Raw genomic sequence first — 56,107 nt, 5'->3', positions numbered from 1 at the left:
GTCGAGTACAAGATCACCCACGACGCGGACAACTTCGGCACCCCGAACAAGCTGGGCCGCGACGACCTGCTCCAGCTGATCCGGGACGCCGGCTTCCGCCCGGTCGAGCGCAACACCCGCTACGAGGTCATCCGCGAGTACGACGGGCCGGACCCGCTGCGCCGGGAGACCCCGCAGGCGATGCGCCTCTGACCACCGCTCTGCCACGCGCCCGGTGGGCCGGTCTTCGGCCACCGGGCGCAGCCGTTCCACCGGGGGCGCGCGGGGTGGCCGCGCACTACCCGGAGTGCCTCCGACCACCGGAGAAGCATCCCCGGGCGCGTATGCTCACAGGCTCATCACACGGCCCGGGTTCCACCGCGTCCCCCGGGTCTGGGAGGATCGTCGGCATGTCCGGTTCCCATCGCGCCGCCTCGCACCGCCGCTCGGCCCCCGCGCCGGCCTCCCGGGGCGAGGATGAGCAGCCCCAGGGCCGAGCCGAGGGCCGCCGCCGGCGCAAGCCGAAGCCGCGCCGCGCCGCCAAGCTCACCGTCGGCACCGCGACCCTGCTGGCGCTGACGGCCGGCTGGTTCACCATCGGCCCGGGCCGGACCTTCCAGGGCGACACCGCCAGCGCGGCCCCGGACCGCGAGCCCGAGGTCTCCCCGATGAAGGGCGCCGACGCCCACACCGAGGCCCCGGCCGCCGATCGCTCCTCCCGCGAGCGGATCACCGCCATACCGGGACTCGGCGCCGACTGGATGGCCAAGATCCCCGCGGAGACCCGTCAGGTGCTGGTCGCCAGCGGCCAGGGCAAGGACTCCTCCGACAACACCGTCACGCTGTGGACCCGCGGCGAGGACGGCGGCTGGCAGGCCGGCCAGTCCTGGCCCGCCCACAACGCCCTCAAGGGCTGGACCACCAACCACCGCTCCGGCGACCTGCGCAGCCCGATCGGCCTGTTCTCGCTCACCGACGCCGGCGGCCGCAAGGCCGACCCCGGCTCCAAGCTGCCGTACGACGAGAACGCGAAGTTCGTGATGCCCGGCCGTGGCTTCAACAACGAACCGCTGGCCGGCTCCTTCGACTACGTGGTCGCGATCAACTACAACCGGGTGGCCGGCGCCTCCCCGCTCGACGGCCGCTTCCCGGAGGGCGCGGCCAAGGGCGGCGGCATCTGGCTGCACCTCGACCACGGCGGCCCCACCCACGGCTGCATCTCGCTGACCGAGGACCACATGGTCGACCTGATCAAGGCCCTCGACCCGGCCATGCACCCGATGATCGCCATGGGCGACGCCGACTCGCTGGCGGCCTGAGGCGTTCCGGTTGTGAGGGCCCTACAGCATCCGGCCCTCGATCCTGTGTCAGGGCGTTACCGCCCGACTGACCGGTAACCCGGTTGAGTGGCAGTATGACCGCCTCCCGCATCGTGGCGCTGGGCCACTACCAGCCGCCGAAGATCCTCACCAACGACGATCTCTCGGCGATGGTCGACACCGACGACCAGTGGATCCGGAGCCGGGTCGGCATCCGCGCCCGGCACATCGCCGAGGACGAGACCCTGGTCGACCTTGCCGCGGGCGCCGCCCAGAAGGCGCTGGCCCGCGCGGGAGTGACCCCCGACCAGATCGACCTGGTCGCCGTCGCCACCTGCACCGCCATCGAACGCAGCCCCAACACCGCCGCCGCGGTCGCCGCCCGGCTCGGCATCCCCACCCCCGCCGCCTACGACCTGAACACCGTCTGCTCGGGCTTCTCGTACGCCCTGGCCACCGCCGACCACGCGCTCCGGGCCGGCGCGGCCACCCGCGCGCTGGTGATCGGCGCCGAGCGGATGTCCGACATCGTGGACTGGACCGACCGCACCACCTGCGTGATCTTCGCGGACGGCGCGGGCGCGGCCGTCCTGGAGGCCGTCCCCGACGAGCGGGCCGGCATCGGCCCGGTGGTGTGGGGCTCCGAGCCGGAGAAGGGCGAGGCGGTGGTGATCAGCGGCTGGCAGCCGATCATCAGCCAGCAGGGCCAGAGCGTCTTCCGCTGGGCCACCACCCAGGTCGCCCCGCTGGCCCGCCGGGCCTGCGAGAAGGCCGGCCTGGACCCGTCCGAGCTGCGCGGCTTCGTCGCCCACCAGGCCAACCTGCGGATCATCGACGCGATCGCCGGAAAGCTCGGCCTGGCCGAGGACGCGGTGGTCGCCCGTGATGTGGTCGAATCCGGCAACACCTCCGCCGCCTCGATCCCGCTCGCCCTGTCCAAGCTGGTCGAGCGCGGCGAACTGCACAGCGGCGACCCGGTGCTGCTGTTCGGCTTCGGCGGCGGCCTGGCCTACGCCGGCCAGGTGGTGCGCTGCCCCTGACCGGGGCGGCGGCACCCACGGCACACGGCGCAGGGGCGGCCGGGAGACCTTCCTCCCGACCGCCCCTGCGCTTCGTTGTCTGGTGCGGATGACACCCCGCGGTACGTCGGCGAACCTCCCCCGAGGACACGGCCGCGTCCGACGCACCCCGGACAGGAACCGGGGCCGGGCGTCACTGGACTGGACTGAGTGTTACTTCGGCGGCTTCTTTCCGGTGACTCCGAGGTACACCTGGAGCGCCAGGCTGGGCTTGAGGTCCTTGACCTTCACGCCCCACGAGGTGAACGCCTTCGAGTGCTCCGCGGACGCGGCCAGCAACGTCACCAGGGCGCCGGCGATCGCCGACCCGTCGACCGTCTTGTCGGTCTTGCCCTGGGTGTTGCGAACCGCTTCGGCAAGCGGAGCCGCCACCGAGTTGAGGACCTTCATACGGATCTTGAAGAACCGCTTGTCCCCTTCTGCGGCACCGAGTGTGATCACTCGGAGAATGGCGTCATTCTTGCGCCAGAAGGCGAGGAATCCGTCCACCAGTTCTTCGGAAGTGGTGAAGCCGGTCTTTCCCGCCCAGGACTTTCCATCGACGAGCTCTTTGAGCCCGCCGCTGTCCTCGGCCATTTCCTCGGCGATCTCAAGGACTGCGCCCTCGACATCCGGGAAGTACTGGTAGAAGGTCGCGGGGGAGGTACCCGCCATACGGGCGACGTCGATGACCTTGACGTCACGGTACGGCGACGTGCTGAGCATCTCGCGGAGGCAGTCGAGCAGCTTCTGCCGCGTCTCCTGTCCGCGCCGCCCGGCGACGCGACCGTCGACGGTGCGAACTTGTCCTGTCATGCCGTCAGCTTACCGTGGCACGATCTTGGCGCGATTCGGTAGTGCGACTATTAGTCCGCTCGTGGGGAGAATCAACGACTTTTCAGCGTGTGTTGTTGCCCCCCCGTGCACTGATGACCTCACAGCGTGACGACAAGTCAGCTTCGAAGGGTTCGGTGGAGGCCGCGGGCCCGCTCGGCGGCCCCCGGGCCGCCCTACCAGACCGGGGGACACGGGCGGGGGAGATTGGCTCCAGGACGGCGGGCATTGGAGAATCGGGGGCGCGCCACCGCCGGGGGGCGTTGGCTGAAGGGGAGGTGGCTGCGGAGTGGACCAGCTGACGGCGCACGATCCGAGGCGGATCGGGCCCTTCGAGGTGCTGGCCCGGCTCGGCGCGGGCGGGATGGGTCTGGTGTACCTGGCCCGGTCGGCCTCGGGTCGCCGGGTGGCCATCAAGACCGTCCGCAGCGAACTGGCCGAGGACAACCTGTTCCGGGTCCGTTTCGCCCGCGAGATCGCCGCCGCCAAAACGGTCGGCGGCTTCTACACCGCCGCCGTGGTGGACGCCGACGCCGACGCCGCGGTCCCGTGGCTGGCCACCGCGTACGTGCCCGCGCCCTCGCTGGAGGACCTGGTCACCGACTGCGGGCCGCTGCCCGCCGACGCGGTGCGCTGGCTGACCGCCGGCATCGCCGAGGCGCTGCAGTCCATCCACGCCGCCGGGCTGGTGCACCGCGACCTCAAGCCGTCCAACGTGCTGGTGGTCGAGGACGGGCCGCGGGTGATCGACTTCGGGATCGCCGCCGGGGTCTCCAGCACCCGGCTCACCATGACCAACGTCGCGGTCGGCACCCCCGCCTACATGTCGCCCGAGCAGGCCCGCGACAGCCGCAGCGTCACCGGCGCCAGCGACGTGTTCTCGCTCGGCTCGCTGGTGGTCTTCTGCGCCACCGGGCACCCGCCGTACCGGGGCACCAACCCCGTCGAGACGGTGTTCCAGCTGCTGCGCGACCAGCCCGACCTGTCCGGGCTGCCGGCCGAACTGGTCGACCTGGTGCGGGCCTGCATGCGGCCCGCGCCCGAGCACCGGCCGACGCCCGCCCAGATCCAGGCCGAGCTGGCCCCGCACCTGTTCTCCCGGGCGGACGCCTCCGGCGAGGCCGGGGACTGGCTGCCGCCCGCCGCGCTCGACCTGATCGAGGCCAAGCGCAGCAGCCGCCGCCCCGTCAGCCAGCCGCCCCAGCCGCAGCCCCAGCCGGTCGTGGTGCCGCCGCAGCCGGTCGCCCCGCCGTCCGTGCACGTCGCGCCGGTCGCGGCGCCCTCCGAGGCCGAGGTGGCCACCGAGCGGATGCGCCCGCACCAGCGGCCGGTGCCCGCCGCGCCCGGCGGCGACGGCGAGGTCCGGCTGGCCGGCGCGCACGTGCCGATAGGCCCCGGGCCCCGGGTGGAGCCCGTCGCGCCGTCCGCCGCCCCGGTCGGCACCGACTGGGTGCGCCGCACCCCGGCGCCGGCCGCCCCGCCGCAGCCGCCCGCCGCCCGCTGGCGGCCCTGGCGGTTCCGGATGTCCAACGACGTGTGGGGCACCCCCGTGGTCGCCGACGGAACGCTGTTCGTCTCCAGCTTCGAGGTGCACGCCCTGGACATCCGCTCCGGCGAGCGCCGCTGGAAGACCCGCGACGTCGCCTGGGCGCTGGCCGTGGACGGCGGCCGGGTGCACGCCGCCGACGGGCCGCACCTGTACACCGTGGACTCCGCCGACGGCACCGAGCGCTGGCGCAGCTCCCTGGACGGCTGGGTGTATTCGCTGGACGCCGCCGACGGCGTACTGTGCTGCGGCATCCGCGGCGGCGGCGTGCAGCTGCGCTCGGCCGCCAGCGGCGCCGAACTGTGGCGCGCCGACGACGCCCAGCAGGAGTACGAGAACCCGCAGTCCGGCCCGGCGCTGATCGCCGGCGCCGCCTACTACCAGGGCGCCGGCCGGCTGCACTGCGTGGATCCGCGCGGCAGCGGCGTGCGCTGGGCGTTCCCGGTCAGCGGCAAGGTGCCGGCCCGGCCGGTGGAGCGCTCCGGCGTGCTGTACCTGACCTCCGGTCAGCGGGTGCACGCGTTGGACGCCGCCACCGGCGCCGAGCGCTGGCGGTTCGACGCGCCGGTGGTGCTGTTCACCCCGCCCGCGGTGGACGACCGGGCGGTGTACGTCGCCGACTACCTCGGCACCCTGTACGCGCTGGACGCCGCCACCGGCCACGGCCTGTGGCGGGCCGGCACCGCCTCCCGGCAGGGCGCCGAGCCCGCCGTGGTCGCCGACGGCACGGTGCTGCTGGGCTCCGGCGACACGCTGTTCGCCTTCGACAGCGCCACCGGCCGGGAACGCTGGCGCTACGCCGCCCGCGCCGACCTGGTCGGCTCCCCGGCGGTCGCCGACGGTCTGGTCCACCTGGGCAGCCGCGACCACTCGCTGCACACCCTGGAACTCGCCACTGGCCGATTGCGCTGGGAACTCGGCACCAAGGGCGAACTGACCGGCTCCCCGGTCGCCGTTGACGGCCGGGTTTTCGTGGGCTCCAAGGACCGTTGCGTATACGCCCTGGACTCCTTCTACGGCACCGCCGTCCCGCACTGACGCCGGTAGGTGACTCTCTTCCCCGAAGGGGGCGACCGCGGGTCAAGCCTTGGCATACCCTCCCCCAAATGGTCACCGCATTCGGTGATCGACAAAGGGAGGGAACCCGCATGTCCATCTCCTTCGACCGGCGCCGCTCCGCCGTCGCCGCAGCCGCTCTCGGCGTGGTGCTCGCCGCCACCGGGGTCGTCGCCCCCGCGGCGGGCGCCGCCGAGCACGCGGCCGCACCGGCCGGCCTGCGCAGCATGCCCAGCACCGACTGCGCCGGCGGCACCGTGCTCGGTCTCACCGACCTCACGCTGTTCGCCGAGGCCTCCGCCTCCGGGAAGGTGGAGTTCCAGCTGCTGCGCTCCGGCACCGAGGCGCCCGTCGACGACGTCACCCTGTCCGCCACCCCCGGCACCGCCGCCGTCCGTCTGCTGTCCCGTGACGTCCTGACGGCCGCGGCGGGCGGCGCGATCACCGACTTCGGCTGGAAGGCCCGCGCCCAGGGCGGCCAGGTGCCCGGCGAGTGGTCCACCACCTGCCACTTCCGCTACGACCCGACCGCGCCCACCGCCGCTCCGGCGCTGTCCGTCCCCGGCGGGCTGGTGATCGGTACGCCCGCGCAGATCACCGTCACCGCCGGGCCCGGCCAGCCGCCCGCCGCCTACTCGTACCAGGTCGGCTCCGACGCGCGGAGGACCGTCACGGCCGACGCCTCCGGCAACGCCGTCCTGACCGTCACGCCCACCGGCGCGTACAGCACCCTGACCGTCACCCCGCTGTCCCCGGGCGGCAACCCGGGTCCGGCGGCCACGGCCGGGCTGTCGGCGGCGGAGCCCGTGCGGGTCGCCGGTGACATCGACGGCGACGGGCGGCCCGACCTGCTGCTGGTCGGCGGACAGCTCGGCCTCGGCGACGGCCTGTGGCTCGCCAAGGGCCAGGGCGGCGGCGCGCTCGCCCCCGCCGTCCAGGTCGGCGCGGCCGGCACCGGGCGGAACGCGCCGGGCAGCGCCGCCGACTGGAACGGCGTGCTGGCGGTGGGCGGCCGGTTCAACGGCAGCACGGCGGACGGCGTGCTGGCCTACCTGCCGAGCGTGGGCGTCGGCACCGCGCTGCCCTACGCGGCCGGCGGGTTCGACCCGTCCAAGTCGGTCAACATCGGGCAGCACGTCTTCGACGACGGCACCGTGCGGGTCGAGCGGGTCGCCGACGCCGGTGAGCTGTACCAGGCCGCGAACGGGTACCCGACCGGCTTCCGCACCACGGACAATCTGCTGGTGCTGGCCGGCGGCAAGCTGTTCGTCGTGGGCAGCGCCGGCATCCCCGGCGGCTACGGGAGTCTGGGGTCGGCCGTCGAGCTGAGCGGCGTCAACCCGGCCGGCACCGGGGACTGGCACGGCTGGACCATCACCACCGCGGTGGTCGGCGCGGGGCGCCTGCCCGGCCTGTTCGCCCGCAACGATGCGGACGGTTCGCTCTACTACTACGCCGCTTCGACGCTGACCGGTCCGTTCCTCGGCGACCCGATCGGCGCCCCGGTGCTGGTCGCCGCCAGTGGCTGGGACGCCGCGGGCAAGCCGGTGCTGCAGGGCACCGACCTGGACGGCGACGGCCTCGCCGACCTGTGGGCGGTGGACCCGCAGGGCAACGCCACCGGCTACCGCTTCGACGGCACCACGCTGACCGCGCTGGCCACCTCGCCGGTCCACCCGGCGAGCTGACGCGCCCTTGGCCCCGGGCCGGTGTGGTCCGGGGCCTACGGGTGGCGGTGCTGCCAGCCGGCCCAGGCGGAGGCGATCATGGCGCGGACGTCGTGGCGGGCGGTCCAGCCGAGTTCGCGGTGGATCAGCTCGGCGGAGGCCACCACCCGGGCCGGGTCGCCGGGGCGGCGGGCGGTCACCTCGGGGGCGGTGTCGAGGCCGGTGACCTCGGCGATCCCGGCGAGCATCTCGCGGACGGAGACACCGTGCCCGGTGCCGATGTTGAGGGTCAGCCGGACCTGCTCGCCGGGCGCGGTGGCGCTCAGCCGGCGGACGGCGGCGACGTGCGCGGAGGCGACGTCCGAGACGTGGATGTAGTCGCGGACGCAGGTGCCGTCGGGGGTCGGGTAGTCGTCCCCGAAGATCAGCGGGGGCAGCCCGGCGGTGAGGCGCTGGAGGGCCAGCGGCACCAGGTTGGCCGCGCCCGGGTCGGACAGCTCGGGGAGGGCGGCGCCCGCCACGTTGAAGTAGCGCAGCGACACCGCGGACAGCCCGTACGCGTCGGCGCAGGCGTTCAGCAGCCACTCGCCCGCCAGCTTGGTCTCGCCGTACGGGTTCATCGGCGCGCACGGCGTGGACTCGGTGACCAGCTCGACGTCCGGCATGCCGTAGACGGCGGCGGAGGAGGACAGCACCACCCGGCGCACGCCCGCGTCGACCGCGGCGGCCAGCACGATCCGCAGGCCCTCCACGTTCTCGTGGTAGTAGCGCAGCGGCTGGGCGACGGACTCGCCGACCTGCTTGCGGGCGGCCAGGTGCAGCACGCCTTGGACGCGGTGCTCGGTGAGGACGCGGTCCAGCAGCGGGCGGTCCAGCGTGGAGCCCGTCACCAGGGGGACGCCGGGGGGCAGGTGGGAGGCCGCGCCGGTGCTCAGGTCGTCCAGGACGACCACGGACTCGCCGGCCGCGACCAGCTCCCGGACGACATGACCGCCGATGTAGCCGGCCCCGCCCGTGATCAACCAGGTCATGGCCCGATCCTAGACGGCCGCCTTCCGGGTGGGGGCGGGTGTGTCTGGGCGGCTATTCGGACATTTCGCTGAAATGCTGACAAAGTCCTGTCCCGTGACCGGAGGTGGCAGCCGTGCGCCCGAAGAAGGAACCGACCCGCCCGCTTCCGGCCGGCCCCCGGCCCACCGGGCCCAGGCGGTGGCTCGGCTCGGCGGCGGTGCTGGCCTCGGCGGCGCTGCTGGTCACCGGCTGTTCCAGCGCCCACAAGGGATCCGGGTCCAGCACGGCGGCCGGCGCCACCACGAGCGCGCCCGCCCCGTCCACCAGCAACCAGACGGAGCAGGACTACCAGCAGGTGATCAACCAGGTGCTGCCCTCGGTGGTGCAGATCACCGCGGGCGACAGCCTCGGCTCCGGGATCGTCTTCGACGACAAGGGCGACATCGTCACCAACGCGCACGTGATCGGCACCGCGCAGACCTTCACCGTGACGCTGGCCAACAGCAGCAAGCCGCTGAACGCCACCCTGGTGGGCAGCTACCCGCAGTCCGACCTCGCGGTGATCAAGCTGAGCAGCCCGCCCAGCGGCCTCAAGCCCGCCACCTTCGCGGACAGCGCGAAGGTGGCGGTCGGCCAGATCACGCTGGCCATGGGCAGCCCGCTGGGTCTCTCCAGCAGCGTCACCCAGGGCATCGTCTCGGCGGTCGGACGGACTGTCAGCGAGCCGTCGAGCTCCGGCTCGCCCGGCGCCACCATCGGCAACATGGTGCAGACCTCGTCCGCGATCAACCCCGGCAACAGCGGCGGCGCGCTCGTCAACCTCTCCAGCCAGGTGATCGGGATCAACACGCTGACCGCGGTGGACCCGGAGCTGGGCAACGCGGCGGCGCCCGGCATCGGCTTCGCCATCCCCGCCGTCACCGTGACCAGCATCGCCAGTCAGCTGATCGCCAGCGGCACCGTCACCAACTCCGGGCGGGCCGCGCTCGGGGTGACCGTCCGCCCCTTCTTCAACGCGAACTTCCAGCCCGCCGGGGCGGTGATCGTCTCGGTGACCTCCGGCGGACCGGCCGACTCCGCGGGGCTGCAGGCAGGCGACGTGATCACGAAGATCAATGACACCGCGATCCCCACCCCCGCCGCGCTGACCAGCGCACTGGCCTCGCTCTCCCCGGGCGACAAGGTCACGGTCGGCTACCAGCGCGACGGGCAGAACCAGACCGCGGAGGTCACCCTCGGGACGCTCTAGGGCCGCCCGCTCGGGCCCGGGGTGCCGCACCGCGCAAGGGAGGCGGCACCCCGGGCCCGTCCACGCCCGGGCCCGTCCACGCCCGGACCGGACCGTCAGCCCCGGCCGGCCCGGGTGCGCCAGGGGAGCTCGACCGTCACCGAGGTCGGGCCGCCGACCGGGCTGGCCACCACGAACACGCCGTCCACCGACTCGGCGCGCTCGGCCAGGCCGGCCAGGCCGCCGCCGGGCCGTATCTCGGCGCCGCCCTTGCCGTCGTCCTGCACCGTCAGCATCAGCCGGCCTTCCTGACGCCAGAGGTCCACCGTGGCGGAGCGGGCGCCGGAGTGCTTGGAAGCGTTGGTGAGCAGCTCGCTGACGGTGAAGTAGGCGATGCCCTCGACCGCCGAATCGGGGCGCTCCCCGCCCAGCTCGACGTGGACCTTGACGCCGCCCGGCAGCGTGCAACGGGCCGCGACCGAGGACAGCGCGGCATCCAGCCCGCGGTCGGTCAGCACCGCCGGGTGGATGCCCCGGGCCAGATCGCGCAGCTCCTGCAGCGCCAGCTTCACCTCGCCGTGCGCCGCGTCGACCATCTTCTGCGCGGCCACCGGATCCTCCGACAGCTTCTCCTTGGCCAGGCCGAGATCCATCGCCAGCGCCACCAGCCGGGCCTGCGCGCCGTCGTGCAGATCCCGCTCGATGCGGCGCAGATCGGCGGCGGCGTGGTCGACCACCGCGCCCCGGTCGTCCTCCAGCTCGCGGACCCGCTCCTCCAGCGCTCCCGGCGACAGCAGGCTCTCCACCAGCAGCCGGGAGACCCACGCCAGCCCCCGCATCGCCCACGGCATCACCGGCCAGCCGACGGTCAACAGCACCACCGTCAGCGTGAAGCTGAGGATGCCCCAGGGCAGCATCAGCAGGCAGTACAGCGCGCAGCGCCAGCTCAGCCCGTCCGCGAGCGAGGCCATGACCCAGCCGGCCGTACCGGGGCGGGTGGGCACCAGCGGCCCCGGCTCGGCGACCCGGCTGCCCAGCGAGGCCCGGGCCCGGATCCGGCCCAGCCGGCCGAACAGGCGGCAGCACGTCAGCCCGAAGGCCAGCAGCGGCAGCCCGACGACCGTCACCGCCATGCCGACCCCCGTCCACAACAGCGTCACCATCACCGTGAAGGCGGCAACGCCGACCGGGAGGTTCAGCAGCTCGTGCTGGACCTCTTGCCACAGCTGCGGCCCGTACAACGACGGGCGCTTCGCCTTGTCCTCCATGTCGGCGCCCTCTCCCTGGTGTTCGCCGGTCTTTGACGATCACCAGCATCCCGGTTGCGGACAGCGGGTCGCCATGGTGCTGCACTCCGTCTTCGCCCGGGGGTTATCCCCACCCCCCGTGCTGAACCCCGCTCCCGACGGGCCGGCAAGTGGAATTCCACCGGGCGTCCACCGGACGTCTTGCAGAACGGGCAGATGGGGGAGTAGACGAGCGGTGCACATAGACTCCCGCGATAGCGATGGCTATGGACGGGCAAAGAAGAAGGGCGTAATCCATGGAGTGGCAGCCGCTCGCTGCCGACCCCGCCGCCGGCAGCGGTTACTTCGACGCCTACGCGGCGATCGGCCTGCTGGCGGTCATCGGCGTCCTCTTCGTCACGGTGGCCTTCACCGCCAACCGCCTGCTGCGACCAGTGGTCGACACCCCGGAGAAACTGCTCGCCTACGAGTGCGGCGTCGATCCGGTCGGCGAGGGCTGGGCGCACACCCAGATCCGCTACTACGTCTACGCCTTCCTGTACGTGATCTTCGCAGTCGACGCGATCTACCTGTTCCCGTGGGCCACGGTGTTCGCCGCCGCCGGCTTCGGGGCGGTCACGCTGGTGGAGATGTTCGTCTTCATCGGCTTCCTCGCGGTCGGACTGCTCTACGCCTGGAAGAAGGGCGTTCTGGAATGGACGTGACGCACACGCACGGGACGCCCGCCGACGGGCCGGTCCCGCTCGGCATCCCCGACCCGGCCAACCCCGGCGCCGCCGTCGAGCAGCGCCGCCTCGGCCCGCTCGCCCGGCTCGCCCCGGACCCGGTCAAGGTGGTGCTCAACTGGGGCCGCCGCTACAGCCTCTGGTGCTTCAACTTCGGACTCGCCTGCTGCGCCATCGAGTTCATCGCCGCGTCCATGGCCAAGCACGACTTCATCCGAATGGGTGTCATCCCGTTCGCGCCGGGCCCCCGGCAGGCCGATCTGATGATCGTCTCGGGCACCGTCACCGACAAGATGGCCCCCGCCGTCAAGCGCCTGTACGAGCAGATGCCCGAGCCGAAGTACGTCATCTCCTTCGGCGCCTGCGCCAACTCCGGCGGCCCCTACTGGGACTCCTACTCCGTCACCAAGGGCGTCGACCAGATCATCCCGGTCGACGTCTACGTGCCCGGCTGCCCGCCCCGGCCCGAGGCGCTGCTCCAGGGCATCCTCAAGCTCCAGGAGAAGATCGCCGCCGAGGACGTCCCGCAGCGCTACGCCGCACCCGCCGCCGCGCTGCGCCGCCCGCTCAAGGCTGCGCCCGCAGCGCCCGCTGGGGCCGCCGCGCCCGCTGGGCCGGCCACGACGGGGGAGGGGCAGCAGTGACCGAGACCCCTGACGTCCCTGCCGCGCCGACCCCCGCCGAGCGGGCCGCCGCCGCGATCGGACCGTGGGCGACCGCCGCCGAGGCGTACGACCTGCTCACCGTCACCGTCCCCGCCGAGCACTGGATCGAGGCGCTCACCGCCGCCCGCGACGTCCTCGGCCTGGCGTTCCTGGACTGGCTGAGCGCCGTCGACGAACTCGCCGAGGGCTTCGCGGTCTGCGCCCACCTGGCCGCCGTCGGCGAGCCCGGCCGGGTGCGCCGGCTGCTGCTGCGCACCCGGGTGCCGCGCGACAAGGCTGCGCTGCCGACCGCAGTCGGGGTCTACGCCGGCGCCGCCTGGCACGAGCGGGAGACCCGGGAGATGTTCGGCATCGAGTTCCCCGGCCACCCCTACCCGGCCACCCTGCTGCTGCCGGACGGCTTCGAGGGCCACCCGCTGCGCAAGGACTTCGTGCTGGCCGCCCGCGTTGCCAAGGACTGGCCCGGCGCCAAGGAGCCCGGCGAGTCCGACCACGGCGGCGGCCCGGCCCGACGCAAGATGCTGCCGCCCGGCGTCCCCGACCCGAACGAGTGGGGCCCGCTCAAGGGCACCCTGCCCCCGGTCGCCGAACGCCCCGCCCGCGCGGCCCGCGCCGGAGCCGGAGCGGGCGTGGACCGGCCCCGCCGCACCCGCAGCGTGGGGGAAGGTTCCGCGAGCCAGGCCCCGACGGCCCCGGACGCGCCCGCCACGGACGCGCCGCCGCCGGTGCGTGCCGACCGTCCGCGTCGCAGCCGCAGTGTGGGCGAGGGTTCGGTCAGCCAGACCGCCACGCCGGACGCCCCGGCCCCGGGCACTCCCGCCACCGACGTACCGCCGGTGCGCGCCGACCGTCCGCGTCGCAGCCACAGCGTCGGCGAGGGCTCAGTCAGCCAGACCGCGCCCGAGACACCGCCGACTCCCGAGACCCCGCGCCGCACCGCCCGGACCCAGTCGTCCGACGCCCCGTGGCACGCGCCCGTCCCGGCTCACGACGAGCCCACGAAGCCCGGTTCCGCGGAGGCGCAGCCCGAGGTCGCGAAGCCCGAGCCCGTGCAGGCCGAGCCTGCGGCGGCCGCAGCGAAGTCTGAGGCTGGGCAGGTCGGGCCCGCGAAGTCGGGGGCTGCGAAGCCCGAGCCTGCCGAGCCCGCGCAGGCCGAGCCCGCGAAGCCCCGGCCTGCGGAGGCGCGGCCTGAGATTGCGACGTCTGAGCCTGCGGAGGCGGAGGTCACGCAGCCTGAGGATGCGACGTCTGAGCCCGCGCAGCCCGAGCCTGCGAAGCGCGAGTCCGCGCAGGCCGAGCCTGCGAAGGCCAGGGCTGGGCAGGTCGAGCCGGGGCACGCCGAGTCCGTGCAGGGCGAACCCGTGAAGCCCGAGCCCCCAGAGGCGAAGCCCAGGCAGTCCGAGCCCGCGCAGCCCGAGCCCGCGCAGCCCGAGCCCACGGCGGCCGAGCCCGCGCAGCCCGAGCCCGCGGTGGCCGAGCCCGCTAAGCCCGAGTCCGAACAGGCCGAACAGCCCCAGCAACCCGAGCAGTCCGACGACAAGCAGAACGGAGACGGCGCGTGAATCTTCTCGACACGCTGCTGCGCTGCGTCGGCACGCTGGTGGCGTTTCTGGTGCTGCCGCTGGTGGTTGGGCAGGCTGAGCACAAGGTGATGGCGCACATGCAGGGCCGGCTCGGTCCGATGTACGCGGGTGGGTTTCACGGGTGGGCGCAGCTGGTTGCCGACGGTGTGAAGTTCGCGCAGAAGGAGGACGTCGTTCCGGCCGGGGCCGATCGGCGGATCTTCCGGTTGGCGCCGGCGGTCGCGTTGCTGCCGTATCTGCTGGTGCTGCTGGTGATTCCGGTCGGGCCGAACGGGCTGGTCGGGCAGGCGGTGGACGCGGGCATCTTCTTCGTGCTGGCGGTCATGGGTATTGGCGTGCTGGGCTCGCTGATGGGTGGCTGGGCGTCGGCGAACAAGTTCTCCTTGCTGGGCGCGCTGCGTACGGCCGCGCAGCTGATGTCGTACGAGTTGCCGATGCTGCTCGCGGCGGCGTCGGTGGCGATGGCGGCGGGCACCGTCTCGCTGCCGGGGATCGTGGACGCCTTCCACTGGTGGTGGGTGCCGTGGCAGCTGATCGGCGCGTTCGTGTTCTTCACGGCGGGCCTGGCGGAGCTTCAGCGTCCGCCGTTCGACATGCCGGTGGCCGACTCGGAGATCATCTTCGGCGCGTACACCGAGTACACCGGTCTGCGTTTCGCGCTGTTCCTGCTCGCCGAGTACGCGGGCATCGTGGTGCTCTGCGGACTGACCACGGTGCTGTTCCTGGGCGGTTGGCACGGCCCGTTCTCCGACGGCCTGGGCTGGCTGTGGACGCTGGCGAAGACCTTCGCGCTGGCGTTCGTGGTGCTCTGGCTGCGGGTCACCTACCCGCGGCTGCGCGAGGACCAGCTGATGCGCTTCGCGTGGACGGTGCTGATCCCGCTGGCCCTGGCCCAGCTCGCCCTCACCGGCATCGTCAAGGTGGCGATCTCCTGATGAAGTTCCCCGGCTCCGGCCTGGCCAAGGGCCTGGCCGTCACCATGCGCACGATGACGCGCAGGACCGTCACCGCGCAGTACCCCGAGGTGCAGCCCGAACTGCCGCCGCGCTCGCGCGGCGTGATCGCGCTGCTGGAGGAGAACTGCACGGTCTGCATGCTGTGCGCCCGCGAGTGTCCGGACTGGTGCATCTACATCGACTCCCACAAGGAGACGCTGCCTGCCGCCGACCCGAACGCCCGCGCCCGCACCCGCAATGTGCTGGACCGCTTCGCCATCGACTTCTCGCTCTGCATGTACTGCGGGATCTGCGTCGAGGTGTGCCCGTTCGACGCGCTGTTCTGGTCGCCGGAGTTCGAGTACGCGGAGACCGACATCCGTGAGCTCACCCATGAGCGCGACCGGCTGCGCGAGTGGATGTGGACCGTCCCGCCGCCGCCCGCGCACGACGCCGCTGCGGAGGAGCCCAAGGAGATCGCCATGGCCCGCAAGGCCGCCGACAAGCTGGCCGCGGCCGCTGCCGCCGCCGAGGAGGGGGAGCAGAGTTGAGCACCCTGCTGGCCGCGGCGGGCTCGCTGGAGCCCGCCGCGCGCTCGTACCTCTCGCCGACCGGGCAGGAGATCGTCTTCCTGCTGGTCGGTGTGCTGGTGCTCGGCGCGGCCGTCGTCTCGGTGACCACCCGGCAGCTGGTGCATGCCGCGCTGTGGCTGGTGGTCGCGCTGGGCGGGCTGGCGGTCGAGTTCCTGCTGCTGACGGCCGAGTTCGTGGCCTGGGTGCAGGTGCTGGTGTACCTGGGCTCGGTGGTCGTGCTGGTGCTGTTCGGCCTGATGCTGACCCGCGCCCCGATCGGCCGCTCCCCGGACGCCGACTCCGGCAACCGCCCGGCGGCGCTGGCCGTCGGCGTGGCCTCCGCCGCGACCCTGGTGACGCTGGTGGTGGACGCGTTCCGCTCGTCCTGGATCGACCTGTCCGGCCCGGCCGGTACCACCCGGCTCACCGGCGAGTTCCTGTTCTCGCACTGGGTGCTGCCGTTCGAGGCGCTGTCGGTGCTGCTGCTGGCCGCCCTGGTCGGCGCGATCGTGCTGTCCCGCGCCAAGGGCGACCGGACGAAGCCCCGGCCCGGCAACCTGCGCACCGCCCTGACGAAGACGAAGGAGCGCTGAGCGTGCACCTCGCCTACCCCGCCGTCCTCGCCGTGCTGCTGTTCAGCGTCGGCGTGTACGGCGTGCTCGCCCGGCGCAACGTCGTCCTGGTGCTGATGTCGGTCGAGCTGATGCTCAACGCCGTCAACCTCAACCTGGTCGCCTTCGACGTCTGGCTGCGCGACACCCTGCACGCCGGACAGGCGCTCACCCTGTTCACCATCACCCTCGCCGCCGCCGAGATCGGCCTCGGCCTGGCCATCGTGCTGCTGGTGTACCGCACCCGTGGCACCGCCGCCGTCGACCGGGTCACCGCGCTCGGCGACCGCCACGAGGCCGACGCCCAGGCCGACCCCCAGGCCGACGCCCAGGCCGACGAACCGGCCGACGCCGCGAAGGAGCAGGCCGCCGCATGAACCTCGCGCTGCCGATCCTCGTCCCCGTCCTGCCCGCGCTCGGCGCCGCCGCCGGCCTGGCCACCGGACGCCGTCACCCCGCCCTGGCCCGCCCGCTCGCGGTGCTGCCGGTCGCGGTGTCCGCCGTGCTCGCCCTGGTGGTGGCCCTCCAGCTGGGCACCGGCGCCACCCTGGACGCCGCCACCCGGCTCGCCCCCACCGGCGGCCCGGAGATCTCGCTGGCCCTGCACCTGGACGGCTTCAGCTCGCTGATCTCGGTGCTGGTCGGCCTGGTCGCCACCTGCGTGCAGATCTACTCCACCGCCTACCTGAAGGACGACCCGCGCTACCCGTCCTACGCGGCGCTGGTCTCGCTGTTCACCGCCGCGATGTTCCTGGTCGTCTACTCGGGCGACCTGATCGTGCTGCTGGTCGGCTGGGAAGTGATGGGCATCTGCTCGTACTTCCTGATCGGCCACCACTGGGAGACCGCCGACGCCCGGGCCGCCTCGCTGAAGGCCTTCCTGGTCACCAAGCTCGGCGACGTGCCGTTCCTGTTCGGCCTGTTCCTGCTCGGTGCGGACGCCGGGAGCTTCCGGATCGGCGAGGTGCTGAAGGCCGCCGGCGGCGGAGAACTGCACCACCCCACGCTGATCGCGCTGCTGCTGCTCGCCGGCGTGGCCGGCAAGAGCGCCCAGTTCCCGCTGCACACCTGGCTCCCGGACGCGATGGCCGGCCCGACGCCGGTGTCCGCGCTGATCCACGCCGCCACCATGGTCGCGGCCGGCGTCTACCTGGTGGCCCGGCTGCTGCCGGTGTTCCTGCAGTCCTCCGCCGCACTGGTGGTGCTGGCCGTGATGGCCGCCGTCACCATGGTCGGCTCCGCGCTGTGCGCGCTCGCCCAGGACGACCTGAAGCGCGTGCTCGCCTACTCGACGGTCGGCCAGCTCGGCTACATGACCGGCGCGCTGGCCTCCGGCGACCGGCAGGCCGCGGTGTTCCACCTGGTCTCGCACGGCGTGTTCAAGGCGCTGCTGTTCCTGGGCGCCGGCGTGGTCATCCACGCCGCGCACACCAACTCGCTCAGCGCGATGGCCCGGATGGACGGCCTGCGCCACCGCATCCCCGACGCCTGGTGGACCATGGGCATCGGCCTGGCCGCCCTGGTCGGCCTGCCGCCGCTGGCCGGCTTCTTCTCCAAGGAGTCGGTGCTCACCGCCGCCGAGCACGCCGCCCACGGCGAGGCCCTCACCGGCAGCCTCGGCCCGGCGTCCGCCGTGCCGACCGCCGTCGGCTGGACGGTGCTGGTGGCCGGCCTGCTCACCGCACTGCTCACCGCCGCCTACGCCGCCCGGCTGTGGCTGGCCGTCTTCTACGGCCGCTCCACGGACGGCACCGACCTCACCCCCCAGCCCGGCGCCCCGTACTCCCCGGAGCTCGACGAGGCCGACCCGGCACACGCCGAACCGGCCGCGATGCGCCTGATCCTGTGGGTCCTGGCGGTGCCCGCGCTGGCCTTCGGCGTGAGCGGGCTGCGCTCCGACTGGCTGCCCTCGCTGCTCGACGGCGAGTCGCTGCGTCCGTCCCCCGCCACCGCCGTGCTCGGCACCGGCATCGCCCTCGCGGGCCTGCTGATCGGCTACGCCGCCTGGCGCACCGTCACCGCCCGCACCGCCGCCGGACAGCCCGCCGGCGACCCCGGACGGCTGCTGCTCGGCCCGCTGTACCGGTCCGCCCAGCACGGCTTCGGCGTCGACCGGCTGTACAGCACCCTGTTCGTCCGGCCCACCGAGGCCGCCGCCAAGCTGGTCCGGTTCCTGGACCGGGCCGTGGTGGAGACCTACGTCCGCGGCGCGGGCGCCGCGCCCGGCTGGCTCGGCCGCGCCGTGCGCTTCGCCCAGACCGGCAACGCCCAGGGCTACCTGAACGCGCTGCTCGCCGGGGCCGTCCTGCTCGCCGTCCTGGTGGCGGTGGGATCGTGACGCACCCCCAGTTCCCCGTTCCGGCACGCAGGGTCTGTCCGGCCGATCTTGCCGGGCGCGCGACGCCGGATCATCCCGCCTGGAAGCACCGGCAAACCGCCCAAGTACACCCAGTACGAGGACGGTTCGCCGGCACTCCCAGCCGGGCGCGAAATGGGGGTACCTCCCAGCCCCCAAGGGCTGGGGGAGACGCGCGCCTTTCCGACAAGATCGACCGGACAGACCCTAGGAGCCACCGATGAACGCGGTCCTCATCGCCCTCCTGGTGCTGCCGCTGCTCGGCGCCGCCCTGATGCTCGCCCCGATCGGCGACCAGCGGGCACTGCGCCTGGGCACCACCTTCACCGGCGCCACGCTGCTGCTGGCGATCGCCCTCGCCGCCGGCTTCGACCACGGCGCGCCGAGCCGGATGCAGGCCGTCACCGACGTGGCCTGGATCCCCGCGCTGGACGTGCGCCTGCACCTCGGCGTGGACGGCATCTCGCTGCCGCTGCTGGTGCTCACCGCGCTGCTCACCTTCCTGTGCGCGGTGTACTCGGTGAAGAAGCTCCCGGCCGGCCCCGGCGGCCGCGCCTTCACCGGGCTGCTGCTCCTGCTGGAGACCGGCATGCTGGCCACCTTCGCGGTGCTCGACCTGGTGCTGTTCTTCCTGGCCTTCGAGATCGTGCTGATCCCGATGTACTTCCTGATCTCCCGCTGGGGCAGCGGGCAGAAGGTCGCCGCGGCCAACCGGTTCATCCTGTACACCCTGCTCGGCTCCGCCGTGATGCTGCTCGGCTTCCTGCTGATCGGCGTCAAGGCGGGCACCTTCGACATGGTGAAGCTCGCCGACGCGCACGGCGCCGGCCTGTCCCACACCACCCAGCTGATCGCCGCGCTGGCGATCCTGGTCGGCCTGGCCGTGAAGGCCCCCGCCTGGCCGCTGCACTCCTGGCTGCCCGACGCGCACACCGCCGCGCCGACCGTAGGCTCGGTGCTGCTCGCGGGCGTGCTGCTGAAGATGGGCACCTACGGCCTGGTCCGGGTGCTGCTGCCGATCGTCCCGGGCGGCACCGCCACCTACGCCCCGTACCTGGGCGCGTTCGCCGCCGTCGGCATCGTCTACGGCTCGCTGGCCTGCCTGGCGCTGGCCCGGACGGGCGCCAAGGGCGACCTGAAGCGGCTGATCGCGTACTCCTCGGTCGGCCACATGGGCTTCGTGCTGCTCGGCATCGCCTCGCTCACCCCGACCGGCCTGAACGGCGCGCTGTTCGCCAACATCGCGCACGGCCTGATCACCGGCCTGCTGTTCTTCGTGGTCGGCGCCGTCAAGGACCGCTACGGCACCGCCGACCTGGACACCCTCGCCGGTGCCACCGGCGCCGCGCTGTACGGCCGCGCCCCCCGGATCGGCGCGCTGCTGGCGTTCGCCGCCGTCGCCAGCCTCGGCCTGCCCGGCCTGGCCGGCTTCTGGGGCGAACTGCTCGCCATGTACGGCGCGTTCGACCCGGCCGCCGGCTTGTCGCGGCCCGCCTTCGTCACCTACATGGTGCTGGCCGGCCTCGGCACCCTGCTGACCGCCGCCTACCTGCTGGTCGTGGTCCGGCGGGTCTGCATGGGCGACCCGAAGCAGCCCGCCCCGGTCGCCGACCTGCCCGACCTGCAGGGCTACGAGGCCGCCAGCTGGACGCCGCTCGCCGCGCTCACCCTGGTGGCGGGCCTGTGGCCGGCGCTGCTGCTCGGCCTCTCCGACCCGGCCGTCAAGCACCTCCTCGGGAGCGGCTGATGACCATCACTCACGACCTGGGGCAGCCCGTCATGACTCCGCTCGCCGTCGCCGACCCGGGCGGCCTGATCCAGTCCGTCGACTGGGTGGCCGTCGCCCCGCCGCTGATCGCCGCGCTCGCCGCCCTCGCCGTACTGGTCGCCGACCTGTTCCTGCCCGTGGCCCGCAAGCGCCTGCTCGGGTGGCTGAGCGCCGCCGGGCTGCTCGCCGCGCTGGCCGCCCTGCTGCCGCTGGTGCTCGGCGACACCCGCTCCACCTTCTGCTTCACGAGCGGCGGCTGCTCCTACACCGCCGACCACTTCGCGCTCGCCTTCCAGCTGCTCGTCCTCGGCGGCGCGCTGCTCACCGTGCTGCTCTCCCTGCACACCGTCGAGGACGAGAAGCTGCCCGGCGGCGAGTACTGGTTCCTGCTGCTCTCCTCCGCCTGCGGCGCCGCCCTGCTGCCCGCCGCCCGCGACCTCGCCACCCTGGTGATCGCCCTGGAGGTCGCCACCCTGCCCGCGTTCGCCCTGGTCGCGCTGCGCCGGGACGGCCGGGGCGCGGAGAGCGCGCTCAAGTTCTTCCTCTCCTCCGTCACCGCGACCGCCGTGATGCTGCTCGGCGTCAGCTTCGTCTACGCCGCCGCCGGAACGATCCAGCTCCAGGGCATCGCCGACGGCCTGGCGCACGCCCCCGCCCAGCTGAAGCCGCTGGCCGAGGCCGGCGCGGTGCTCACCCTGGTCGGCTTCGCGTTCAAGACCGCCGCCGTCCCCTTCCACTTCTGGGTCCCCGACACGTACGTCGGCGCGCCGCTCCCGGTGGCGGGCTACCTGTCGGTGGTCGGCAAGGCCGCAGGCCTCTCCGGCCTGGCGCTGGTCACCACGCTCGCCTTCCGCCCGTACGGCCACACCTGGGGCCTGGTGCTGGCGGTGCTGGCCGCGCTGACCATGACGGTCGGCAACGCGGCGGCGCTGCGCCAGCGCGCCGACACGCCGTACGGTGCGGTGCGGCTGCTCGCCTGGTCCTCGGTCGGCCAGGCCGGCTACCTCCTGGTGCCGCTGGCCGCCGCCGGGTACGCGGACTCCGCCGAGCCGCTGGGCGCGACGGTGGCGTACGCGCTGATCTACGGCCTGGTGAACCTGGGCGCGTTCGGCGTGGTCGCGCTGGTCGGCGGCACGGGCCGGCTGGAGTCGTTCCGCGGACTGGCCTCGCGCAACCGCTGGGCGGCGTTCGCGCTGGCGTTCTTCCTGCTCTGCCTGGCCGGTCTGCCGCCGGGCGTGGTCGGCCTGTTCGGCAAGGTCGTGGTGTTCCGGGCGGCCGTGGACGCGGGCCTGGGCTGGCTGGCCGTGGTGATGGCGGTGAACGTCGTGATCGCGCTCGCCTACTACCTGAAGTGGACCGCCCTGCTGTTCGCCCCGTCCACCGAGCAGCTCGCACCGCGCCGCGTCCCGGCCTCGCTGGCCACCGCGCTCGGCCTCGCGGCGAGCGGCGCCGTGGTGCTGTCGGTGGCCCCGCAACTGGTGCTTCAGGTGGTGTCGGGCAGCCTGTTCTGACCTGTGGTCGAATGCCGAAGGGAACGATCGGGCCAGCTCGGCGCGTTGATCCCGGCAGAAGGAAGCTGCTCCACCGGCTTCCCCGGCACCACAGGAGGGCCCGCAGTGCACCGCCACCACAATGGATTGCGGACGGCCGTTCTGCTCGGCGGCCTGTCCGCGCTGATCCTGGTGATCGGCAGTTTCTTCGGCCGCACCGGCTTGCTGGTGGCGCTGCTGATCGCGCTCGGCACCAACGCCTACGCGTACTGGAACAGCGACAAGCTGGCGCTGCGCGCGATGCGGGCCCGGCCGGTCAGTGAGATCGAGGCCCCGCAGCTCTACCGGATCGTCCGTGAACTCTCCACCGCCGCCCGGCAGCCGATGCCCCGGCTGTACATCTCGCCCACGCCCGCGCCGAATGCTTTCGCCACCGGCCGCAACCCGCGCAACGCGGCGGTCTGCTGCACCGACGGCATCCTCCAGCTGCTGGACGAGCGCGAGCTGCGCGGAGTGCTCGGCCACGAGCTCAGCCACGTCTACAACCGGGACATCCTGATCTCCTCGGTGGCCGGCGCGCTGGCCTCGGTGGTGATGTTCCTGGTGAACTTCGCCTGGCTGATCCCGTTCGGCCGCTCCGAGGACGACGAGGGCCCGGGCCTGTTCGGCATGCTGCTGATCATGATCCTGGGGCCGATCGCGGCGAGCCTGATCCAACTGGCCGTCAGCCGCTCCCGCGAGTACCAGGCGGACGCCGACGGAGCCCGGATCACCGGCGACCCGCTGGCCCTGGCCAGCGCGCTGCGCAAGCTGGAGATCGGCACCCAGCGCCTCCCGCTGCCGCCCGAGCCGCAGCTGCAGACCGCCAGCCACATGATGATCGCCAACCCGTTCCGGCCCGGCGAGGTCGGCGCCAAGCTGTTCTCCACCCACCCGCCGATGGGCGAGCGGATCGCCCGCCTGGAGCGGATGGCGGGCCGCTGACCACTCGGGCTCCCTCGGCCACCACCGGCTGACTCCCTCGGCCACCACCGGCTGACTCCTTCGGGCGACGGCCCGGCGAGCGTCCGTCCGGGTGCCTGGCCCCGCTGGTAGTGCTGGACGCACTGCCAGACCCGAGGCCGGAGGTGCGGTGCGGTGACGATGCTGCCGAGCGATGCCGAACTGGGCGTGACCGGCCCGCCCGTCCGGCGGGAACCGCGCCGCCGCTTCGGCCGGGCCACCCGTCCGCACCGGGGCCGCCGGCTGGTGATGTGGCTGACCACCACCGACCACAAGCAGATCGGCACCCTCTACCTCGTCACCTCCTTCGCGTTCTTCCTGGTCGGCGGGGTGATGGCGCTGCTGATGCGGGCCGAGCTGGCCCGGCCGGGGACGCAGCTCCTCTCCAACGAGCAGTACAACCAGCTGTTCACCATTCACGGCACGATCATGCTGCTGATGTTCGCCACCCCACTGTTCGCGGGCTTCGCGAACTGGTTCATGCCCCTGCAGGTCGGCGCCCCCGACGTCGCCTTTCCCCGGCTGAACGCCTTCGCGTACTGGCTGTACCTGTTCGGCTCGTTGATCGTGATGGCCGGGTTCGTCACCCCGCAGGGGGCGGCGGACTTCGGCTGGTTCGCCTACTCGCCGCTGAACGACGCGATGCACTCGCCGTCGGTCGGCGCCGACCTGTGGATCATGGGCCTGGCGTTCTCCGGCTTCGGCACCATTCTCGGCTCGGTCAACTTCGTCGCCACCATCATCTGCCTGCGGGCACCGGGGATGACCATGTTCCGGATGCCGATCCTGGTCTGGAACGTGCTGCTGACCGCCGTGCTGGTCCTGATGTCATTTCCGGTGCTGGCCGCCGCGCTGCTCTGCCTGGAGGCGGACCGCAAGTTCGGCGCGCACGTCTTCGACCCAGCGAACGGCGGGGCGATCCTCTGGCAGCACCTGTTCTGGTTCTTCGGCCACCCCGAGGTGTACATCATCGCGCTGCCGTTCTTCGGCATCGTCTCGGAGATCATCCCGGTGTTCAGCCGCAAGCCGATGTTCGGCTACTCCGGTCTGATCGCCGCCACCATCGCGATCGCCGGCCTGTCGATCACCGTCTGGGCGCACCACATGTTCGTGACGGGGCAGGTGCTGCTGCCGTTCTTCTCCTTCATGACGCTGCTGATCGCCGTCCCGACCGGGGTGAAGTTCTTCAACTGGATCGGCACCATGTGGCGCGGCTCGCTGTCCTTCGAGACGCCGATGCTCTGGTCGGTCGGCTTCCTGGTGACCTTCCTGTTCGGCGGCCTGACGGGCGTGCTGCTGGCCTCGCCGCCGGTCGACTTCCACGTCTCGGACTCGTACTTCGTGGTGGCGCACTTCCACTACGTGGTGTTCGGCACGGTGGCGTTCGCGATGTTCGCGGGCTTCTACTTCTGGTGGCCGAAGATGACCGGCCGGATGCTCGACGAACGGCTCGGGAAGATCCACTTCTGGACGCTGTTCGTCGGCTTCCACACCACCTTCCTGGTCCAGCACTGGCTCGGCGCCGAGGGCATGCCCCGCCGCTACGCCGACTACCTGGCCTCGGACGGCTTCACCACGCTGAACACCATCTCCACCATCGGCTCGTTCCTGCTCGGCCTGTCCACCCTGCCGTTCCTCTACAACGTCTGGCGGACCGCCGGGCACGCCCCGCGGGTGGTCGGGGACGACCCGTGGGGCTACGGCCGCTCGCTGGAGTGGGCGACCTCCTGCCCGCCGCCCCGCCACAACTTCGTCACCCTGCCGCGGGTCCGCTCCGAATCCCCGGCCTTCGACCTGCACCACCCGGAGATCGCCGAGTTCGACCGGCTGCAGAACAACCCGGACCGAGTCCTCTGACGCTCGACGTGCGGTGCCCGATTCGCGGTGATACGAATCGTTTCGTCCCTGTGCTGCACGAGGCGCGGGGACGTTCCGGCTGACTGTGCGCGGGATCGGAGCGTCATGGACTATCCGCTGCTCAACATCTTCTGGACGATGCTGGAGCTGTTCCTCTGGATCCTCTGGTTCTTCCTGCTGTTCAAGATCATCGGCGATATCTTCCGCAGCCAGGACATGGGCGGCGGCGCCAAGGCCGGCTGGACGGTGCTGGTGATCCTGCTGCCCTTCCTCGGCGTCCTGATCTACCTGATCGTCCGCGGCGGCTCCATGCACGAACGCGACCTCGCCCAGGCCCAGCAGGCCGACGCCGCCTTCCAGGACTACATCCGCCGCGCCGCCGGCACCGCCCCCGCCGCCGGCCCGGCCGAGGGTGGCCCGAAGAGCCATGTGGACGACCTCCACAGGCTGGCCGAGCTCAAGAACAGCGGCGCGATCACCGACGAGGAGTACCAGCGGGCCAAGGACAAACTGCTCGCCTGACACTCCGGACCATGCCTGGAGGCCCGTCCCCTCGGGGCGGGCCTGATGGTTGTGCGGGGCAGGTCGGTCCGGTCATCGGTGATCGAAGTCGAGTGCGCTACGACCGATCCCGATCGGTTGCCGTTCGACACTCAACCGGGGGATTTCGCAGCTCAGTTGGCGACGAATCGGCCGCTCGCGGCCGGTAGATTCTGCTGCACGGCCACCCCCGGAGCGGGGCTGCCCCGCCCGGTGCGGCAACACCGGACGAGGCGGTGCGGGCCGATCAGAGGAGGTAGCACACCTGTGAATGACCGACCCTCCCGGGAACGCACAAGGCTTCCCGAAGTGGTGCTCCACGCTAGCAGGGCCGACGGCCCGGGCGTGGGATTGCGCAGAGTTCGCGCCGTCCGCGGTGCGGCCCGGCTGCGGGCACTGCTGGTGGTCCCGCTGCTGGTCTGGGCGGTGACCGCCGCCGGTCCGATCGAGTGGGAGCGCACCGTGCTGGTGCTCGGCCTGCTGAGGCTCTGCCGGGACGCCCACGTCGAGTGGTGCTGGGCCGACCGGCGCTGACCCTGCCGCGACCGCCCGGGCCGCCCAGGCCGCCCGGGCGGGCGCCACGGCTCGTTCCACCCACCGCACTTCACCCCATCCCGCTTCACCCTGCCGCGCCCACGCCCGACTCGGGCCGACGCCGAAGGAGCCATGGGTGTCCCGTTCGCGCAAGCCCGCGATAGCCGACTCCGGTTACGCCGCGTTCGTCCAACTCCACTGCCGCAGTTATCAGGCGTACGCCCGGGCGCGGCTCGGGGACGGTGCGTTGGCCGGCCGGGTGGTCGAACAGGTGCTGCGGTGCGCCGAGTTGAGCTGGACGCAGGCGCTGAACGACGACCCGGCGGCGTTCACCTGGCGGGTGCTGTGCGACAGCGTCACGCTCGCCAGCCGTCAGGCCTGCGACCTCCGGCTGGACCGGCTGCACCGGGCGCTGCCGGACCGGGCCGCCGACGCCGCGCTGCTGCACGAGCGGCTCGGCATGGCGCCGCGCGCCGCGGCCGAGCTGATGGGCCTCAACGAGCCGCAGCTGCATGTCCAGTTGATGGCGGCCAGGCGGCTGCTGGCCGGTGGCGAGGCGCCGTTCCACGGCGGGACGGAGGGGGCCGAGGCCTGATTCGGGCGCATGGCGCGCGGCCCCGTAGCGGACCGGCGGGGAGCATTCGCCATGGTTCGCCATACTCGCAAGGGGTTTCACTCTTGCGAGTTGTTTCGCGTGCCCGCACGCGGCTCAGAACATGACGTGGCATCAGAATCGTGGTGGCGGAGCGGAGTTCGAGCATGGGGGCCGGTGGCGTGACCGAGGGCGTAGCAGCGTTTCCGCCGTTCGACCCGGACAGACCCAGCGCGGCACGGATGCACGACTGGCTGCTCGGCGGCCGGAACAACTACGACTCCGACCGGCTCGCGGGCGAGGAGTTGCTGCGGATCGCGCCGAGCGCCCGCGAACTGGCCCAGAGCAACCGGGCGTTCCTGGTCCGGGCGGTCCGGCACATCGCCACCCGGTACGGCATCCGGCAGTTCCTCGACCACGGCTCGGGCCTGCCGACCCGGACGAACGTGCACCAGGTCGCCCAGGCCGTGCACCAGGACTGCAAGGTCGTCTACATCGACAACGACCCGATGGTGCTTGCCTACGGGCGCGCCCTGCTGGACGAGAACCCGAACGTGACGATCCTGCCCGCCGACCTGGTGGAGACCGAGAGGATCCGGGCGGGCGTGCAGGGCCGCATCGACTTCTCGCAGCCGATTGCCGCGCTGTTCGTCTCCGTGCTGCACTGCCTCCCGGACGGCAAGGACCCGCGCGCGGTGATCGAGCGAACGGTGCGTCAACTGGCCAAGGGCAGCGTGGTGGTGGCCTGCCAGCTGGTCAGTCGGAGCGGCCGGATCCGCCGACAGGTGACCGACCTGATGGCGGAGCGGACCGGGGGCTACTGGGGGCGGGTGCGGACGGAGGAGGAGGTCCGTCGCTTCTTCGACATCGACCGGTTGAACGTCCAGGAGCCCGGCCTGCTCGACGTCGCGGACTGGAAGCCCGATGTGCCGTCTGTCCGCCAGGCCACCGAGGAGTGGTTCGAGTTCGGTGGGCTGGCCGTCGTGGAGTGAGCGCGGCGAGCTACAGGTGTGAGCGGTGCACCCTCAGCGCCTCGACGATCAGCCGACGGCTGTCGTCCCGGCCCGGTGCCTGGCGCACGGCCTCGTCGGTCACGAACCGGAAGTCCTTGAAATCGTCGGAGGAGGTCTCGCCGTCCAGCGGGCCCCGGTAGTAGTCGCCCCGCCCGGCGTACTCGTTGTAGATCACCGACGGCACCGCGAAGAGCTGCCCTTCGAAGTCCAGCCTGGTCACCGAGGACACCTGCAGGGCCAGCTGCAGATCCATCGGGATGATGCGCACGCCGATCCGCGGCGTCTCGACGAAGGCGAGCAGCCGCTCCAGCTGCTCCACCATCAGGCCGCGCGAGCCGATCACCTGGCGCAGCACGTTCTCCCGGATGAAGAACACCGAGCGCGGTGGCTCCGTGGCGAAGAACCGGCGGGCCCGCTCGGCGCGCAGCTTGACCACCTGCTGCGCCAGATGCCGCTGGCTGGGCAGCAAGGTCCCCTCGGTGACCGCCGTGCGGTAGGCATCGGTCTGCAGCAGGCCCGGGACGAATCCGGTCTCCACCGAGTACAGGTGGCTGGCCCGGCTCTCCAACTCGCTCAGCCGCACCATCGCCTCCGGCACCGCGTCCCGGTAGGCGGTCCGGAACGAGGACGCCCAGCCGGGCACGGAAGCATCCCGGGCCAGGCGCATCAGCTGGTCGAACTCCGGCCCGGCCGGCACCCCCAGCTCCTTGAGGATCAGCGCGATCCCTTCCGGCTTGTCGATCCGGGTCGCGCCCGCCTCGATCCGGGAGTAGAGCGTGGGGGAGTAGCGGGTCTTCTTCGCCAGCGACTTCTGGCTCCGGGCGCCCCGGAGCGTCTTCAGCCACGCGCCGAGCAGCAGGGCCGGCAGCGGCCAGGACTCGCCCTCGCCCGCCGTGGGCTGCGGGCGCCGAAACGGAATGACGTTCCCGTGGTACCCATCACGTCCGGCTGTGGACATGAATCCCCCCTTGCGGCAATTAATCCATCCTTTTACGTGAAGGAGAATATACCGACGCAAGAGGGGTACGGCTACAGGTCCCCGAAATGGGGAATGTCGTCAGCTCATGTGATTAGACGGCCATGTGATCGAATTCGCCGTTACGTGCCCCGTCGAGGTAGGCCGCGATCTCCTGCACGCTGAAGATCAGCGCCGGACCCGACGGGTCCAGGCTGTGCCGGACGGCGACCCGGCCGTCGTCCATCTTGCGCATCTCCACGCACTGGCCGACGTTCGAGCTGCGCCGGGCCTTCACCCAGGGCGTCTTCGCCTCGATCAGGTCTGCCGCCATGCCGTTGGTGTACTCGCTCATACCAAGCACCTCCTGTTGATGAGTTCGCCGACGGAGCCCCTTCGGCTGGCCGAGGGGCTCCGCTGAGCGGCCTGCGCAATCCCGCGCGAAATTGCGCGGCTTGGGCGAGACGAAATGATTCACGCCGGGTGGCGCGGCGCGCCATTCCCTGATGGGGTGAATTGTGGCGGGATCTGAACACTTGTTATCAGAGCCTGATCGAATCAACTGTGCAATGGCGGGGCGATCGATCGAGCTGGAACCGGAACGGGAAACGGCGGGTGCCGGCCGCCGACGGCCGGCCGGATCGTCACACCCGTGCCACAACGGCGCCGCACCGGCTCCCCAGCGGGGCCCGACCGTGGGACGCTGGAGGCATGAAGGTGGTCAACTTCCTGCTCAACGTCATCTGGCTGCTGTTCTGTGGCCTGTGGATGGCGATCGGGTACGCCCTCGCCGGGATCATCTGCTTCGTCCTGATCGTCACGATCCCGTTCGGCATCGCAGCCTTCCGGCTGGCCGGCTTCATGCTGTGGCCGTTCGGCCGGACCACCGTGGTGCGGGCCGATGCCGGGGCGCCGTCCTGCGTGGGGAACGTGATCTGGCTGGTGTTCGCCGGATGGTGGCTGGCGCTCGGTCACATCGTCACCTCGATCCCGCTGTTCCTGTCGATCATCGGCATCCCGTTCGGCTGGGCGAACCTCAAGATGGTGCCGATCTCGCTCACCCCGCTCGGCCGCGAGGTGATCCGGACCGAGGACGGCTTCGGCGCCCGCTGACCGTGCTGACCGCGCCGACCGCGCCGACCGGAAAGCGGTTGGCAGCCGGTCCGGGGCCGGGGTAGAACCGTCCGGTCGCGGAAGGCTGTGGAGACGGGAGGAACGGGCGGGTGGCGGACAGCGAGATCCTGGCCGGCGGCGTCAACCAGGTGGAGCGGGTCGGTGAGCGGGTGTTGCGGCCGACCGGGTCGTGGTCGCCGGCCGTGCACGGGCTGCTGGGGCACCTGCGGGCGAGCGGGTTCACCGCGGCGCCCCGGTTCCACGGGCTGACGGCGGACGGGCGGGAGATCCTCGACTTCCTGCCCGGCGAGGTCTCCGACTACCCGGCCACGCCCGCCGCCGCCTCCCGCACCGCGCTGCTCACCGCGGCCCGGGTGCTGCGCGCCTACCACGACGCCACCGCCGGATACTCGGCCGACGGCTGGATGCTGCCCGCCCGCGAGCCCGCCGAGGTGATCTGCCACGGCGACTACGCCCCGCACAACTGCGTGCTGGACGGCGAACGGGTGGTCGGCGTCATCGACTTCGACACCGCGCATCCCGGCCCCCGGCTGTGGGACGTCGGGTACGCGGTCTACCGCTGGGCCCCCACCACCGCGCCCGGGAACGCCGACGGCTTCGGCACGCCGGACGAACAGGCCGCCCGCGTACGGGAGTTCTGCGAGGCGTACGGGCTGGACGCGGTCGGCCGGGCCGGGCTGGTGGACGCCGTCGCGGCCCGGCTGCACGCGCTGGTCGACCACATGCGGGCCGAGGCCGCCGCCGACAGCGCCGCGTTCGCCTCGCACCTGGCCGACGGGCACCACCTGATGTACCTGTCGGACGCCGCGTACGTGGTGCGCGAGCGCGCCCGATTCGAGCGGGCGCTACATGGCGCTTGACCCCTCCAGGTGTTCGCGCAGGGTGCGGAACTCGGCGGCGATCCCGTCCAGCGTGTAGTGCGCGTTCAGTCCGCTCGGGTTCGGCAGCAGCCAGACCTCGGTGTCGCCGATGGTCTCCGGCTGCCGGCCGACCGCCGCCTTCGGGCGGCCGAACGCGGCCCGGTACGCGCCGATACCGAGCACCGCCAGCGCGCGCGGCCGCAGGCGGAGCACCCGTTCGACCAGCGCCTCGCCGCCCGCCCGGTACTCCTCGGCGGTCAGTTCGGCGGCCTTCGCGGTGGTCCGGGCCACGACGTTGGTGATGCCCAGCCCGAGCGCGAGCAGCTCGTCCTGCTCCTCGGGCCCCAACTGCCGAGGGGTGAAGCCGGACCGGTGCAGGGCCGGCCAGAAGCGGTTGCCGGGGCGGGCGAAGTGGTGGCCGGTGGCGCCCGACCACAGGCCCGGGTTGATGCCGCAGAACAGCACCCGCAGGTCCGGCGCGGACACATCGGGGATGGTGGTGTCCTGGGCGGCGGCGAGCTGCTCGGCGGTCGGGCGGGGCGGGGGAGTGCGAGTCACCCGGACCACTCTGCCGCAGCTCGTCGGTGGGCGAGGGTACTTGATCCGTTCATGTCCGGTTTATTGGATGGATAGCCAGTTCGATTGTTTTCCAGACCTGATGACTTTTCGGGCGGAGAATGGCGAGGTGCCATACGAACTGAACGCCCTGATCGCCACCGATGAGCTGATCACCGTCGTGGCGGCCGAGCTCCCGATCGCGCGGGTCGCCCGCCTGCCCCACGGGCTGGCGGTCATCCCGATGACGGACGAACTCCACCATGCGCTCCAGCAGCCGTCCAACGCGCCCGACTACGACTTCAAGCGATTCCCGTCCGGATTCGCGCGGCGGATCGCCGGCTGGTCCAAGGCAGCGCCGATCGCCTACACAGAGATCGACGCCGAACACCCCACCGGCCGGCGCGCCGCCCTCTGGTACGACGGCCACATCACCCTCGGCCCGCTCACCCCCGCCGACGGCGCCCCGCTCGCCCGGATCCTCCACGGCCTCGGCGCGCCCGCCACCGCGCTGCCCGAACTCACCGACGCCCTCGACGCCCTCTGCCGCACCGCGCCCGAGAGCCCCGCCCCGCCCGGGAACTGACCCGGCATCCGGCCCCGCCCCGCCGTGAAGTGCCCGGCCGGGCGGCACCGCCCCGCCGTGAAGTGCCCGGCCGGGCGGCACCGCCCCGCCGTGAAGCGCCCGGCCGGGCGGCACCGCCCCGCCGTGAAGCGCCCGGCCGGGCGGCACCGCCCCGCCGTGAAGCGCCTGGCAGGAAGGCCCCGCCCCGCCGTGCGGCGCCCGGCCGGACGCCGCGAGAATGATCACCGGCAATCGGGCGGACGGGGGCGGGCAAGGTGCGGATCAACGTGCTGGGACCGCTCCACGTGGTGCGCGACGACGGGCCGGCCCCCGGACTCGGCGGAACCCGACTGCGGCTGCTGCTGATCCGGCTGTCCCTCGACCCCGGGCGGGTGGTCACCCGTGAACGCCTGGTCGACGACCTCTGGGGCGACACCCCGCCCGCCGAACCGGTCGGCGCCGTGCAGTCGCTGGTCTCCCGGCTGCGCCGCACCCTCGGCACGGACCGCACGGCCATCGGCTCGCACCCCGCCGGATACCTGCTCGACCTGCCCCGCGGCCACGTCGACGCCTGGGACTTCGAACAGCGCGCCGCCACCGGCCGGGCCGCCCTCGCCGCAGGCGAACCCGCCCGCGCCGCCGATGAGCTGAGCCGCGCCCTGGAACTCTGGCGCGGCGCACCGTTCGCCGACGCCGAAGCCGCCGGATTCACCGCCGCCCCGGCCGCCCGGCTCACCGAACTGCGGCTCGCCGCCACCGAGGACCGCGCCGACGCCCTGCTCACCCTCGGCCGGGCCGACACCCTGCCCCGGCTGGTCGCCGAACTCACCGCACAGCGCGTCGCCCACCCGCTGCGTGAGCGGACCGCCGCACGCCTGATCCGCGCCCTGCACGCCAACGGCCAGGGCGCCGACGCCCTGGACGTGTTCGACCGCACCCGACAGGCGCTGGCCGAAGAACTCGGCACCGACCCGTCCAGCGAACTGCGCGACGCCCACCTGCGCGTCCTGGCCGGCACCCGGCCGCCCGCCCCGCGCCCCGCCCCGGTGGGCCGCAGCGTGCTGCCCGGACCGCTCACCGCGCTGATCGGCCGCGACGCCGACCTGGCGGCCGTCCGGGACCGGCTGCGCCACTCCCGCCTGCTGACCCTCACCGGACCGGGCGGCGTCGGCAAGACCCGCCTCGCCCTGGCCGCCGCCACCGGCGCCCCCGCCGGAACGGACGTCCGGCTCGCCGAACTCGCCGGCGCGGAAGGCCCCGACGGGCCCGCCCGGGCCGTACTGGCCGCGCTGCGCCCCGCCGACGCCGGGGTGCTCACCGGCGGCCTCCCCACCGGCGAGCCCCCCGGCGACCCGCTGGAGCGGATCGTCCGCGCCGTGGACGGCCGCGACGTCCTGCTCGTCCTCGACAACTGCGAACACCTGATCGCGGACGCCGCCCGGCTCGCCCACCGCCTGCTCGCGGCCGCTCCCCGGCTCACCGTGCTCGCCACCAGCCGCGAACCCCTCGGCGTACCCGGCGAGACACTCTGGCCGGTGCCGCCGCTCGCCGTCCCCGAACCCGGCAGCACCCCGCGGCAGGCCCTCGCCCACCCCGCCGTCGCCCTCTTCGCCGAACGGGCCGCCGCGGCCCGCCCCGGATTCGCCCTCGACCGGGACACCGTCGCACCCGTGGTCCGGATCTGCCGGGAACTCGACGGCCTCCCGCTGGCCCTCGAACTCGCCGCCGCCCGGCTCCGCGCCCTCACCCCCGACCGGATCGCGGCCCGCCTGCACGACCGCCTCCGCCTGCTCGACCGCGGCCCGCGCACCGCCCCCGACCGGCACCGCACCCTGCGCGCCGTCATCGACTGGAGCTGGGACCTGCTCGACCCCGACGAACGCGTCCTGCTGCGCCGGCTCTCGGTCTTCGCCGCCGGCGCCGACCTCCGCGACGCCCACCCCGTCTGCGCCGCGCACTGGCCCGCCGGACCGGACCCCGACCCCACCGCCGTCGAGGACCTGCTGACCGCGCTCGCCGACAAGTCCCTGCTGGTGAGCACCACTTCGGAGACCGGGCCGGCGCGCTACCGCCTGCTGGAAACCGTCCGCGCCTACGCCGCCGAACGGCTCGCCGAGGCCGGCGAACACGACCGCACCGCCGACGCCCACCTGCGCTGCTTCCTCGACCTCGCCGAACACGCCGAACCCCTGCTGCGGACCGACCGCCAACTCGACCGACTGGCCCGGCTCGACGCCGAACAGGACAACCTCGACGCCGCACTCCGCCACGCCGTCACCGCCGGTCCGTCCGACCACGCCCTCCGGCTGGCGGCCGCCCGCGCCTGGCCCTGGCTGATGCGCGGCCGCGCCCACGAAGCCGGCGAACGCACCGCGGCCGTGCTCGCCGCCCACGGCACCACCCCGCCGCCCGGCCTGGAACAGCAGCACGCCCGGTGCGTGATCCTCGCCCAACTCGCCGCCCCGCCACGCGAACCCGCCGCCCCGCTGACGCCCGAGGCGTTCGGCGCCGCCCTCGCCACCGCCCGGCACGCCGACCACCCCGTCGCCCTCGCCGCCGCCCTGCTGCTCGCCGCCGCCGGCCCGCCGGACGCGATCGCCGCAACCGCGCGGGAGTACTGCCGGCACCCCGACGCGTGGACCCGGTCCGCCGCCCAACTGGTGCTCGGACGCATCGAGTTGAGCGCCGGACGGATCGATCCCGCCGAGCGCTGCCTGCGCACCGCCGGGGACGGCTTCCGTACCCTCGGCGACCGCTGGGGCCACGCCATGGCCCTGGTCACGCTGGCCGCGCTGCTGGCCGTCACCGGTGCGGCCGAGGAAGCACTCGGCGCACTCGACGAGGCCGCACTCCTGGACGCCGCGACCGGCGGCCCCGGCGAAGCACCACTGACCCTGCTGCTGGCCGGCCGCCTCCGCACCCGCAACGGCGACCCGGCCGCCGCCCGGGCCGACCTCGAACGCGCCCGCACCGCCGCCGAACACGCCCGCGACCCGCACCTGGAAGCCGCCGCCGACTACGCACTCGGCGAACTCGCCCGCCGCACCGGCGACTTGACCACCGCCCTGGCCACCCAGCGGGCCACCCTGCAACGGCTCGAACAACTCCCCGCGACCGGCCCCACCCACCTCCACCTGCGTGCCCTCCTGCACACCAGCCTGGCCCGCACCCACCACCGCCTCGCCGACCCGGCCACCGCCGCCACCCTGCACCGCCGCGCACTCGAACTCGCCGCCACCAGCCAGGACCGCCTCGTCCGCGCCGACGTCCTGGAAAGCTGGGCCGAACACCGCCTCGCCCTCGCCGACCCCACCCGCGCCACCACCACCCTCGCGGCCGCCTACGCGCTCCGCGGCGGCCACGACGCCGGCGACCCCGAACTCCGCACCGTCCTGGACGGCTGCGCCGCCGCCCTCGGGGACACCGCCTTCCGAGCCGCCTGGAACCACGGGCTGAACCTCACCGACCCGGAGGCAGCCGCGCTGGACGGCAGCTGACGGCGGACCGAGGACGGCCGGCGCGGGGCGAACGCCGTCGCACCGGCGGTTGGTCGCTGCCCGCCCACGGCCGCCCCAGCCTGCGCCCAGGTGCCGGCGCGACGGTTCGTCGTGCACCCCGTCCGACGGGCATTCAGCCCTGTTCGAACGGCTGCCGGTTCGGTGCGCACACCGTTCCCGCCGCCGGCAGGGTGCCGTCCACCAGGTAGCGGGCCTCGTACCGGGCCGCGCAGTCGCTCGGGTTGGCCAGCACGGTGTGGCCGAAGCCGTCCACCGTCAGCAGGACGGCCCGGGCGAGCGAACGGGCCATGGCGCGCGAACCCTGGTACGGCATCGCCGGGTCGCCGGTGTTCGCCACCACCAGGACCGGCCGGGCCGTCCGGCGGTCCCACGGGCCGTCGTACCGGTCACGGTCCTGGGCCGGCCAGCCGGTGCAGCGCTCGTCCGTCCAGGCGAACCACGGGCCGACCGCACCCGACCGGGCCCGGGCCAGTGCCGCCGTTTCCGCCGGGTCGGCGGTGGCCGACGGGCCGGCGCTGTCCGCGCACACCACCGCCAGTGCCTGGTCCGGCGACGGGTGGACGGCGGGCGGCAGCGGTCCGGCGGGTGCGTCGGTCGCTGCCCACAGTGTCTGCAGCAGCGTGCCGAGTTGCGTCCAGCCGGTGCCGGGAAGGCCGGGGACGGGTGTCGCGGCGTACAGCGAGAGGATCGTCGCCTCCACCGCCGCACCTTCGGTGAACGTGGTACCGCCGAGCGCCACCGGCCGGGCGCGCAGCCGCGCCAGCAGTTCGTCGTAGCGGGCCCGGGTGGCGGCGGCCGTCCCGGCGGAGAACGCGCACCCGGCGGGGCCGGCCTGGCCGCAGCCGTCGAGGAAGGCGTTCAGTACCCGGCCGGCGGCGACATCGCTGCGATTGCGCAGCAGCGGGCCCATGGTGGCGGCCTCCCCGGCGCGTCCGATGGACCAGGCCACCGGGTCCGGGCCACTGTCCAGCACCATGGCGCGCACCCGGCCGGGGAACAGGTTGGCGTACGTCGCACCCAGGTAACTGCCGTACGAGGTGCCCAGGTAGTTGAGGTCCCGGTCGCCCACGGCCCGGCGGAGCAGGTCCAGGTCCCGCGCCGTGTTCGCGGTCGACAGGTGCGACACCAGCGGCCGGGACGCGCACTGCCGGCCCAGCCGCCGGTACGCGTCCACCCAGGCCCGCTGCTGCTCCGGGCCCACCGGGTGGCCGACGGCGGTGCCGGCCAGCAGGGCCTGCTCGTCCGCCGGGTCGTCGAAGCACTGGACGGGCGCGCTGTTGCCGCTGCCGCGCGGGTCGAAGCTGACGATGTCGAAGCGCTCCCGCACTTCCTCCGGGAACCGGTCGAGCATCAGCGGCAGCGCCACCGTGCCTTGCACGGCAGGTCCGCCCGGGTTGTAGAACAGCGACCCGATCCGGTGCGCCGGATCGCCCGCCGGATGCCGGATGACGGCCAGGTCGATCCCGGCCCCGCGCGGATCCCGGTAGTCGACCGGCACCCTGGCGGTCGCGCACTCGAAGCCCTCCGCGCACGCCGTCCACGCCGGCCGCGGCACCGTCTCCGTCATCGTCTCCGCCACCGCCTCGGCCGGAGTCATCGTCCCCAGCAGCGCGGCCACAGCGGCCCCCGCCCCCAACCGCCACGCAACACGCCCACGACGAGCCATCCGAACGTCCTCCCTCCACAGGCCGGCCGGTCGCCCGTGCCCCTCGGTCGCAGCGTCCTGCCCGGCACCCCGGACGCTCCCGCACCCCGCTGCCGGACCGCCGGCATTCCGCTGGCACGACGCCCGGTCGCGTCAGACCGCGGCGATCCGGTCCGCGAGCTCCCGGTAGCCGACCGGCTCGCCGCACAGCCGCTGCACGGCGGCCAGGCCCGCACTGGCGTGGCCGCCCTCCGCCACGTTCGGCCGACGGCCCGAGGCTCCGGGGGCTGTCCGGCAATTCCGCTCGGCCCCTGGCCTGCGGCTTCTTGGGTGTCGGTGTGGGAGACCCTCGTGCGGGTTGCCGACGAGGCCCTGCGGAAGCAGTACGAGGGCGCGCTCAAGAGCTGGGAACGCCGTGGCCGGCCGACCGACGCGGAGCCGACGCTTCGTCAGGTGCCGGACGACGCCACGATGCACGACCTCCGGCACTTCTACGCCTCGGTGCTGATCAAGCACCGGGAGAGCGTCAAGACGGTGCAGAAGCGGCTCGGGCATGCCAAGCCGTCGATCACGCTCAACACCTACACGCACCTGTGGCCGGACGAGGAGGACTCAACGAGGGCGGCGACCGAGGCTGTCTTCAGCGCGATGCCCTCGAAGCGTCCGTCCCGTTCGGCCACGTAGCGCTCGGGTGCGCGGATGCTGTGCAGCGACCGGGGGCTGTGGTCCGCGCACTCGGCTGACCGCAGGCCCGGGCGCGCATCACCTCGTCCTACTGCCCGTTGTATCGGACGACGACGCCGTTCAGTTCCTTCGCGACCTGGTCGGCGAGCCCGTAGTCGCAGAGGCTGATCGACCAGTTCGCGGCCGTGGCCAGGGCGGCAGGTGCCCCGCGGAAGGCGACCGCGGTGCGAAGCGCCTTGTCCCGGTCGGTGTCGCTGCCGTAGAGCTGCAGGGTCGCACAGTTCGGAGTATGGCCGACCTTGCTTCCGGTTCGGCAGGTCAGCGAGCCGGCGGCTCCGGGTGCCCGCTCCTCGCAGCCGACGGCGGCGTCGAGGGCTGCGGCGAGCTGGTCGATGCTGTCGTAGCGGGGGGAGGTCGGGATCGACGGCAGCGGGTAGTCGGGGACTGTCAGCTCGTCGCCGGGTAGTACGACGCCGCCTAGGGCCTGGGCGATCTGCGGCGCGTAGGCGGGGTTGACGACGTTGATACGCCAGTTCCCGGCGGCGACGAAGGTCTGGTGGAACGCCGTGCGTCCTGCTGCGATCGCGTCCCCGATGTCGTCACGGGTGAAGCGGCCTGGGTCATAGACCTCGACGACGTACTCGAAGCTGTTGCTGTTTACGGTCGCTGTGCAGTCGATCTTCGATCCCCCGTTCAACGTGTTGCGCAGTGTGACGCGGCACGGGACGCCTGCCTTGTCGAGAGCATCCACGACGGCATCCGCATTCGCGAACTGAGGTGCGGTCGGCACGTTCGAGGGCATAGGGACGCGTGGCGGCGGCCCGCCGCTTCCACAGGAGGCCAGGGAAGCGGCGGACAGCAGCACGAGCAGCGGTCGGGTGAGGTGGGGTCGGCGCATCGGGCGCTCAACCTGCTGGCGGCACAGGGGCCGGACCGGGGCTCGGCGTCGGCACGCCGGGTGCTGGCGCGGGGGAGGCACCCGGTGACGGCAGAACCGGCGGGCGGGGTTGGTCCGGGGGCAGTGGCGCGGTGCCGCGCTCGCCGGTGCTCACTCCCGGACCGGCGTAGATGGGGTTCACGTTGACGTTCTGATCGTTGGGAGTCTGGGCTGCAAGCTCATCCAGGGCTTTGCGTCGCTCCGCCTCGGGCAGGTTGTTCCATGCGTCCGCGTCGCGCAGCGATTGCTGCAAACTGTCCCAGCTGTCCGAGCGGTCCTTGATGGCCGCGCCGCGGTGTGAACCGTCATCGCCGTACTGGGCGTTGGAGTCGCGCACCTGCGGCGTGTCAGCCGCGTACAGCAGGAACAGCTGCTTGTCGGTGCTGGCTCCGTGAGGGTTCTTCTGGAGCTGCTGCAGGTAGTAGGCGCTCAGCCGGACGTCCTCGCTCGGGTTCTCCTCGATGTACTTCGCGAGCTGGGAGTTGCTGAGTCCGGAGAGACCTGGAAATGCATTCGGGTTGTCCCTGATCACGCTCCGGGCGGTCGCGAGCTTGACGTGGGTGATGCCGAGCGACTTGTCCGGCTTGAGACTCTCCTCCGCGGACCAGTTGGCCACGCGCCCCGCGGTGGTCAGTGGTCCGTCCAGACCGGGTTCCTGGTTCTGGTACCACTGCTGCTCCTGCCACATGATGGCGAGCAGCAGGTTCGCGCTGATGCCGGTCTCGGCGGATGCCCGACGGGCCGCCTCGATCATCTCGGGTGGGACGTTGATCCGGTGTGGTCCGTTTTGGGTGCTCTGCAGCCGCATGGCGATCGCGAGGGCGCTGTTGCCGTCGCGATCGAGTGCTTCCTGGACTGTCTTGGAGCTCTCGACGGGGGCCAGTTGGGTCAGCGTTCGAAGCTCGTCGGCGGCTGCATTGTCCGCAGCGCTTGCGTCGCGCAGTGCCGCCGTGATCAGAGCCTGTGCCTGGTCGATCTGCTCGCCGAGGGCTGCGGCTCCGGCCGGACTGGTGATCACGGGGTCGGTGTAGACGGTGCCGTCCTGATTGACCTTCAGCTGGTGACCGTGCGCGAAGTCGAGCGCACCGTGCAGGGCTCGCTGGGCGTTCGACATCGCGGTGGCGAGCCGGTCGTAGACCTTGGCGAGATCGCGCATGGAGAGGGCCGCGGCCTCGTAGGCATCTGCATGCCGTGCGAAGCGGGTTCGGGCAGAGTCCCCAGCCGGGCTTAGCCATGCGCTGCCGAGAGTGCGGGCGACCTCTTCACGTGCGACTGCAGCAACGTTCTCGCAGTGCCTTGCCGTGGTCAGCGCGTCGTCGCAGGCCTTCTGCCAGAGTTGGGGCTGGGCTCGATCCAGATCGTCGAGTGTCAGCATCAGGCACCCCGCAGCCACTGGGCGTCGCTGGAGAGCGTTTCAGCTGTCTGGCCATCCGTGGTGACATAGTTGTTCGCCGATGCCTTGAGCGCTTCGGCCGCTGCTTCGACCTCGTCCGCTTCTTTGTGCAGACGGCCCCTCCAGGCAGTGACGCACTGGGAGTTGGCACCGGCCGCCTGCCATCCGAGATGTGCGCCGCCGGCTGTCTCCGCGTCGTCGAGCATGAATCCCCGGCGACTGTCCGAGCTGGCCTCGTGCATGGAGACAGCTACACGTCGGACGCTGTCCGGATCGACGTCGATGTTGGCTCGCAAGTCACCCCCCCATGGTGACTCATTGTCCAGCGATCTTGACGCTCCGTAGGACGGGGCTGATTCGTCGATGGTTCCCGAGCATGGAGATCTCTGGCCTGAGAGCCGCGCGCCTTGGCGCTCGACCTACCAGGCGGTGGCCCTCGGTCGGCGTCGCCAGGGCTGGCGCTCGCCAGAGCGCGGAGGGCACACCGAGTGGCGCTGATTGACGCTGTCGTCAGCACGTGCCCTCGATGTGCCCTCCCGGGCCGAAAAGCTAGCGTTTCCGCAGGTCGGCGGAGTTTTCTAGCGGTAGTTGACGAACTGCAGCGCGAAGTCCAGGTCCTTGCCCTTCAGCAGGGCCTGCACCGACTGCAGGTCGTCGCGCGACTTCGAGCTGACCCGCAGCTCGTCGCCCTGGACCTGGGCCTTGACGCCCTTGGGGCCCTCGTCGCGGATGATCTTCGCCACCTTCTTGGCATCCTCGGTGGTGATGCCCTCCTTGATGTTGGCGAAGATCTTGTACTCCTTGCCGGACAGGTGCGGCTCCGCGGCGTCCAGCGCCTTCAGCGACAGTCCGCGCTTCACGAACTTGGTCTGCAGCACGTCCAGGATCGCCCGGACCCGCTCCTCGCCGTTGGCCTTCATCTCGATCTTCTCGCCGGACCGGCTGATCTCGGCGCCCACGTTCTTGAAGTCGAAGCGGGTGGCGATCTCGCGGGAGGTCTGGTTGATCGCGTTGTCGACCTCCTGCCACTCGACCTTCGAGACGATGTCGAAACTGGAGTCGGCCATGGGTGTTGGTCTCCTTGAACTACTGGCTGCACGGTCTGCGCCACCCGCCACCGGCGGGCGACGCCCCAGCCTATCCAGCCCCCCGCGCGCCCGCCCGCAACAGCTCGCCTCCCGACCTTGATCATCATGTGACGAAACGAGTGGCAGACCACCCCCCAACATCGGGTATCGTTTACGACGTCGAACGGGGCAGCGCCCCGCGAGACACCATCCCTGGCGGGTTGCCCGAGCGGCCAAAGGGAGCAGACTGTAAATCTGTCGCGCAAGCTACGCAGGTTCGAACCCTGCACCCGCCACTGGATAGTGAAACAGCCCCCGAGCTGCGGAAACGCAGACCGGGGGCTGTTTTGTTGCCCGGATCGGGAGGGCCTAACCCGGGTGGCTCTGGCGGGGCAGGGCCAGGGCCACGGTGTCGGCGAACTCGCGGACGGCGCTGGTGCGGGAGACCACCCGCCCGCAGTGGACGACCAGGCGGGAGTGGCCGCCGGCGAAGGCGCCGACCAGGCTGTCGCCGCGGACGGCGAGGAGTTCGGCGGGGAAGCCGGCGTCGACCCGGACGGGGGGCAGGCCGAGGGTGGCGCGGGCCTGGGTGGAGACGGCGTCGTACGCGGCTTCGGGGGAGAGCGCGCCGCCGGCGGCGAGGAGTCGGGCGGTTTCGAGCGGGTCGGCCCGGCCGACCGGGTTGGCGGTGTCTCGCAGGCTGCCCGAGCCGGCCGTGAGGGCGACCCGGGCGTGTGCCAACTCGCGTACCAGGGAGGGGTGCAGGCCGGTGGGTGGGCTTTCGAGGCCGGTGCAGCCGCCGTTCTGCGGGAGGCAGGCGACGCGCATCCCGGAGTTGGCGAGCACGGTGGAGCCGCCGGGCGGCAGTGCGCTGCACGGGCCGAGGGTGACCCGCGGCCGGTGTGGGGCCAGCGCGGCGACCAGTCGGGCGAGCTGGGTCCGGTCGGCGGCGTCGGTGTGCAGGTCGACGGGGCAGTCGGCCTCGGTGGCGGCGGACAGCAGGACCTGGACGTAGCCGATCGGGTCGGGGTCGAGGTCGGGGCAGCCGCCGGCCGCGTCCGCGCCGAGTTTGAGCGCCTCGCGCAGTTGGGCCCGGCCGTCCGCGCCGGCCAGGCCGGTGAGCAGCCGGGGCATGGCGACGGCCTGGAGTTCGGCGAGTCCGCGCAGGGACTGCCGGGCGGTCAGGACGGCCTCCAGCCGCCCGAGCCCGTGCACGTCGCCGATCCGGACGTGGGTGCGCTGGGCGGTGGCCCCGTAGCCGAGCGAGGTGAGTGCGGCTTCGGTGACCCGGCGGACCAGGTCGGTGGGCCCGTCCGGGGGAGGGGTGGGCAGGGCGGCGGAGAACGCGTTGTCGTAGTGGCTGTGCGGTTCGGCGGGGGCGGGCAGCAGCAGGTAGCCGGAGAGGTCGATGCGGGCGCCGGTGGTGACGGTGGGCCGACCGGGCATCGCGGGCAGCGGTCCGAGGCTGCCGACGGTGCCGACGGCCTGGATCCGGTCCCCGCTGATCCGGACGTCCACCACCCGGCCGTCGATCAGCCGGGCCCCGGTGAGCAGCAGTACCGGCCCGTGTCCGAGCGGGTTGGCGGCCGGTGGCGGCTGGGCGCCCTCGCTGCGTTCGCTCATCGGCCCGTTCCTCCAGTCCCGTTGACCGCCCGGCGGCCCGGGGGCCCGGTTGCGGGGCCGGTCTGCGGCGCACCCGCGAGAGGTCACTGACGGTCGAGCCTAGGCCGCGCCCGGCCGGGACGCTCGGATGCGGGCCGCCGCCCGTGTCGTGGGAGGGGGCGGTCGCGGAGGGCCGGTTCCGGTTGCGTGGGTGGTCGAACGGGTGTCGGGTGACGGGCCGTCAGTGCGGCCCCTTCGACCTGCGGAGATCGGGCGCGGATACGGATTTCACCTCTGGCCCGGAACCGTGTAATCTCTTCCTCGTTCGCCCCTATAGCTCAGTCGGTAGAGCGTCTCCATGGTAAGGAGAAGGTCTGCGGTTCGATTCCGCATGGGGGCTCTGGTGAGAGGCTCCTCGCTTCGGTGGGGTTCCGTTCATCAAAGCGGTGTAGCTCAGTTGGTAGAGCAAGCGGCTCATAATCGCTGTGTCACCGGTTCAAGTCCGGTCACCGCTACCCCGCGTAGTCGATCGGGGGTACAACTCCCGATCGGCTACTCTTGTCTGTGTTCTTATTCGTTGTCCCAGGAAGGCACTCCCGTGGCTGCCACCGACGTCCGCCCGAAGATCACGCTGGCCTGCGTGGAGTGCAAGGAGCGGAACTACATCACCAAGAAGAACCGGCGCAACGACCCGGACCGTCTTGAGATGAAGAAGCACTGCCCGCGTTGCAACTCGCACACGGCGCACCGCGAGACCCGCTGACTTTGCCTCGACTCCAGGCCGCACCCCACTACGGGGCGCGGCCTGGAGTCATTTCTGCATCACGGACCTGACGGACCACCGGAGGAGTTGCCCATGCCGCTCGACCCCTCGTTCATCGGGCGGACCTACCCGCCCACCGCGCCGTACGAGGTCGGCCGGGAGAAGATCCGCGAGTTCGCCGCCGCGATCGGCGACGCGAACCCGGCGTACACCGACGCCGAGGCGGCCAAGTCGCTCGGCCACCCGGACGTGATCGCTCCGCCGACCTTCCCGTTCATGCTGTCCTTCCAGGCGGCGGCGCAGGTGGTGAACGACCCGGAGCTGGGCCTGGACTACAGCCGGGTGGTGCACGGCGACCAGAAGTTCGTCTACTCCCGCCCGGCCCGGGCCGGTGACCGGCTCTCGGTGACGATCTCCATCGACGCGATCAAGTCGCTGGCCGGCAACGACGTGCTGACGGTCCGCGGTGAGGTGCACGACGCCAGTGGCGAGCACGTGGTGACGTCGATCATGACGCTGGTGGCCCGCGCCGCCGACGAAGCCGGGGAGGAGTGACCGTGGCGGTCCGCTTTGACGAGGTTCAGGTCGGCACCGAGCTGCCGGCCCAGTCGTTCCCGGTGACCCGGGCCACGCTGGTGCAGTACGCGGGGGCGTCGGGGGACTTCAACCCGATCCACTGGAACGAGAAGTTCGCCCACGAGGTCGGCCTGCCCGACGTGATCGCGCACGGCATGTTCACCATGGCTGAGGCCGCCCGGGTGGTCACCGACTGGGTCGGCGACCCGGCCGCGGTGGTCGAGTACGGCGTCCGCTTCACCAAGCCGGTGATCGTCCCGAACGACGGCGTGGGCGCGGTCATCGAGGTCACCGGCAAGGTCGCCGTGCTGCTGGACGACAACCGGGTGCGGGTGGACCTGGTGGCGACCAGCGAAGGCCAGAAGGTCCTGGGCATGGCCCGGGCCGTGGTCCGGCTGGGCTGAGGCCGACCCCCCGGGTGCTGGGCGCCCGGGGGCCGCGGGCACTTGCCGAAGTTATTGGTCACTCACTAATCTGAGGCCATGGCCAAGAACAGCATCAGGATGTCCGCCGAGGAGCGGCGCGAGAGCGTCGTGCGGGCGGCCATGGTGGAGTTCGCCCGGGGTGGCTACCGGGGCACCTCCACCGAGGCGATCGCCCGCCGGGTGGGCGTCTCGCAGCCGTACCTGTTCCGGCTCTTCCCCAACAAGCAGGCGATCTTCGAGGCCGCCTGCGAGTACTGCGTCGAGGAGACCTGGCGGGTCTTCGACCGCGCGTCGGAGGGACTGACGGGGGAGGCGGCGCAGGACGCGATGTCGCGTGCGTACATGCGCCTGGTCGAGGACCGCGAGCAGCTCATGATGCAGATGCAGATGTACGTCTCGGTGTTCGCGGCGGAGTCGGCCGGCGAGGAGCAGGTCGGCGACACGGCCCGGGCGGCGTGGCTGCGACTGTTCGAGCGGATCCGCGAGCGGCTCGGCGGCGACCAGAAGGAGGCCACCCGGTTCATGGCCTACGGCATGCTGATCAACACCCTGGTCGGACTGGGGTATCCGATGGACCACCGGATCTGGTCCGGGTTCGAGGACTGCAGCGAGAAGACCGAGGACCGCTGAGGCGCGCTCCGCCCGGGTGGCGGCGCGCCCTTTTTTCGGCCCACGAAAGTTATTGATCAATCACAACCTTTGGGGGAAATCCATCGTGAACAGGCAAGCCGTCTGGACCTTGGTGGTCGTCAGCGCCGCCAGTTTCATGGCCGGACTCGACAACCTGGTGGTCACCACCGCCCTGCCCGCCATCCGCGCCGACCTGGGCGGCGGCCTCGCCGACCTGGAATGGACGGTCAGCGCCTACACCCTGACCTTCGCCGTCCTGCTGATGCTCGGCGCCGCACTCGGCGACCGGTTCGGCCGCCGCCGGATGTTCGTGATCGGGCTGGCCGTCTTCACCCTCGGCTCGGCCGGCGCCGCGCTCGCCCCGACCATCGGCACCCTGATCGCCGCCCGCGCCGTCCAGGGCGCCGGCGCGGCGGTGGCCATGCCGCTCACCCTCACCCTGCTGGCCGCCGCGGTGCCCGCCGCCAAGCGCGGCGCGGCACTCGGCATCTGGTCCGCCGTCAGCGGGCTCGCCGTCTCCGTCGGGCCGCTGATCGGCGGCAGCCTCACCGAGCACTTCTCCTGGCAGTGGATCTTCTGGGTGAACGTCCCCGTCGGCCTGGCCCTGCTGCCGATCGCCCGCGCCAAGCTGGCCGAGAGCCACGGCGAGAACCCCCGGCTGGACGTCCCCGGCACCGTGCTGGTCAGCGCCGGCCTGTTCGGCATCGTCCTCGGCCTGGTCCGCGGCAACCCCGACGGCTGGACCGACCCGCTCGTCCTCACCTCGCTGATCGCCGGCGCCCTGCTGCTGCTCGCCTTCGTCGGGTACGAACTGCGCTGGGCGCAGCGGCCGATGCTGCCGATGCGACTGTTCCGCGGCCGGGCGTTCAGCGCCGTGAACGCGGCGAGCCTGCTGATGTACCTCGGCATGTTCGGCTCGATCTTCCTTATCAGCCAGTACTTCCAGGGCGTCGGCGGCTACACCCCCGAACAGGCCGGCCTGCGGATGCTCCCGTGGACCGGGATGCCGCTGCTGATCTCCCCGCTCGCCGGACTGCTCATCGACCGGATCGGCGCCCGTCCGCTGGTCGTCACCGGCCTCGCCCTGCAGGCCCTCGGCCTGGCCGGGTACGCGCTGCTGATCGACCACTCCGCCGGGTACGGGCAGCAGGTCCCGGTCCTGGTGGTCTGCGGCATCGGCATGTCGCTGTACTTCGCGCCCACCGCCAGCCTGGTGATGGCGAGCGTCCGTCCCGCCGAGCAGGGCATCGCCTCCGGCGCCAACAACGCGATGCGCGAGGTCGGCGGGGCGCTCGGGGTGGCCGTGCTGTCCGCCGTGTTCTCCGCGCGGGGCGGCTACGGCAGTGCCGCCGCCTTCACCGACGGAGTCGTCCCCGCGCTGCTGGTCGGCGCCGCCGTGGTCGCCGCCGGATCGGTGGCCGCGGCCTTCGTCCCGCGCCGGCCCGGCCTGCGGGCCGCCGCCGAGGCCGCAGCCGACCACCGCTCGCCGCTGGCCGCCGCCCCCGCAGGCCGGTCCTGACCCCCTCGCACGGCGGGCGGTTACGCTGGGGCGGTGATTGAGCAGATGGACGCACCGCTGGCCCCGCTGACGACGCTGCGCCTCGGCGGCCCCGCCCGCCGGCTGGTGACGGCCGGGACGGACGCCGAGGTGGTCGCCGCGGTCCGCGCGGCCGACCGGGCGGGGGAGCCGCTGCTGGTGATCGGCGGCGGCTCCAACCTGGTGATCTCCGACGCCGGCTTCCCCGGCACCGTCCTGCGGATCGCCACCACCGGCTTCACGCTGGACGGCACGCTGCTGGAACTCGCGGCCGGCGAGGTCTGGTCGGACGCGGTGGCCCGCACCGTCGACGCGGGCCTGGCCGGCATCGAGTTCCTGGCCGGCATCCCGGGCTCCGCGGGCGCGACCCCGGTGCAGAACGTCGGCGCGTACGGCCAGGAGGTCGCCGAGACCATCACCGAGGTGGTCGCCTACGACCGCCTGCTCGACGAGACGGTGAGGCTGGCGGGCGCCGACTGCGGCTTCTCCTACCGGCACAGCCGGTTCAAGGCCGACCCGGACCGGTACGTGGTGCTGCGGGTCCGCTTCCGGCTCGCCGACGAGGGCGGGCTGTCCTCCCCGGTGAAATACGCGGAGGTGGCCCGCTCGCTCGGCGTCGAGGCGAACCAGCGGGTGAAGCTCGCCGAGGCGCACGCCGAGGTGCTGCGACTGCGCGCCGGCAAGGGCATGGTGCTCGACTCCGCCGACCACGACACCTGGTCGGCGGGTTCCTTCTTCACCAACCCGATCCTGACGGACGCGCAATTCGCCGACTTCACCGCCCGGTTGGGCGAGCTGCGGGCCCCCAGCTACCCGGCCGGCGAGGGCCGCACCAAGACCTCGGCGGCCTGGCTGATCGACAACGCGGGCTTCCGCAAGGGCCACGGCACCGGCCCCGCCACCCTCTCCACCAAGCACACCCTGGCCCTCACCAACCGCGGCTCGGCCACCACCGAGGACCTGCTCGCGCTGGCCCGCGAGGTGCGGGACGGCGTGCGGGCGGCCTTCGGGGTGGACCTGGTCAACGAGCCGGTGATGGTCGGCGTCAGCCTTTAGGGTCTGTCCTGCCGGGGCAGACCCTAGAGCGAAACCGGAACCGGCTCGGCGAGGGCGGGTTCCTCGACCAGCCAGGCGTCGATGTCCGCCAGCAGTTCCTTGGCGATGTGCTCGGGCGCCCGCGAGGACCGGATCGACTGCCGGGCCAGCTCGGCCAGTTCGGCGTCGGTGAACTCGTGCGACTCGCGGGCCAGGGCGTACTGGTCGGCCAGCCGGGAGCCGAACAGCAGCGGGTCGTCGGCGCCCAGCGCCAGCGGCACCCCGGCCTCGAACAGGGTGCGCAGCGGGACGTCCTCGGGCCGCTCGTAGACGCCGAGCGCGACGTTCGAGGCCGGGCAGACCTCGCAGGTGATCTGCCGGTCGGCGAGCCGCTGCAGCAGCCGCGGGTCCTCGGCGGCCCGCACGCCGTGGCCGATCCGCCCGGCGCCCAGGTCGTCCAGGCAGTCCCGGACCGAGCCCGGCCCGGCCAGCTCCCCGCCGTGCGGCGCGGCCAGCAGCCCGCCGCTCCGGGCGATCGCGAACGCCCGGTCGAAGTCCCGTGCCAGGCCCCGCCGTTCGTCGTTCGACAGGCCGAAGCCGATGACGCCCTGGTCGGCGTGGCGGACGGCGAGGCGGGCCAGCGTGCGGGCGTCCATCGGCGATTTCATCCGGTTCGCCGCGACCAGCACCCGGATGCCCACCCCGGTGGCCTCGGAGGCCTCCCGGACGGCGTCCAGGATCAGCTCCAGGGTGGGGGTGAGCCCGCCCAGCAGCGGCGCGTACGAGGTCGGGTCGACCTGGATCTCCAACCAGCGGGAGCCGTCGGCGCGCTCGTCCTCGGCGGTCTCCCGGACCAGCCGGCGGATGTCGGACTCGTCGCGCAGGCAGGAGCGCGCGGTGTCGTACAGGCGCTGGAACCGGAACCAGCCGCGTTCGTCGGTCGCCCGCAGTTTCGGCGGATGGCCCGAACTGAGCGCCTCGGGCAGCCGGATGCGGTGCTTGTCGGCGAGTTCGAGCAGCGTCGTGGGGCGCATCGAACCGGTGAAGTGCAGGTGGAGATGGGCCTTCGGGAGGCTCCGGACATCACGCAGGCGATCCATTCACCGATCCTGCCGCATAACCCGCCGAAACAGGAACCGCCCCCCGCACGTCGCCCGAAGGGGTGAGTGCGAGGGGCGGCAGCGGCCCGGGTGAAATCAGGCGCGGGCCTCGGCCAGCAGCTTCTGCATCCGGCTGACACCCTCGACCAGGTCGGCGTCGCCCAGCGCGTAGGACAGCCGCAGGTAGCCCGGGGTGCCGAAGGCCTCGCCGGGGACGACCGCGACCTCGGCCTCCTCCAGGATCAGCGTGGCCAGCTCGGCGGAGGTCTGCGGGCGCTTGCCGCGGATCTCCTTGCCCAGCAGCGACTTGACCGACGGGTAGGCGTAGAACGCGCCCTCGGGCTCGGGGCAGTACACGCCCTCGATCTCGTTCAGCATCGCCACGATGGTGCGGCGGCGGCGGTCGAAGGCGGTCTTCATCTCGTCCACCGCGGACAGGTCGCCGGCCACGGCCGCCAGCGCGGCGCGCTGCGCCACGTTGGAGACGTTGGAGGTGGCGTGCGACTGCAGGTTGGTGGCGGCGGCCACCACGTCCTTCGGGGCGATCAGCCAGCCCACCCGCCAGCCGGTCATCGCGTAGGTCTTCGCCACACCGTTGACCACGATGCACTTGTCGGCCAGCTCGGGCAGCAGGGCCGGCAGCGAGGTGAACTTCGCGTCGCCGTACACCAGGTGCTCGTAGATCTCGTCGGTGAGCACCCACAGGCCGTGCTCCAGCGCCCAGCGGCCGATCGCTTCGGCCTCCGCCTCGGTGTACACCGCGCCGGTCGGGTTGGACGGCGAGACGAACAGCACCACCTTGGTGTTCGCGGTGCGGGCGGCCTCCAGCTGCGCCACCGAGACCTTGTAGCCGGTGGTCTCGTCCGCGACCACCTCGACCGGGGTGCCGCCGGCCAGCTTCACGGCCTCCGGGTAGGTGGTCCAGTACGGGGCCGGGATGATCACCTCGTCGCCCGGGTCGAGGATCGCGGCGAAGGCGTTGTAGATCGCCTGCTTGCCGCCGTTGGTCACCAGCACCTGCGAGGCGTCCACCTGGTAGCCGGAGTCGCGCAGCGTCTTGGCGGCGATCGCGGCCTTCAGCTCCGGCAGGCCGGCGGCCGGGGTGTAGCGGTGGTTGGCCGGGTCCTGGCAGGCAGCGACGGCCGCGTCCACGATGTAGCCGGGGGTCGGGAAGTCGGGCTCGCCGGCGCCGAAGCCGATCACCGGACGGCCGGCCGCCTTGAGGGCCTTGGCCTTGGCATCGACCGCGAGGGTGGCCGACTCGGCGATGGCGCCGACCCGGGCGGAGACCCGGCGGTTCGCGGGGGAGACGTTCTCGGGGGTGGGTGCGCTCATGTCTTGCATGGTCCCAGACCGCACGGGCGCCGGGCATCGCGGTTCCACCATGCGTACCGGCGCGTTCCAACATCCGTACGCTGCCGCCGATCGGGTGACGCCGCGAGGCCGGCCGGGTGACCCCGCCGCGCGGATTGCGGTGAATGAGGTTCGACCAATCGGCGAAGAACCCGTACACTCACTGCTCGACGGCTCCCAAGTGCGGATCCTTCGGCCGGGTACACCACACGGCCGGGTGGATACGGTAGGTTGGGGGCCACGACGGAGCCGCAGGGTTCCGAAGGGCACTAGCTCAATTGGTAGAGCACCGGTCTCCAAAACCGGCGGTTGGGGGTTCGAGTCCCTCGTGCCCTGCAGCTCGACTCGTGCCAAGCCCGTTCGCTCCGAGGAGCGAGCGGGCTTGATGCGGAGAAGGCCCCGCCCAGCACTGCTTTCGCCGGATCGCCCGTGCACCAGGCACGGAAGCTCCGCAGGACCCGGATTCAGGTGAGGACGAGTGACGGAGACCACGGGCTCCACCGCAACGCCTGAGAGCGGCAACCCCGAGGGGGCCGACGCGGCGGACGAGACCACCACGGACGGCAAGCTGTCGCGGCGCGACCGCCGGCGGGCCAACAAGGCCGGTGGTGGCGAGGGTGGCAAGAAGTCCGGCAAGCGGGCCAAGAAGGGCCTGTTCGCACGGATGGGCATCTTCTACCGCCAGATCATCGCCGAGCTGCGCAAGGTCGTCTGGCCCACCCGTAGCCAGCTGATCCAGTACACCACCGTCGTGGTGACCTTCGTGATCGTGCTGATGCTGCTGGTCGCCGGTCTCGACTGGGTCTTCGCCAAGGGAGCCTTCTGGCTCTTCGGCTGACCCGATCAGGCCGACCGAAACCGGGATCCCGCGGATTCCGCACCGACACACCACCCCGACCCGGGCCGAATCCCTCGGCCCGGGTCGAGCTGTCGGCGCGAACGGCCGCGGGCGACTACCGTTGAGTCGGTACTGTTGAGGTATCCGTTCCACAACCAGGAAAGAAGCAGCGACCGTGTCTGAGTCCCCCCTGTACGACGCCGACGAGACCGTCCGCGAGGCGGATGTCGCCGCCGAGCTGGACGCGGCCGAGGCTGCCGAAGCCGAGTCCGCTGCCGAGGCGACCGTTGAGGGTGCAGCCGGCGTGGACGGCGACGAGGACGAGGTCGAGGCCGCCGACGCCGAAGCGGGCGAGCCGGCCGAGGTCGAGGCCGTGCACGAGGTGGACGACGAGGCCGCCGCCGAGGAAGAGGCCGCCGACGAAGAGGCCCTCGTCGTCGAGGAGGTCGAGTCCGACCCCGTCGCCGAGTTCCGCGAGCAGCTGCGCCGCGCCCCGGGCGAGTGGTACGTCATCCACACCTACGCCGGCTACGAGAACCGGGTGAAGCAGAACCTGGAGCAGCGCTCCGTCTCGCTGAACGTCGAGGACTACATCTTCGAGTCCCAGGTTCCGCAGGAGGAGGTCGTCCAGATCAAGAACGGCGACCGCAAGACCATCCGGCAGAACAAGCTCCCCGGCTACGTGCTGGTGCGCATGGACCTCACCCCCGAGTCCTGGGGTGTCGTGCGCAACACCCCCGGTGTCACCGGCTTCGTCGGCAACGCCTACGACCCGTACCCGCTGACCCTGGACGAGGTCGTCAAGATGCTCGCCCCCGACGTGGAGCGCGCCGCCGCCAAGGAAGCCGGCAAGGCTTCGCCGGTGCGCCCGGTCGAGGTTCAGGTGCTGGACTTCGAGGTCGGCGACTCGGTCACCGTCACCGACGGTCCGTTCGCCACCCTGCAGGCGACCATCAACGAGATCAACCCCGACTCGAAGAAGGTCAAGGGCCTGGTGGAGATCTTCGGCCGGGAGACCCCGGTGGAGCTCTCCTTCGACCAGATCCAGAAGAACTGACCCACAGGTCACCGGTGCCGGGGCGGGGCGAGAGCCTCCGCCCCGGCACCGTTTTGGTCCAGCGCCGCATCAGCGGTTAGCCTGGTCCGATGTGTGTCCTGGCGGCCGGGTTTCGCCCCGGGGTCGGGCACATCAGCAATCACCTCTCGGAAGGACCCGGAGAGACATGCCTCCCAAGAAGAAGAAGGTCACGGGGCTTATCAAGCTCCAGATCAACGCCGGTGCGGCCAACCCGGCGCCGCCGGTCGGCCCCGCGCTGGGTCAGCACGGCGTCAACATCATGGAATTCTGCAAGGCGTACAACGCGGCCACCGAGTCGCAGCGCGGCATGATCGTGCCGGTGGAGATCACGGTCTACGACGACCGTTCCTTCACCTTCGTCACGAAGACCCCGCCGGCTGCGCGCCTCATCCTGAAGGCCGCGGGCATCGACAAGGGCTCCAAGGAGCCGCACAAGACCAAGGTCGCCAAGCTGACCTCGGCCCAGGTGCGCGAGATCGCCACCACCAAGATGCCCGACCTGAACGCCAACGACCTGGACGCCGCGGAGAAGATCATCGCCGGCACCGCCCGGTCGATGGGCATCACCGTCGAGGGCTGATCAGCCCGTACGTCCACCGTGGTAGGGCCGGCGCGGCCCGTGACTACCACGAACTCCATTAGTTACTAGGAGCAGCAGTGAAGCGCAGCAAGGCCCTCAAGGCCGCGGACGCCCAGGTCGACCGCACCCGGATCTACGCCCCGCTCGAGGCCGTCCGCCTCGCCAAGGCGACCTCCACCACCAAGTTCGACGGCACCGTCGAGGTTGCCATGCGCCTGGGTGTCGACCCGCGCAAGGCCGACCAGATGGTCCGCAGCACCGTCATCCTCCCGCACGGCACCGGTAAGACCGCCCGGGTCCTGGTCTTCGCGAACGGTGAGCGTGCCGAGGCCGCGCGTGCCGCGGGTGCCGACATCGTCGGCTCGGACGAGCTGATCGACGAGGTGGCCAAGGGTCGTCTGGACTTCGACGCCGTCGTCGCCACCCCGGACCTGATGGGCAAGGTCGGCCGCCTGGGCCGCGTGCTCGGTCCCCGTGGCCTGATGCCGAACCCGAAGACCGGCACCGTGACCCCGGACGTCGCCAAGGCCGTCAACGAGATCAAGGGCGGCAAGATCGAGTTCCGCGTCGACAAGCACTCGAACCTGCACCTGATCATCGGCAAGACCTCGTTCTCGGACGAGCAGCTGGTCGAGAACTACGCCGCGGCGCTGGACGAGGTCCTCCGGGCCAAGCCGTCCGCCGCCAAGGGCCGCTACATCAAGAAGATCGCCTTCGCCACCACCATGGGCCCCGGCATCCAGGTGGACCCGAACCGCACCCGTAACCTCCTCGTCGAGGAGGACCCGGCGGCGGTCTGACCCCAGGTCAGTTCCCCACGCGGTCAACTCACCGGGCCCGCACCCCTCATGGGGTGCGGGCCCGGTGCCGTTTTCGACTGCGCCGCGCGCCCGGAGGCCATCGGATAGAGTCCGATGGCCTTTTGACATGAGAATCGGATAAGAGGGGGACTCTCGTGCGCGCACTGCGTACCGTTGCCGTGGCCTGCCTGGCCGCAGGTCTGCTGACCGCCTGTGGCAGCTCCGGATCGGGCAGCAGCAGCACCGCCGACGCCAAGCCGGGTTCGACCGCCGCCTCCGGCGGCGCCTCGGCCAGCAAGGGCACGGACGGCGGCAGCGGCGGTGGCCAGGGTGGCGCGAAGCTCGGCGCCAAGGAGGCGCTGCTCGCCTCGGCCGCGGTGATGGAGAAGGCCGGCAGCGCCAAGCTGGCCGTCAGCGGTGAGACCGAGGGCACCGGCGAGTTCGTCTGGAAGACGCCGAAGACCTTCCTGCTCACCACCAAGACCGACGGCAAGGACAGCAAGATCCTCTTCGTCGGCGACGTGATGTACGTCGGGGTCAACGCCGAGATGGCCGAGCTGGCCGGCGGCAAGGCCTGGATGAAGATCGACCCGAAGGCCGCCGCCCAGGGCGCCCCCGGCGGCAGCGACGCCGGCGGCTTCGCCTCCACCATGGAGCTGATGAACCCGGCCGTGCAGCTGGCCGTCGCCGCGCCGACCGCGACCGAGGCCGGCGCCGAGACGGTGGCGGGCCAGAGCACCACGCACTACCGCAGCGAGGTCCCGGTGGACTCCCTGGTCGAGAAGATGCAACTGGCGCCGGAGCTGAAGACCCAGGTGCTGGCCGAGCTGAAGAAGAAGGGCTCGACGATCACCGAGGAGTTCTGGATCAACGCCAAGGGCGAGGTCGTCCAGCAGTCCAGCAACGGCCTGGAGACCGGCTCCGCCAAGATCGTCTTCAGCGCACTCGGCAGCGTCCAGCCGACCAAGGCCCCGGCCGACTCCGAGGTCTTCTCGCTGACCGATCTGCTGAAGCAGTGATCCCGGTCCCGTCCGGCCCGGGGTCGCTGCCGGGCCGGAGGGGACGCGTGACAAGGTGGGGGAGCGGAACGGACGGCCGGAAGGAGGGACCGATGGCGGCACGCGCGCGGACGACCGCGGCCCTGCTGGCGGGCGCCCTGCTGCTGGCCGCGGCGAGCGGCTGCAGCGGCTCCGGCCACGGCGACAGCTCCGCGCGGCCCGCCACCCCGTCCCAGACCAGCGCCCAGGCCACGCCCACCGACCGCTCCCCGCACGGGGTGCTGCTCTCCGCCCAGCTGGCGCTGCGCGAGGCCCGGCGCGGCGAGTTCCGGGCCACCCTGGGGGAGGAGCGGGCCAAGGGCGCGCTGTTCTGGGCACCGAAGACGGTGCTGCAGTACCGGGGCGACGGGGACGCCCGGCGGCTGATGGTGCTGGACACCTCCGCCTACGTGGGCGGCGACCCGCAGACCGCCGCCCGGCTCGGCGGCCCGCACTGGGAGAAGTACTCGGGTGGCACCCGCTGCCCCTACTCCGCTCTGATCGACCGGATCAGTCCGGTGGTCGCCACCACCGCCGCGGCCGCCGCCGACACTCCGGTGCTGCTCGGCGAGGAGAAGCTGCTGGACACCACCGTCCAGCACTACCGGGTCACCCTGACCGCCGCCCAGTACGCCGCCGCGCAGACCCAGCTGGACCAGGTCCGGCGCCAAGCCCTGGAGACCGCGCTCGGCCCCGGCGAGGTGGTGCTCGACCTGTGGCTCAACGACCACGACCAGCTGGTCCAGCTCCGCCGCGCCGCCGCCGAGGTGGACACCATCGGCTACAGCGAGTACGGCAGCTCCGCGATCTCGGTGCAGGGCCCCGCCGAGGCGGACATCGCTCCGGAGTCCGGCGCGAGCCCGCCGCTGTTCCCGTAGGCGGGCGCGCGAAACCGAAGCAATTTGCACATGTTTACTTCGCTTCGTTAAGCTGGCCGAGCCAAAGACCGCTGGTTGTTGCCGTTTGCCCGTGAGGGTGGTCGGTGCCGAAGGATCCGCCTCGTGCGGGTCGCCCGCGCAGGTTGTGGAGCAGATCAAGATCTCCGAGCCGTTCACGGTTCGTCGAGGTCGTGGCAAGCCCCGTGCGCCTGCGCGCCGGGGCTTTTTCGCTTCCCGGGGTCCGCGGCGTTGAATGGTCGACTTCTCGAAGGTCGGCCCGACTTCGACATCACGGAAGGAGGCGTAAGCCTATGGCCAGGCCCGACAAGGCTGCCGACGTCGCCGAGATCACGGACAAGTTCCGTGCTTCCAGCGCCGCCGTTCTGACCGAGTACCGCGGTCTCACGGTGAAGCAGCTGAAGACGCTGCGTCGCTCGCTCACCGGCAACGCCGATTACGCCGTGGTGAAGAACACGCTGACCAAGATCGCGGCCAACGAGGCCGGGATCTCCGAGCTGGACGACCTGTTCGCCGGTCCGACGGCTGTCGCCTTCGTCACCGGTGACCCGGTGGAGTCGGCGAAGGCTCTGCGTGACTTCGCCAAGGAGAACCCTGCTCTCATCATCAAGGGCGGTGTCCTTGACGGTAAGGCGCTGACCGCCGATGAGATCAAGAAGCTCGCGGACCTCGAGTCCCGCGAGGTGCTGCTCGCCAAGCTGGCGGGTGCGATGAAGGCCAAGCCGTCCCAGGCTGCCGCGGTCTTCCAGGCGCTCCCGTCCAAGCTCGTTCGCACCGTGGAAGCGCTGCGCGAGAAGGTCGAGCAGGGCGGTGCCGGTACTCCGGCTCCCGCCGAGGACGCGGAGTAACCACTCCCTGTCCCAGCGGGCCCGTAAGCACGCCCGCCAACCCGTACATCCGGCACCTGCCGAATTAGTGGAAGGACGCCAATCATGGCGAAGCTCAGCACCGAGGACCTGCTCGCGCAGTTCGAGGACATGACCCTGATCGAGCTCTCCGAGTTCGTCAAGGCCTTCGAGGACAAGTTCGACGTCACCGCCGCCGCCCCGGTCGCCGTTGCCGGCGTTGCCGCTCCGGGCGCTGCCGCTGAGGCTGTTGAGGAGCAGGACGAGTTCGACGTCATCCTCGACGGTGCCGGCGACAAGAAGATCCAGGTCATCAAGGAGGTGCGCGCCCTGACCTCCCTCGGCCTGAAGGAGGCCAAGGACCTCGTTGACACCGCTGGTGCCAAGGTCCTGGAGAAGGTTGCCAAGGACGTCGCCGAGAAGGCGAAGGCTCAGCTCGAGGGCGCTGGCGCCAAGGTCACCGTCAAGTGACTTTCTCCTCTCTCTGAGAGGTGCTCTTCCGGCCGGGCCG

At 72.2% G+C, this 56,107-nt stretch carries 55 protein-coding genes and 4 tRNA genes (1 of these 59 cut by a window edge); 45 read left to right on the top strand and 14 right to left on the bottom strand.

Translation table 11 applies throughout. The features are described 5' to 3' along the window. The 3 genes from mqnE to ACZ6R9_RS01435 form a co-directional block, all read left to right on the top strand. Positions 1-192, top strand: the end of a protein-coding gene (gene mqnE / locus ACZ6R9_RS01445; protein WP_380484405.1) for an aminofutalosine synthase MqnE. The gene continues 972 nt to the left of window position 1, outside the view; 192 of the gene's 1,164 nt are visible here — the last part of the coding sequence; its start codon lies off the left edge, out of view; it ends in the stop codon at positions 190-192. A gap of 197 nt (positions 193-389) precedes the next feature. Then, positions 390-1,298: a L,D-transpeptidase family protein gene (locus tag ACZ6R9_RS01440; protein WP_465535753.1), complete on the top strand. Its 909-nt coding sequence runs from the start codon at positions 390-392 to the stop codon at positions 1,296-1,298. A 95-nt stretch (positions 1,299-1,393) separates the two neighbouring features. Beyond that, positions 1,394-2,338, top strand: coding sequence for a beta-ketoacyl-ACP synthase III (locus ACZ6R9_RS01435; RefSeq protein ID WP_380484409.1), 945 nt, complete (start codon positions 1,394-1,396; stop codon positions 2,336-2,338). Positions 2,339-2,530: 192 nt separating this feature from the next. Here the strand turns inward: ACZ6R9_RS01435 and ACZ6R9_RS01430 are convergent, their stop codons facing one another. Continuing rightward, positions 2,531-3,172 carry a TetR family transcriptional regulator gene (locus ACZ6R9_RS01430; RefSeq protein ID WP_100587127.1) on the bottom strand — a complete coding sequence of 214 codons (642 nt, stop codon included), beginning with the start codon at positions 3,170-3,172 and terminating at the stop codon, positions 2,531-2,533. A gap of 307 nt (positions 3,173-3,479) precedes the next feature. On the opposite strand from ACZ6R9_RS01430, the gene ACZ6R9_RS01425 reads away from it, so the two are divergent. Both ACZ6R9_RS01425 and ACZ6R9_RS01420 read left to right on the top strand, forming a co-directional pair. Further along, a complete protein-coding gene (locus ACZ6R9_RS01425) occupies positions 3,480-5,774 on the top strand; it encodes an outer membrane protein assembly factor BamB family protein (protein WP_380484411.1) in 2,295 nt (764 codons plus the stop codon). Positions 5,775-5,884: 110 nt separating this feature from the next. Beyond that, entirely contained in the window at positions 5,885-7,480 is a 1,596-nt protein-coding gene (locus ACZ6R9_RS01420; RefSeq protein WP_465535750.1) for a hypothetical protein, read from the top strand. A 35-nt stretch (positions 7,481-7,515) separates the two neighbouring features. Here ACZ6R9_RS01420 and galE read toward each other — a convergent pair whose 3' ends face one another. After that, positions 7,516-8,490 (bottom strand): UDP-glucose 4-epimerase GalE, encoded by a 975-nt coding sequence (galE, locus tag ACZ6R9_RS01415; RefSeq protein WP_380484415.1) that lies wholly within the window; start codon positions 8,488-8,490, stop codon positions 7,516-7,518. Between the two features lie 113 nt (positions 8,491-8,603). Between galE and ACZ6R9_RS01410 the strand changes: the two genes are divergently transcribed. Then, complete coding sequence (locus tag ACZ6R9_RS01410) at positions 8,604-9,719, top strand: S1C family serine protease (protein ID WP_380484417.1); 1,116 nt, start codon at positions 8,604-8,606, stop codon at positions 9,717-9,719. Between the two features lie 95 nt (positions 9,720-9,814). Here the strand turns inward: ACZ6R9_RS01410 and ACZ6R9_RS01405 are convergent, their stop codons facing one another. Next, on the bottom strand, positions 9,815-10,966 hold the full coding sequence (locus tag ACZ6R9_RS01405; protein ID WP_380484419.1) for a sensor histidine kinase: 1,152 nt from the start codon (positions 10,964-10,966) through the stop codon (positions 9,815-9,817). Positions 10,967-11,241: 275 nt separating this feature from the next. Between ACZ6R9_RS01405 and ACZ6R9_RS01400 the strand changes: the two genes are divergently transcribed. From ACZ6R9_RS01400 to ACZ6R9_RS01325, 16 genes are all read left to right on the top strand, one after another. Further along, the gene (locus ACZ6R9_RS01400) at positions 11,242-11,649 is read left to right on the top strand and encodes an NADH-quinone oxidoreductase subunit A (RefSeq protein ID WP_380484421.1); all 408 of its coding nucleotides are present in this window, start codon (positions 11,242-11,244) and stop codon (positions 11,647-11,649) included. Continuing rightward, complete coding sequence (locus tag ACZ6R9_RS01395) at positions 11,640-12,314, top strand: NADH-quinone oxidoreductase subunit B (RefSeq protein ID WP_465535746.1); 675 nt, start codon at positions 11,640-11,642, stop codon at positions 12,312-12,314. Before ACZ6R9_RS01400 ends, ACZ6R9_RS01395 begins: the two co-directional genes overlap by 10 nt. Continuing rightward, a complete protein-coding gene (locus ACZ6R9_RS01390) occupies positions 12,311-13,897 on the top strand; it encodes an NADH-quinone oxidoreductase subunit C (RefSeq protein ID WP_465535744.1) in 1,587 nt (528 codons plus the stop codon). Before ACZ6R9_RS01395 ends, ACZ6R9_RS01390 begins: the two co-directional genes overlap by 4 nt. Beyond that, on the top strand, positions 13,894-14,853 hold the full coding sequence (gene nuoH, locus ACZ6R9_RS01385) for an NADH-quinone oxidoreductase subunit NuoH (protein WP_380484427.1): 960 nt from the start codon (positions 13,894-13,896) through the stop codon (positions 14,851-14,853). Before ACZ6R9_RS01390 ends, nuoH begins: the two co-directional genes overlap by 4 nt. Continuing rightward, positions 14,853-15,404 carry a NuoI/complex I 23 kDa subunit family protein gene (locus ACZ6R9_RS01380; RefSeq protein ID WP_380484430.1) on the top strand — a complete coding sequence of 184 codons (552 nt, stop codon included), beginning with the start codon at positions 14,853-14,855 and terminating at the stop codon, positions 15,402-15,404. The genes nuoH and ACZ6R9_RS01380 overlap by 1 nt, the downstream gene beginning before the upstream one ends. Then, positions 15,401-16,018, top strand: coding sequence for an NADH-quinone oxidoreductase subunit J family protein (locus ACZ6R9_RS01375; RefSeq protein WP_380484432.1), 618 nt, complete (start codon positions 15,401-15,403; stop codon positions 16,016-16,018). Before ACZ6R9_RS01380 ends, ACZ6R9_RS01375 begins: the two co-directional genes overlap by 4 nt. A 2-nt stretch (positions 16,019-16,020) precedes the next feature. Further along, entirely contained in the window at positions 16,021-16,413 is a 393-nt protein-coding gene (nuoK, locus tag ACZ6R9_RS01370; RefSeq protein WP_465535741.1) for an NADH-quinone oxidoreductase subunit NuoK, read from the top strand. Continuing rightward, a complete protein-coding gene (locus ACZ6R9_RS01365) occupies positions 16,410-18,374 on the top strand; it encodes an NADH-quinone oxidoreductase subunit 5 family protein (RefSeq protein ID WP_380484436.1) in 1,965 nt (654 codons plus the stop codon). The genes nuoK and ACZ6R9_RS01365 overlap by 4 nt, the downstream gene beginning before the upstream one ends. A 238-nt stretch (positions 18,375-18,612) precedes the next feature. Continuing rightward, positions 18,613-20,139 (top strand): complex I subunit 4 family protein, encoded by a 1,527-nt coding sequence (locus ACZ6R9_RS01360; RefSeq protein ID WP_465535739.1) that lies wholly within the window; start codon positions 18,613-18,615, stop codon positions 20,137-20,139. A gap of 32 nt (positions 20,140-20,171) precedes the next feature. Next, positions 20,172-21,671 (top strand): NADH-quinone oxidoreductase subunit N, encoded by a 1,500-nt coding sequence (locus ACZ6R9_RS01355; RefSeq protein WP_465536770.1) that lies wholly within the window; start codon positions 20,172-20,174, stop codon positions 21,669-21,671. Between the two features lie 105 nt (positions 21,672-21,776). Then, the gene (gene htpX, locus ACZ6R9_RS01350) at positions 21,777-22,634 is read left to right on the top strand and encodes a zinc metalloprotease HtpX (protein ID WP_465535737.1); all 858 of its coding nucleotides are present in this window, start codon (positions 21,777-21,779) and stop codon (positions 22,632-22,634) included. Positions 22,635-22,793: 159 nt separating this feature from the next. Then, complete coding sequence (ctaD, locus tag ACZ6R9_RS01345) at positions 22,794-24,509, top strand: aa3-type cytochrome oxidase subunit I (RefSeq protein ID WP_465536768.1); 1,716 nt, start codon at positions 22,794-22,796, stop codon at positions 24,507-24,509. A gap of 105 nt (positions 24,510-24,614) precedes the next feature. Next, positions 24,615-25,031, top strand: a complete 417-nt coding sequence (locus tag ACZ6R9_RS01340; protein ID WP_380484442.1) for an SHOCT domain-containing protein — start codon at positions 24,615-24,617, stop codon at positions 25,029-25,031. Between the two features lie 363 nt (positions 25,032-25,394). Then, positions 25,395-25,583 carry a hypothetical protein gene (locus ACZ6R9_RS01335; protein WP_465535735.1) on the top strand — a complete coding sequence of 63 codons (189 nt, stop codon included), beginning with the start codon at positions 25,395-25,397 and terminating at the stop codon, positions 25,581-25,583. Positions 25,584-25,719: 136 nt separating this feature from the next. Next, positions 25,720-26,178, top strand: coding sequence for a hypothetical protein (locus ACZ6R9_RS01330; protein WP_465535733.1), 459 nt, complete (start codon positions 25,720-25,722; stop codon positions 26,176-26,178). A 164-nt stretch (positions 26,179-26,342) separates the two neighbouring features. Beyond that, positions 26,343-27,167: an SAM-dependent methyltransferase gene (locus ACZ6R9_RS01325; protein WP_465535731.1), complete on the top strand. Its 825-nt coding sequence runs from the start codon at positions 26,343-26,345 to the stop codon at positions 27,165-27,167. 10 nt (positions 27,168-27,177) lie between these two features. On the opposite strand, the gene ACZ6R9_RS01320 is transcribed toward ACZ6R9_RS01325, so the two are convergent. Beyond that, positions 27,178-28,146, bottom strand: a complete 969-nt coding sequence (locus ACZ6R9_RS01320; RefSeq protein ID WP_380484450.1) for a helix-turn-helix domain-containing protein — start codon at positions 28,144-28,146, stop codon at positions 27,178-27,180. Positions 28,147-28,258: 112 nt separating this feature from the next. Further along, positions 28,259-28,498 carry a DUF397 domain-containing protein gene (locus ACZ6R9_RS01315; RefSeq protein ID WP_380484452.1) on the bottom strand — a complete coding sequence of 80 codons (240 nt, stop codon included), beginning with the start codon at positions 28,496-28,498 and terminating at the stop codon, positions 28,259-28,261. Between the two features lie 356 nt (positions 28,499-28,854). Here ACZ6R9_RS01315 and ACZ6R9_RS01310 point away from each other — a divergent pair, with 356 nt between their 5' ends. Continuing rightward, on the top strand, positions 28,855-29,256 hold the full coding sequence (locus ACZ6R9_RS01310; protein ID WP_380484453.1) for a YccF domain-containing protein: 402 nt from the start codon (positions 28,855-28,857) through the stop codon (positions 29,254-29,256). Between the two features lie 110 nt (positions 29,257-29,366). Beyond that, the gene (locus ACZ6R9_RS01305; RefSeq protein WP_465535727.1) at positions 29,367-30,137 is read left to right on the top strand and encodes a phosphotransferase; all 771 of its coding nucleotides are present in this window, start codon (positions 29,367-29,369) and stop codon (positions 30,135-30,137) included. Here the strand turns inward: ACZ6R9_RS01305 and mug are convergent. Then, complete coding sequence (gene mug / locus ACZ6R9_RS01300) at positions 30,123-30,695, bottom strand: G/U mismatch-specific DNA glycosylase (protein WP_380484457.1); 573 nt, start codon at positions 30,693-30,695, stop codon at positions 30,123-30,125. The genes ACZ6R9_RS01305 and mug overlap by 15 nt on opposite strands. 127 nt (positions 30,696-30,822) lie before the next feature. Between mug and ACZ6R9_RS01295 the strand changes: the two genes are divergently transcribed. Both ACZ6R9_RS01295 and ACZ6R9_RS01290 read left to right on the top strand, forming a co-directional pair. Further along, positions 30,823-31,278 carry a hypothetical protein gene (locus ACZ6R9_RS01295; protein ID WP_465535725.1) on the top strand — a complete coding sequence of 152 codons (456 nt, stop codon included), beginning with the start codon at positions 30,823-30,825 and terminating at the stop codon, positions 31,276-31,278. A 266-nt stretch (positions 31,279-31,544) separates the two neighbouring features. Then, the gene (locus ACZ6R9_RS01290) at positions 31,545-34,754 is read left to right on the top strand and encodes an AfsR/SARP family transcriptional regulator (RefSeq protein WP_465535723.1); all 3,210 of its coding nucleotides are present in this window, start codon (positions 31,545-31,547) and stop codon (positions 34,752-34,754) included. A gap of 133 nt (positions 34,755-34,887) precedes the next feature. Here ACZ6R9_RS01290 and ACZ6R9_RS01285 read toward each other — a convergent pair whose 3' ends face one another. After that, positions 34,888-36,393 carry an alpha/beta hydrolase gene (locus ACZ6R9_RS01285; protein WP_465535721.1) on the bottom strand — a complete coding sequence of 502 codons (1,506 nt, stop codon included), beginning with the start codon at positions 36,391-36,393 and terminating at the stop codon, positions 34,888-34,890. A gap of 378 nt (positions 36,394-36,771) precedes the next feature. Here ACZ6R9_RS01285 and ACZ6R9_RS01280 point away from each other — a divergent pair, with 378 nt between their 5' ends. Next, positions 36,772-37,104, top strand: coding sequence for a tyrosine-type recombinase/integrase (locus ACZ6R9_RS01280; RefSeq protein ID WP_465535719.1), 333 nt, complete (start codon positions 36,772-36,774; stop codon positions 37,102-37,104). A gap of 88 nt (positions 37,105-37,192) precedes the next feature. On the opposite strand, the gene ACZ6R9_RS01275 is transcribed toward ACZ6R9_RS01280, so the two are convergent. From ACZ6R9_RS01275 to ACZ6R9_RS01260, 4 genes are all read right to left on the bottom strand, one after another. Beyond that, positions 37,193-37,894 (bottom strand): hypothetical protein, encoded by a 702-nt coding sequence (locus tag ACZ6R9_RS01275; protein WP_380484474.1) that lies wholly within the window; start codon positions 37,892-37,894, stop codon positions 37,193-37,195. Between the two features lie 115 nt (positions 37,895-38,009). Next, a complete protein-coding gene (locus ACZ6R9_RS01270; RefSeq protein ID WP_465535717.1) occupies positions 38,010-39,416 on the bottom strand; it encodes a hypothetical protein in 1,407 nt (468 codons plus the stop codon). Further along, on the bottom strand, positions 39,416-39,730 hold the full coding sequence (locus tag ACZ6R9_RS01265) for a hypothetical protein (RefSeq protein WP_465535715.1): 315 nt from the start codon (positions 39,728-39,730) through the stop codon (positions 39,416-39,418). Before ACZ6R9_RS01265 ends, ACZ6R9_RS01270 begins: the two co-directional genes overlap by 1 nt. Positions 39,731-40,012: 282 nt before the next feature. Further along, a complete protein-coding gene (locus tag ACZ6R9_RS01260) occupies positions 40,013-40,501 on the bottom strand; it encodes a YajQ family cyclic di-GMP-binding protein (RefSeq protein WP_380484478.1) in 489 nt (162 codons plus the stop codon). Positions 40,502-40,716: 215 nt separating this feature from the next. Here ACZ6R9_RS01260 and ACZ6R9_RS01255 point away from each other — a divergent pair. After that, positions 40,717-40,797 (top strand) — tRNA-Tyr (locus tag ACZ6R9_RS01255). 73 nt (positions 40,798-40,870) lie between these two features. Here the strand turns inward: ACZ6R9_RS01255 and ACZ6R9_RS01250 are convergent. Next, on the bottom strand, positions 40,871-42,124 hold the full coding sequence (locus ACZ6R9_RS01250; RefSeq protein ID WP_465535712.1) for an amidohydrolase family protein: 1,254 nt from the start codon (positions 42,122-42,124) through the stop codon (positions 40,871-40,873). A gap of 306 nt (positions 42,125-42,430) precedes the next feature. Between ACZ6R9_RS01250 and ACZ6R9_RS01245 the strand changes: the two genes are divergently transcribed. The 8 genes from ACZ6R9_RS01245 (at position 42,431) to ACZ6R9_RS01210 (ending at position 47,090) form a co-directional block, all read left to right on the top strand. Further along, positions 42,431-42,503 (top strand) — tRNA-Thr (locus ACZ6R9_RS01245). A gap of 42 nt (positions 42,504-42,545) precedes the next feature. Continuing rightward, a tRNA-Met gene (locus tag ACZ6R9_RS01240) sits at positions 42,546-42,618 on the top strand. Between the two features lie 83 nt (positions 42,619-42,701). Then, a complete protein-coding gene (gene rpmG, locus ACZ6R9_RS01235; RefSeq protein WP_006604855.1) occupies positions 42,702-42,866 on the top strand; it encodes a 50S ribosomal protein L33 in 165 nt (54 codons plus the stop codon). Between the two features lie 93 nt (positions 42,867-42,959). Then, positions 42,960-43,421 carry a MaoC family dehydratase N-terminal domain-containing protein gene (locus tag ACZ6R9_RS01230; protein ID WP_100587149.1) on the top strand — a complete coding sequence of 154 codons (462 nt, stop codon included), beginning with the start codon at positions 42,960-42,962 and terminating at the stop codon, positions 43,419-43,421. After that, positions 43,418-43,846, top strand: coding sequence for a MaoC family dehydratase (locus ACZ6R9_RS01225; RefSeq protein WP_465535710.1), 429 nt, complete (start codon positions 43,418-43,420; stop codon positions 43,844-43,846). The genes ACZ6R9_RS01230 and ACZ6R9_RS01225 overlap by 4 nt, the downstream gene beginning before the upstream one ends. Positions 43,847-43,924: 78 nt before the next feature. Next, positions 43,925-44,497: a TetR/AcrR family transcriptional regulator gene (locus ACZ6R9_RS01220; RefSeq protein ID WP_465535708.1), complete on the top strand. Its 573-nt coding sequence runs from the start codon at positions 43,925-43,927 to the stop codon at positions 44,495-44,497. 85 nt (positions 44,498-44,582) lie between these two features. After that, complete coding sequence (locus ACZ6R9_RS01215) at positions 44,583-46,016, top strand: MFS transporter (RefSeq protein ID WP_465535706.1); 1,434 nt, start codon at positions 44,583-44,585, stop codon at positions 46,014-46,016. Between the two features lie 33 nt (positions 46,017-46,049). Next, positions 46,050-47,090 carry a UDP-N-acetylmuramate dehydrogenase gene (locus ACZ6R9_RS01210; RefSeq protein WP_465535704.1) on the top strand — a complete coding sequence of 347 codons (1,041 nt, stop codon included), beginning with the start codon at positions 46,050-46,052 and terminating at the stop codon, positions 47,088-47,090. A 23-nt stretch (positions 47,091-47,113) separates the two neighbouring features. Here the strand turns inward: ACZ6R9_RS01210 and ACZ6R9_RS01205 are convergent, their stop codons facing one another. Together ACZ6R9_RS01205 and ACZ6R9_RS01200 are read right to left on the bottom strand one after the other, a co-directional pair. Next, positions 47,114-48,169 (bottom strand): adenosine deaminase, encoded by a 1,056-nt coding sequence (locus tag ACZ6R9_RS01205; protein WP_380486809.1) that lies wholly within the window; start codon positions 48,167-48,169, stop codon positions 47,114-47,116. 96 nt (positions 48,170-48,265) lie between these two features. Then, complete coding sequence (locus tag ACZ6R9_RS01200) at positions 48,266-49,504, bottom strand: pyridoxal phosphate-dependent aminotransferase (protein WP_380486807.1); 1,239 nt, start codon at positions 49,502-49,504, stop codon at positions 48,266-48,268. 281 nt (positions 49,505-49,785) lie between these two features. Here ACZ6R9_RS01200 and ACZ6R9_RS01195 point away from each other — a divergent pair. The 9 genes from ACZ6R9_RS01195 to rplL all read left to right on the top strand — a co-directional run bounded on the left by ACZ6R9_RS01195 (position 49,786) and on the right by rplL (position 56,067). Then, positions 49,786-49,858: transfer RNA gene (locus ACZ6R9_RS01195), tRNA-Trp, on the top strand. Between the two features lie 142 nt (positions 49,859-50,000). Then, positions 50,001-50,360, top strand: coding sequence for a preprotein translocase subunit SecE (gene secE, locus ACZ6R9_RS01190; RefSeq protein WP_380486805.1), 360 nt, complete (start codon positions 50,001-50,003; stop codon positions 50,358-50,360). A gap of 175 nt (positions 50,361-50,535) precedes the next feature. Then, on the top strand, positions 50,536-51,417 hold the full coding sequence (gene nusG / locus ACZ6R9_RS01185; protein WP_380486803.1) for a transcription termination/antitermination protein NusG: 882 nt from the start codon (positions 50,536-50,538) through the stop codon (positions 51,415-51,417). Positions 51,418-51,583: 166 nt separating this feature from the next. Next, positions 51,584-52,018 carry a 50S ribosomal protein L11 gene (gene rplK / locus ACZ6R9_RS01180; RefSeq protein WP_030457453.1) on the top strand — a complete coding sequence of 145 codons (435 nt, stop codon included), beginning with the start codon at positions 51,584-51,586 and terminating at the stop codon, positions 52,016-52,018. Positions 52,019-52,095: 77 nt separating this feature from the next. Next, positions 52,096-52,818 carry a 50S ribosomal protein L1 gene (gene rplA / locus ACZ6R9_RS01175; RefSeq protein ID WP_380486802.1) on the top strand — a complete coding sequence of 241 codons (723 nt, stop codon included), beginning with the start codon at positions 52,096-52,098 and terminating at the stop codon, positions 52,816-52,818. 155 nt (positions 52,819-52,973) lie between these two features. Beyond that, on the top strand, positions 52,974-53,837 hold the full coding sequence (locus ACZ6R9_RS01170) for an SCO4651 family lipoprotein (RefSeq protein WP_465535699.1): 864 nt from the start codon (positions 52,974-52,976) through the stop codon (positions 53,835-53,837). A 92-nt stretch (positions 53,838-53,929) separates the two neighbouring features. Further along, positions 53,930-54,733 carry an SCO4651 family lipoprotein gene (locus ACZ6R9_RS01165; RefSeq protein ID WP_465535697.1) on the top strand — a complete coding sequence of 268 codons (804 nt, stop codon included), beginning with the start codon at positions 53,930-53,932 and terminating at the stop codon, positions 54,731-54,733. A 311-nt stretch (positions 54,734-55,044) separates the two neighbouring features. Beyond that, the gene (rplJ, locus tag ACZ6R9_RS01160; RefSeq protein ID WP_099899965.1) at positions 55,045-55,599 is read left to right on the top strand and encodes a 50S ribosomal protein L10; all 555 of its coding nucleotides are present in this window, start codon (positions 55,045-55,047) and stop codon (positions 55,597-55,599) included. An 84-nt stretch (positions 55,600-55,683) separates the two neighbouring features. Then, positions 55,684-56,067 (top strand): 50S ribosomal protein L7/L12, encoded by a 384-nt coding sequence (rplL, locus tag ACZ6R9_RS01155; RefSeq protein WP_380486796.1) that lies wholly within the window; start codon positions 55,684-55,686, stop codon positions 56,065-56,067. Positions 56,068-56,107 lie beyond the last annotated feature (40 nt).

The organism is Kitasatospora sp. NPDC048662, assembly GCF_055587065.1.
This window is presented reverse-complemented; position numbering and strand designations above follow the sequence as displayed.

Excerpts from the sequence above, each read along its gene's own strand:
- ACZ6R9_RS01440 (WP_465535753.1), top strand. The coding sequence starts at position 390 with ATGTCCGGTTCCCATCGCGCCGCCTCGCACCGCCGCTCGGCCCCCGCG.
- ACZ6R9_RS01435 (WP_380484409.1), top strand. The coding sequence starts at position 1,394 with ATGACCGCCTCCCGCATCGTGGCGCTGGGCCACTACCAGCCGCCGAAG.
- ACZ6R9_RS01430 (WP_100587127.1), bottom strand. The coding sequence starts at position 3,172 with ATGACAGGACAAGTTCGCACCGTCGACGGTCGCGTCGCCGGGCGGCGC.
- ACZ6R9_RS01420 (WP_465535750.1), top strand. The coding sequence starts at position 5,885 with ATGTCCATCTCCTTCGACCGGCGCCGCTCCGCCGTCGCCGCAGCCGCT.
- galE (WP_380484415.1), bottom strand. The coding sequence starts at position 8,490 with ATGACCTGGTTGATCACGGGCGGGGCCGGCTACATCGGCGGTCATGTC.
- ACZ6R9_RS01405 (WP_380484419.1), bottom strand. The coding sequence starts at position 10,966 with ATGGAGGACAAGGCGAAGCGCCCGTCGTTGTACGGGCCGCAGCTGTGG.
- ACZ6R9_RS01400 (WP_380484421.1), top strand. The coding sequence starts at position 11,242 with ATGGAGTGGCAGCCGCTCGCTGCCGACCCCGCCGCCGGCAGCGGTTAC.
- ACZ6R9_RS01395 (WP_465535746.1), top strand. The coding sequence starts at position 11,640 with ATGGACGTGACGCACACGCACGGGACGCCCGCCGACGGGCCGGTCCCG.
- ACZ6R9_RS01380 (WP_380484430.1), top strand. The coding sequence starts at position 14,853 with ATGAAGTTCCCCGGCTCCGGCCTGGCCAAGGGCCTGGCCGTCACCATG.
- ACZ6R9_RS01365 (WP_380484436.1), top strand. The coding sequence starts at position 16,410 with ATGAACCTCGCGCTGCCGATCCTCGTCCCCGTCCTGCCCGCGCTCGGC.
- ACZ6R9_RS01360 (WP_465535739.1), top strand. The coding sequence starts at position 18,613 with ATGAACGCGGTCCTCATCGCCCTCCTGGTGCTGCCGCTGCTCGGCGCC.
- ACZ6R9_RS01355 (WP_465536770.1), top strand. The coding sequence starts at position 20,172 with ATGACTCCGCTCGCCGTCGCCGACCCGGGCGGCCTGATCCAGTCCGTC.
- ctaD (WP_465536768.1), top strand. The coding sequence starts at position 22,794 with ATGCTGCCGAGCGATGCCGAACTGGGCGTGACCGGCCCGCCCGTCCGG.
- ACZ6R9_RS01340 (WP_380484442.1), top strand. The coding sequence starts at position 24,615 with ATGGACTATCCGCTGCTCAACATCTTCTGGACGATGCTGGAGCTGTTC.
- ACZ6R9_RS01325 (WP_465535731.1), top strand. The coding sequence starts at position 26,343 with ATGGGGGCCGGTGGCGTGACCGAGGGCGTAGCAGCGTTTCCGCCGTTC.
- ACZ6R9_RS01320 (WP_380484450.1), bottom strand. The coding sequence starts at position 28,146 with ATGTCCACAGCCGGACGTGATGGGTACCACGGGAACGTCATTCCGTTT.
- ACZ6R9_RS01315 (WP_380484452.1), bottom strand. The coding sequence starts at position 28,498 with ATGAGCGAGTACACCAACGGCATGGCGGCAGACCTGATCGAGGCGAAG.
- ACZ6R9_RS01310 (WP_380484453.1), top strand. The coding sequence starts at position 28,855 with ATGAAGGTGGTCAACTTCCTGCTCAACGTCATCTGGCTGCTGTTCTGT.
- ACZ6R9_RS01270 (WP_465535717.1), bottom strand. The coding sequence starts at position 39,416 with ATGCTGACACTCGACGATCTGGATCGAGCCCAGCCCCAACTCTGGCAG.
- ACZ6R9_RS01260 (WP_380484478.1), bottom strand. The coding sequence starts at position 40,501 with ATGGCCGACTCCAGTTTCGACATCGTCTCGAAGGTCGAGTGGCAGGAG.
- ACZ6R9_RS01250 (WP_465535712.1), bottom strand. The coding sequence starts at position 42,124 with ATGAGCGAACGCAGCGAGGGCGCCCAGCCGCCACCGGCCGCCAACCCG.
- ACZ6R9_RS01230 (WP_100587149.1), top strand. The coding sequence starts at position 42,960 with ATGCCGCTCGACCCCTCGTTCATCGGGCGGACCTACCCGCCCACCGCG.
- ACZ6R9_RS01220 (WP_465535708.1), top strand. The coding sequence starts at position 43,925 with ATGGCCAAGAACAGCATCAGGATGTCCGCCGAGGAGCGGCGCGAGAGC.
- ACZ6R9_RS01205 (WP_380486809.1), bottom strand. The coding sequence starts at position 48,169 with ATGGATCGCCTGCGTGATGTCCGGAGCCTCCCGAAGGCCCATCTCCAC.
- ACZ6R9_RS01200 (WP_380486807.1), bottom strand. The coding sequence starts at position 49,504 with ATGAGCGCACCCACCCCCGAGAACGTCTCCCCCGCGAACCGCCGGGTC.
- rplK (WP_030457453.1), top strand. The coding sequence starts at position 51,584 with ATGCCTCCCAAGAAGAAGAAGGTCACGGGGCTTATCAAGCTCCAGATC.
- ACZ6R9_RS01165 (WP_465535697.1), top strand. The coding sequence starts at position 53,930 with ATGGCGGCACGCGCGCGGACGACCGCGGCCCTGCTGGCGGGCGCCCTG.
- rplJ (WP_099899965.1), top strand. The coding sequence starts at position 55,045 with ATGGCCAGGCCCGACAAGGCTGCCGACGTCGCCGAGATCACGGACAAG.
- rplL (WP_380486796.1), top strand. The coding sequence starts at position 55,684 with ATGGCGAAGCTCAGCACCGAGGACCTGCTCGCGCAGTTCGAGGACATG.